The organism is Neobacillus drentensis (assembly GCF_021560175.1).
Taxonomy (GTDB): Bacteria; Bacillota; Bacilli; order Bacillales; family Cytobacillaceae; genus Neobacillus; species Neobacillus drentensis_A.
Genome location: NZ_CP091110.1, coordinates 2570829 through 2628499 on the forward strand (window position 1 = coordinate 2570829; position 57671 = coordinate 2628499).

General features: G+C 42.3%; 61 protein-coding genes and 1 riboswitch (2 of these 62 cut by a window edge). Of the genes, 44 read left to right on the forward strand and 17 right to left on the reverse strand.

What is annotated here, in order from left to right; translation table 11 throughout:
- The 11 genes from L1999_RS11805 to L1999_RS11855 all read left to right on the forward strand — a co-directional run.
- A protein-coding gene (locus L1999_RS11805) for an acyl-CoA dehydrogenase family protein (protein WP_235743714.1) crosses the window boundary here: on the forward strand, positions 1-780 show its 3' portion. The gene continues 426 nt to the left of window position 1, outside the view; 780 of the gene's 1206 nt are visible here — the last part of the coding sequence; its start codon lies beyond the left edge, outside the window; its stop codon occupies positions 778-780.
- Positions 781-794: 14 nt separating this feature from the next.
- A complete protein-coding gene (locus L1999_RS11810; RefSeq protein ID WP_235743715.1) occupies positions 795-1568 on the forward strand; it encodes an SDR family oxidoreductase in 774 nt (257 codons plus the stop codon).
- Positions 1569-1760: 192 nt separating this feature from the next.
- Positions 1761-2930 (forward strand): thiolase family protein, encoded by a 1170-nt coding sequence (locus tag L1999_RS11815; RefSeq protein WP_235743716.1) that lies wholly within the window; start codon positions 1761-1763, stop codon positions 2928-2930.
- A 99-nt stretch (positions 2931-3029) separates the two neighbouring features.
- Positions 3030-3611, forward strand: a complete 582-nt coding sequence (locus L1999_RS11820) for a TetR/AcrR family transcriptional regulator (protein ID WP_235743717.1) — start codon at positions 3030-3032, stop codon at positions 3609-3611.
- Positions 3612-3629: 18 nt separating this feature from the next.
- Positions 3630-5297: a long-chain fatty acid--CoA ligase gene (locus tag L1999_RS11825; RefSeq protein WP_235743718.1), complete on the forward strand. Its 1668-nt coding sequence runs from the start codon at positions 3630-3632 to the stop codon at positions 5295-5297.
- Positions 5298-5408: 111 nt separating this feature from the next.
- A complete protein-coding gene (locus L1999_RS11830; protein ID WP_235744329.1) occupies positions 5409-6344 on the forward strand; it encodes an MBL fold metallo-hydrolase in 936 nt (311 codons plus the stop codon).
- 34 nt (positions 6345-6378) lie between these two features.
- A complete protein-coding gene (locus L1999_RS11835) occupies positions 6379-7896 on the forward strand; it encodes a long-chain-fatty-acid--CoA ligase (protein WP_235743719.1) in 1518 nt (505 codons plus the stop codon).
- 25 nt (positions 7897-7921) lie between these two features.
- Entirely contained in the window at positions 7922-8815 is an 894-nt protein-coding gene (locus L1999_RS11840) for a R2-like ligand-binding oxidase (protein WP_235743720.1), read from the forward strand.
- A 270-nt stretch (positions 8816-9085) separates the two neighbouring features.
- Complete coding sequence (locus tag L1999_RS11845) at positions 9086-10609, forward strand: aldehyde dehydrogenase family protein (RefSeq protein ID WP_235743721.1); 1524 nt, start codon at positions 9086-9088, stop codon at positions 10607-10609.
- 19 nt (positions 10610-10628) lie between these two features.
- Positions 10629-11837 carry an iron-containing alcohol dehydrogenase gene (locus tag L1999_RS11850; protein WP_235743722.1) on the forward strand — a complete coding sequence of 403 codons (1209 nt, stop codon included), beginning with the start codon at positions 10629-10631 and terminating at the stop codon, positions 11835-11837.
- 159 nt (positions 11838-11996) lie between these two features.
- The gene (locus L1999_RS11855; protein ID WP_235743723.1) at positions 11997-12932 is read left to right on the forward strand and encodes a manganese-dependent inorganic pyrophosphatase; all 936 of its coding nucleotides are present in this window, start codon (positions 11997-11999) and stop codon (positions 12930-12932) included.
- A gap of 248 nt (positions 12933-13180) precedes the next feature.
- Here the strand turns inward: L1999_RS11855 and L1999_RS11860 are convergent, their stop codons facing one another.
- From L1999_RS11860 to L1999_RS11870, 3 genes are all read right to left on the reverse strand, one after another.
- Complete coding sequence (locus L1999_RS11860; protein ID WP_235743724.1) at positions 13181-13936, reverse strand: hypothetical protein; 756 nt, start codon at positions 13934-13936, stop codon at positions 13181-13183.
- A 124-nt stretch (positions 13937-14060) separates the two neighbouring features.
- Positions 14061-14882: a Cof-type HAD-IIB family hydrolase gene (locus L1999_RS11865; RefSeq protein WP_235743725.1), complete on the reverse strand. Its 822-nt coding sequence runs from the start codon at positions 14880-14882 to the stop codon at positions 14061-14063.
- A gap of 276 nt (positions 14883-15158) precedes the next feature.
- Entirely contained in the window at positions 15159-16616 is a 1458-nt protein-coding gene (locus L1999_RS11870) for an aldehyde dehydrogenase family protein (RefSeq protein ID WP_235743726.1), read from the reverse strand.
- 209 nt (positions 16617-16825) lie between these two features.
- Here L1999_RS11870 and L1999_RS11875 point away from each other — a divergent pair, with 209 nt between their 5' ends.
- On the forward strand, positions 16826-17509 hold the full coding sequence (locus tag L1999_RS11875) for a Dph6-related ATP pyrophosphatase (RefSeq protein WP_235743727.1): 684 nt from the start codon (positions 16826-16828) through the stop codon (positions 17507-17509).
- A 48-nt stretch (positions 17510-17557) separates the two neighbouring features.
- On the opposite strand, the gene L1999_RS11880 is transcribed toward L1999_RS11875, so the two are convergent.
- Positions 17558-18493: an amidohydrolase family protein gene (locus tag L1999_RS11880; RefSeq protein WP_235743728.1), complete on the reverse strand. Its 936-nt coding sequence runs from the start codon at positions 18491-18493 to the stop codon at positions 17558-17560.
- Between the two features lie 40 nt (positions 18494-18533).
- On the reverse strand, positions 18534-19310 hold the full coding sequence (locus L1999_RS11885) for an IclR family transcriptional regulator (RefSeq protein WP_235743729.1): 777 nt from the start codon (positions 19308-19310) through the stop codon (positions 18534-18536).
- A gap of 246 nt (positions 19311-19556) precedes the next feature.
- Between L1999_RS11885 and L1999_RS11890 the strand changes: the two genes are divergently transcribed.
- The 6 genes from L1999_RS11890 to L1999_RS11915 all read left to right on the forward strand — a co-directional run bounded on the left by L1999_RS11890 (position 19557) and on the right by L1999_RS11915 (position 24740).
- Entirely contained in the window at positions 19557-21020 is a 1464-nt protein-coding gene (locus tag L1999_RS11890; protein WP_235743730.1) for an aldehyde dehydrogenase, read from the forward strand.
- 17 nt (positions 21021-21037) lie between these two features.
- Positions 21038-21814, forward strand: a complete 777-nt coding sequence (locus tag L1999_RS11895; RefSeq protein ID WP_235743731.1) for a 2-keto-4-pentenoate hydratase — start codon at positions 21038-21040, stop codon at positions 21812-21814.
- 24 nt (positions 21815-21838) lie between these two features.
- Positions 21839-22621, forward strand: a complete 783-nt coding sequence (locus L1999_RS11900) for a 2-keto-4-pentenoate hydratase (RefSeq protein WP_235743732.1) — start codon at positions 21839-21841, stop codon at positions 22619-22621.
- 275 nt (positions 22622-22896) lie between these two features.
- Positions 22897-23082: a 4-oxalocrotonate tautomerase gene (locus tag L1999_RS11905; RefSeq protein ID WP_215046045.1), complete on the forward strand. Its 186-nt coding sequence runs from the start codon at positions 22897-22899 to the stop codon at positions 23080-23082.
- Between the two features lie 96 nt (positions 23083-23178).
- A complete protein-coding gene (locus L1999_RS11910; protein WP_235743733.1) occupies positions 23179-24027 on the forward strand; it encodes a DODA-type extradiol aromatic ring-opening family dioxygenase in 849 nt (282 codons plus the stop codon).
- Between the two features lie 125 nt (positions 24028-24152).
- Positions 24153-24740, forward strand: coding sequence for a DNA-3-methyladenine glycosylase I (locus tag L1999_RS11915; RefSeq protein WP_235743734.1), 588 nt, complete (start codon positions 24153-24155; stop codon positions 24738-24740).
- 42 nt (positions 24741-24782) lie between these two features.
- Here the strand turns inward: L1999_RS11915 and L1999_RS11920 are convergent, their stop codons facing one another.
- Positions 24783-24944, reverse strand: coding sequence for a hypothetical protein (locus tag L1999_RS11920; RefSeq protein WP_235743735.1), 162 nt, complete (start codon positions 24942-24944; stop codon positions 24783-24785).
- A 243-nt stretch (positions 24945-25187) separates the two neighbouring features.
- On the opposite strand from L1999_RS11920, the gene L1999_RS11925 reads away from it, so the two are divergent.
- From L1999_RS11925 to copZ, 4 genes are all read left to right on the forward strand, one after another.
- Positions 25188-25838: a TetR/AcrR family transcriptional regulator gene (locus tag L1999_RS11925; RefSeq protein ID WP_235743736.1), complete on the forward strand. Its 651-nt coding sequence runs from the start codon at positions 25188-25190 to the stop codon at positions 25836-25838.
- Between the two features lie 147 nt (positions 25839-25985).
- On the forward strand, positions 25986-26453 hold the full coding sequence (locus tag L1999_RS11930) for a CBS domain-containing protein (protein WP_235743737.1): 468 nt from the start codon (positions 25986-25988) through the stop codon (positions 26451-26453).
- A gap of 133 nt (positions 26454-26586) precedes the next feature.
- On the forward strand, positions 26587-26934 hold the full coding sequence (locus L1999_RS11935) for a metal-sensitive transcriptional regulator (RefSeq protein ID WP_235743738.1): 348 nt from the start codon (positions 26587-26589) through the stop codon (positions 26932-26934).
- Positions 26935-26945: 11 nt separating this feature from the next.
- On the forward strand, positions 26946-27152 hold the full coding sequence (copZ, locus tag L1999_RS11940; protein WP_235743739.1) for a copper chaperone CopZ: 207 nt from the start codon (positions 26946-26948) through the stop codon (positions 27150-27152).
- Positions 27153-27231: 79 nt separating this feature from the next.
- On the opposite strand, the gene L1999_RS11945 is transcribed toward copZ, so the two are convergent.
- From L1999_RS11945 to L1999_RS11955, 3 genes are all read right to left on the reverse strand, one after another.
- Entirely contained in the window at positions 27232-27636 is a 405-nt protein-coding gene (locus L1999_RS11945; RefSeq protein ID WP_235743740.1) for a VOC family protein, read from the reverse strand.
- 156 nt (positions 27637-27792) lie between these two features.
- The gene (locus tag L1999_RS11950) at positions 27793-29067 is read right to left on the reverse strand and encodes an MFS transporter (RefSeq protein WP_235743741.1); all 1275 of its coding nucleotides are present in this window, start codon (positions 29065-29067) and stop codon (positions 27793-27795) included.
- Complete coding sequence (locus tag L1999_RS11955) at positions 29064-30386, reverse strand: alkaline phosphatase family protein (protein ID WP_235743742.1); 1323 nt, start codon at positions 30384-30386, stop codon at positions 29064-29066. Before L1999_RS11955 ends, L1999_RS11950 begins: the two co-directional genes overlap by 4 nt.
- A gap of 165 nt (positions 30387-30551) precedes the next feature.
- Here L1999_RS11955 and L1999_RS11960 point away from each other — a divergent pair, with 165 nt between their 5' ends.
- On the forward strand, positions 30552-31466 hold the full coding sequence (locus L1999_RS11960; protein WP_235743743.1) for an alpha/beta hydrolase: 915 nt from the start codon (positions 30552-30554) through the stop codon (positions 31464-31466).
- A gap of 23 nt (positions 31467-31489) precedes the next feature.
- Here L1999_RS11960 and L1999_RS11965 read toward each other — a convergent pair whose 3' ends face one another.
- On the reverse strand, positions 31490-33571 hold the full coding sequence (locus L1999_RS11965; RefSeq protein WP_235743744.1) for a metallophosphoesterase family protein: 2082 nt from the start codon (positions 33569-33571) through the stop codon (positions 31490-31492).
- A 190-nt stretch (positions 33572-33761) separates the two neighbouring features.
- On the opposite strand from L1999_RS11965, the gene L1999_RS11970 reads away from it, so the two are divergent.
- Positions 33762-34256, forward strand: a complete 495-nt coding sequence (locus L1999_RS11970; protein WP_235743745.1) for a flavodoxin domain-containing protein — start codon at positions 33762-33764, stop codon at positions 34254-34256.
- A gap of 139 nt (positions 34257-34395) precedes the next feature.
- On the forward strand, positions 34396-35424 hold the full coding sequence (locus L1999_RS11975; RefSeq protein WP_235743746.1) for an ATP-grasp domain-containing protein: 1029 nt from the start codon (positions 34396-34398) through the stop codon (positions 35422-35424).
- Between the two features lie 49 nt (positions 35425-35473).
- Here L1999_RS11975 and L1999_RS11980 read toward each other — a convergent pair whose 3' ends face one another.
- Positions 35474-35848: a nucleotide excision repair endonuclease gene (locus L1999_RS11980; protein ID WP_235743747.1), complete on the reverse strand. Its 375-nt coding sequence runs from the start codon at positions 35846-35848 to the stop codon at positions 35474-35476.
- 256 nt (positions 35849-36104) lie between these two features.
- Here L1999_RS11980 and L1999_RS11985 point away from each other — a divergent pair, with 256 nt between their 5' ends.
- From L1999_RS11985 to L1999_RS12045, 13 genes are all read left to right on the forward strand, one after another.
- On the forward strand, positions 36105-36686 hold the full coding sequence (locus L1999_RS11985) for a TerD family protein (RefSeq protein WP_215046014.1): 582 nt from the start codon (positions 36105-36107) through the stop codon (positions 36684-36686).
- Between the two features lie 184 nt (positions 36687-36870).
- A complete protein-coding gene (locus L1999_RS11990) occupies positions 36871-37260 on the forward strand; it encodes a hypothetical protein (RefSeq protein WP_235743748.1) in 390 nt (129 codons plus the stop codon).
- A gap of 223 nt (positions 37261-37483) precedes the next feature.
- On the forward strand, positions 37484-37972 hold the full coding sequence (locus tag L1999_RS11995) for a metallophosphoesterase family protein (protein WP_235743749.1): 489 nt from the start codon (positions 37484-37486) through the stop codon (positions 37970-37972).
- Between the two features lie 11 nt (positions 37973-37983).
- Positions 37984-38223 (forward strand): glutaredoxin family protein, encoded by a 240-nt coding sequence (locus L1999_RS12000; RefSeq protein WP_235743750.1) that lies wholly within the window; start codon positions 37984-37986, stop codon positions 38221-38223.
- 71 nt (positions 38224-38294) lie between these two features.
- Positions 38295-38404: riboswitch (TPP riboswitch) on the forward strand.
- 182 nt (positions 38405-38586) lie between these two features.
- Entirely contained in the window at positions 38587-39393 is an 807-nt protein-coding gene (gene thiM / locus L1999_RS12005; protein ID WP_235743751.1) for a hydroxyethylthiazole kinase, read from the forward strand.
- 14 nt (positions 39394-39407) lie between these two features.
- On the forward strand, positions 39408-40217 hold the full coding sequence (gene thiD, locus L1999_RS12010; protein ID WP_235743752.1) for a bifunctional hydroxymethylpyrimidine kinase/phosphomethylpyrimidine kinase: 810 nt from the start codon (positions 39408-39410) through the stop codon (positions 40215-40217).
- A complete protein-coding gene (gene thiE, locus L1999_RS12015; protein ID WP_235743753.1) occupies positions 40214-40855 on the forward strand; it encodes a thiamine phosphate synthase in 642 nt (213 codons plus the stop codon). Before thiD ends, thiE begins: the two co-directional genes overlap by 4 nt.
- Positions 40856-40859: 4 nt before the next feature.
- Positions 40860-41375, forward strand: a complete 516-nt coding sequence (thiW, locus tag L1999_RS12020; protein WP_235743754.1) for an energy coupling factor transporter S component ThiW — start codon at positions 40860-40862, stop codon at positions 41373-41375.
- Positions 41376-41387: 12 nt separating this feature from the next.
- Positions 41388-42671 (forward strand): acetylornithine deacetylase, encoded by a 1284-nt coding sequence (locus tag L1999_RS12025; RefSeq protein ID WP_275677582.1) that lies wholly within the window; start codon positions 41388-41390, stop codon positions 42669-42671.
- 4 nt (positions 42672-42675) lie between these two features.
- Positions 42676-43347, forward strand: coding sequence for a thiaminase II (gene tenA, locus L1999_RS12030; protein ID WP_235743755.1), 672 nt, complete (start codon positions 42676-42678; stop codon positions 43345-43347).
- Positions 43348-43354: 7 nt separating this feature from the next.
- Positions 43355-44092, forward strand: a complete 738-nt coding sequence (locus L1999_RS12035) for an ABC transporter ATP-binding protein (protein ID WP_235743756.1) — start codon at positions 43355-43357, stop codon at positions 44090-44092.
- The gene (locus tag L1999_RS12040; RefSeq protein WP_235743757.1) at positions 44082-44852 is read left to right on the forward strand and encodes an ABC transporter permease; all 771 of its coding nucleotides are present in this window, start codon (positions 44082-44084) and stop codon (positions 44850-44852) included. Before L1999_RS12035 ends, L1999_RS12040 begins: the two co-directional genes overlap by 11 nt.
- Before the next feature lie 18 nt (positions 44853-44870).
- Positions 44871-45878 carry an ABC transporter substrate-binding protein gene (locus L1999_RS12045; protein WP_235743758.1) on the forward strand — a complete coding sequence of 336 codons (1008 nt, stop codon included), beginning with the start codon at positions 44871-44873 and terminating at the stop codon, positions 45876-45878.
- A gap of 66 nt (positions 45879-45944) precedes the next feature.
- On the opposite strand, the gene L1999_RS12050 is transcribed toward L1999_RS12045, so the two are convergent.
- A complete protein-coding gene (locus L1999_RS12050) occupies positions 45945-46676 on the reverse strand; it encodes a protein-glutamine gamma-glutamyltransferase (protein WP_235743759.1) in 732 nt (243 codons plus the stop codon).
- Positions 46677-46755: 79 nt separating this feature from the next.
- Positions 46756-48207 carry an MFS transporter gene (locus L1999_RS12055; protein WP_235743760.1) on the reverse strand — a complete coding sequence of 484 codons (1452 nt, stop codon included), beginning with the start codon at positions 48205-48207 and terminating at the stop codon, positions 46756-46758.
- 133 nt (positions 48208-48340) lie between these two features.
- Between L1999_RS12055 and L1999_RS12060 the strand changes: the two genes are divergently transcribed.
- Positions 48341-48763 (forward strand): MarR family winged helix-turn-helix transcriptional regulator, encoded by a 423-nt coding sequence (locus L1999_RS12060; protein WP_235743761.1) that lies wholly within the window; start codon positions 48341-48343, stop codon positions 48761-48763.
- Between the two features lie 54 nt (positions 48764-48817).
- Here L1999_RS12060 and L1999_RS12065 read toward each other — a convergent pair whose 3' ends face one another.
- Complete coding sequence (locus L1999_RS12065) at positions 48818-50038, reverse strand: MFS transporter (protein WP_235743762.1); 1221 nt, start codon at positions 50036-50038, stop codon at positions 48818-48820.
- Between the two features lie 344 nt (positions 50039-50382).
- Here L1999_RS12065 and L1999_RS12070 point away from each other — a divergent pair, with 344 nt between their 5' ends.
- A complete protein-coding gene (locus L1999_RS12070; RefSeq protein WP_215045983.1) occupies positions 50383-50583 on the forward strand; it encodes a cold-shock protein in 201 nt (66 codons plus the stop codon).
- 100 nt (positions 50584-50683) lie between these two features.
- Positions 50684-51532, forward strand: coding sequence for a hypothetical protein (locus L1999_RS12075; protein WP_235743763.1), 849 nt, complete (start codon positions 50684-50686; stop codon positions 51530-51532).
- Positions 51533-51796: 264 nt separating this feature from the next.
- On the opposite strand, the gene L1999_RS12080 is transcribed toward L1999_RS12075, so the two are convergent.
- Positions 51797-53158: an IS1182 family transposase gene (locus L1999_RS12080; RefSeq protein ID WP_235739379.1), complete on the reverse strand. Its 1362-nt coding sequence runs from the start codon at positions 53156-53158 to the stop codon at positions 51797-51799.
- An 88-nt stretch (positions 53159-53246) separates the two neighbouring features.
- Between L1999_RS12080 and L1999_RS12085 the strand changes: the two genes are divergently transcribed.
- The gene (locus L1999_RS12085) at positions 53247-54584 is read left to right on the forward strand and encodes an MATE family efflux transporter (protein WP_275677692.1); all 1338 of its coding nucleotides are present in this window, start codon (positions 53247-53249) and stop codon (positions 54582-54584) included.
- 117 nt (positions 54585-54701) lie between these two features.
- On the opposite strand, the gene L1999_RS12090 is transcribed toward L1999_RS12085, so the two are convergent.
- Positions 54702-54899 carry a hypothetical protein gene (locus L1999_RS12090; RefSeq protein ID WP_215045979.1) on the reverse strand — a complete coding sequence of 66 codons (198 nt, stop codon included), beginning with the start codon at positions 54897-54899 and terminating at the stop codon, positions 54702-54704.
- Positions 54900-55239: 340 nt separating this feature from the next.
- On the opposite strand from L1999_RS12090, the gene L1999_RS12095 reads away from it, so the two are divergent.
- Together L1999_RS12095 and clpP are read left to right on the forward strand one after the other, a co-directional pair.
- Positions 55240-55938 (forward strand): sigma-70 family RNA polymerase sigma factor, encoded by a 699-nt coding sequence (locus tag L1999_RS12095; RefSeq protein WP_235743765.1) that lies wholly within the window; start codon positions 55240-55242, stop codon positions 55936-55938.
- A gap of 29 nt (positions 55939-55967) precedes the next feature.
- Positions 55968-56549 carry an ATP-dependent Clp endopeptidase proteolytic subunit ClpP gene (clpP, locus tag L1999_RS12100; protein ID WP_235743766.1) on the forward strand — a complete coding sequence of 194 codons (582 nt, stop codon included), beginning with the start codon at positions 55968-55970 and terminating at the stop codon, positions 56547-56549.
- Positions 56550-56600: 51 nt separating this feature from the next.
- Here the strand turns inward: clpP and L1999_RS12105 are convergent, their stop codons facing one another.
- Positions 56601-57671 carry the 3' portion of an AbrB family transcriptional regulator gene (locus tag L1999_RS12105; RefSeq protein ID WP_235743767.1) on the reverse strand. It continues 36 nt past the right edge of the window, so only the last 1071 of its 1107 coding nucleotides appear in the window; its start codon lies off the right edge, out of view; its stop codon occupies positions 56601-56603.

A 57671-nucleotide genomic window follows, 5' to 3' on the forward strand; every position in this document is an offset into this window, starting at 1 on the left:
TCCTCTGATGCGACTAATATTCAAGCGAGTATTGTCCGTGATGGGGAAGAATATATTGTGAACGGGACCAAATGGTGGTCATCAGGGGCTGGAGATCCCCGCTGTAAGATTGCGATTGTCATGGGGAAAAATGACCCGTCTGCCCCGACGCATGAACAGCAATCTATGATTCTAGTTCCTTTAGAAAGTCCAGGCGTGACAATTAAGCGGATTTTACCAGTGTTTGGCTATGACCACGCACCGCACGGTCATGCAGAAATTGAATATAATAATGTCCGCGTTCCGGCTACTAATATCCTCTGGGGGGAAGGAAAGGGGTTTGCGATCGCACAGGGACGGCTTGGACCAGGCAGAATCCATCACTGTATGAGAACGATTGGTGCCGCAGAACGGGCTTTAGAAGAATTATGTAAGCGTGTTCAAAGAAGGGTAGCTTTTGGTAAACGACTTTCAGATCAAGGGGTGATCCAAGAATGGATTGCTGAGGCGAGGATTGAGATTGAACAGGCCCGCTTGCTCACGCTGAAAGCAGCCTACATGATGGATACGGTTGGCAATAAAGAAGCAAAAGCAGAGATTGCGATGATTAAAGTGGTCGCCCCTAATATGGCGCTGAAAATTATTGATCGGGCCATTCAAGCATTTGGCGCGGCTGGGGTAAGTGAGGATACACCGCTTGCAGCCAGTTGGGCGAATATCCGCACGTTGAGATTAGCGGATGGTCCGGATGAAGTCCATAAGCGTGCGGTTGCCAGATACGAATTAAAAAAATACCGATAAGGAGGGAAACACAAGTGCATGTAAAACAACTTTTCGATTTAACTGGCAAGGTGGCGATTGTCACAGGCGGCGGCAGAGGGCTTGGTCAGCAGATTGCGGAAGGATTTGCGGAAGCCGGGGCAAATGTGGTCGTCTGTTCTCGTACGGTGGAAGCTTGTGAGGAAGTGAGTTTAGCGCTAAGAAAGCTTGGTGTGGATAGTCTAGCGGTGAAATGCGATGTCTCCAATCCGGATGATGTCCGCAATGTGGTCGAACGGACGGTTGAGAAATTTGGCCGAATTGACATTCTCGTCAACAACAGCGGCGCCTCCTGGGGAGCACCGGTAGAGGAGATGCCGCTTGAGGCATGGCAAAAAGTAATCAATGTAAATGTGACGGGTACCTTCCTGATGTCTCAGGCGGTTGGGAAAGTGATGCTCGAGCAAAAATCCGGAAAAATTATAAATATTGCCTCGGTTGCCGGGTTAAAGGGAAGCAACCCTAAGGTGATGAACGCAATTGGCTATAATTCCAGTAAAGGGGCGGTTATTACCTTTACGAAGGATTTGGCCGTAAAGTGGGGTCCAAAGGGAATCTATGTGAACGCGATTGCGCCAGGGTTTTTCCCAACGAAGATGTCAAAGGGACTCTTGGATATGGGCGGGGAAGCGATTCTCGAAGGGACGCCGCTGCGGAAGTTTGGCTCGGATACGGATATGAAGGGGGTCGCGTTGTTTTTGGCATCGCCGGCTTCTGATTTTGTGACGGGGGATGTTTTAGTGGTCGATGGCGGGGCGCATGCGATGTGACTTGCGGATGGGTGTCTCCAACTTGCGGATAGGCAACTTTCATTTGCGTATAACACAAGCCAACTTGCGAAAAACAAATCAAATAAAAAAATAGATAGAAAAAAGGTATCCGGAGGTCGCTTAGAAGCTAACCAAAATAAAAAAACAATCTGAGCACGGTCAAACCACTAATTAAAGGGAGGATTCCACTCAATGAAAAGAGACGCAGTCATCGTTTCCGCGGTCCGGACAGCAATTGGCCGCCAAGGCAGCGCTTTGGCTAGTGTGCCTGCCCATATCCTAGGTGCAGAAGCCATCAAGGAAGCGGTAAAAAGAGCTACAATAAATCCTGAAATCATCGACGATGTCATTTTTGGCAATGTCCTCTCTGGTGGAGGTAATATTGCTAGATTAACAGCATTACAAACAGGACTATCAATTAATCTACCAGGATTAACAATAGATAGGCAATGCGGCTCTGGTATTAACGCCATTACTCTTGCTGCGCAGGCCATTCGTGCCGGCGAAGGGGATGTCTATATTGCCGGAGGAACTGAAAGCATGAGCAGGGCACCATATTTGCTAGACCGTCCTGAAAAACCATATAGTCCGATGCCGCCGAGCTTTCGAAAATCACAGCTGTCTCCAAAAGAAATCGGTGACCCGCCAATGGGAATTACGGCTGAAAACCTCGTTGAAAAATATGGCATTCCCAGAAAAGAACAAGATGAATTCGCCTATCAAAGCCAGCAGCGGATGGCTCGTGCCATGGTGGAGGGACGATTTGATGCGCAAATTGTTCCAATCGCGATTCCAACCAAAAAGGGAGAGCCGATTATTTTTCAAAAGGATGAACATCCAAGACCGCAAACAACCTTAGAAGCCCTAGAAAAGCTGCAACCCGCCTTTTTAAAAGGTGGAACCGTAACAGCAGGCAATAGCTCAGGCTTAAATGATGCGGCGTCGGCGCTTATCATCATGTCGAGGGAAAAAGCGGAGGAATTAAAGCTAACACCGCTGGCCGTGGTCCGTGACTATGCAGTAGCAGGAGTAGACCCAAACATCATGGGGATTGGACCGGTCCCGGCCGTGAGAAAAGTCATAAAAAAATCAGGTCTAAGCTTAGAGCAGATGGACCTAATTGAAATCAATGAAGCCTTTGCGGCGCAGGTTTTGGCCTGTAACCGAGAACTAGAAATGGATCTTGAAAAGGTAAATGTCAACGGAGGAGCGATTGCCCATGGACACCCGCTTGGGGCAACAGGTGCGATTTTGGTAACCAAAGCCGTCTATGAGCTGCAGCGTTCCCAAGGAAGGTATGCCTTAATAACCGCTTGTATCGGAGGCGGACAGGGAATCGCCACGATCATTGAACGTGAATAGCCCCCTCTCATATTGATAGGTAACAGTAAAAGTCATCAGTAGCGCTGGTCGGGGAGTGCGGTTGGTTCCTGCTGGCGTACTACCGAAAGGAACAATCCTATGAAACATAAATTAATCGAAACAGGGATCCAGTTGTTTGATCAAAATGGATTTAAGTCAACATCTGTGCAGGATATTGTTCAATTATTGGGGGTGACGAAGGGGACCTTTTATTATTATTTTAACAGTAAAGAAGAGCTGTTGAAGGACATCCATCTGATCTATATTGAAGAACTTGTCCAACAGCAGGAAAAAATCATCAAAAATCGGCAAACAAGCTTTACAAAAAAGTTGTATGAGATTGTGACGCTTTTAATTCGAAACATCAGAACCGAGCGGCAAAGCGCCAGAATTTTTACAAGAGAGATGCGCCATCTAAGTGGCCATTACTTAGAAGAAATCAAAGATAAACGAAATCAGTTTCGAAAAAATATGCAAAGATTAATTGAAGCTGGGATGCAGCAAGGTGAATTCAAATCAGGATTGCCTTCCGATATTTTAACAATGGGAATCCTCGGGATCACCAACTGGAGTTATTACTGGTATAACCCAGATGGTGAGGTGTCCGAGGAAAAGATTGTCGACATTTTCGTCCAGATGATCCTCAATGGTATATCTATTAATGATAGCGTTTACAACTAATTGCTAGGAGAGATGTTAATGGTTACTCTTCACTATCCATTTTGGCCTAAAATCTCTAAATCTTTAAAAGTTCCGTCCACTTCACTATATGAGAACCTCAAAGTCAGCGCGGATCGTTATCCGGACCAGAATGCCATTATTTACTATGGCAATAAAATATCTTACGAACAGCTCGATGCTGAGGTTAATGCGCTTGCCGGATTCTTAGAACACAAGTTAGGTGTCCAGACTGGGGATAAGGTATTGCTCTTCATGCAAAATTCTCCGCAATTTGTGATTGGCTATTATGCGATCCTCCGGGCCAATGCGGTTGTAGTGCCAATTAACCCGATGCTGGTGACAGACGAACTCGAGTTTTATGTGCGAGATTGCGAGATTAAGACGGCGTTCGCAGGCCAGGAATTATATGATCGTATCAGTCCGCTCCTCGGAAAAACAACCTTAGAAAATTTGGTGATCGCCGCTTATTCCGATTATGCCGGCGAAGGATTTGCTGGCATGCTTCCACAAGAAGTGGAAGCTGCAAGGTTCAACTTTACTCAAGGTGGACACTATCTATGGAATCAGGCCATTGCTGCAGGTCTGTCACCTTCCGAACATACAGCCAAGGGTGACGACCTGGCCTGTCTGCCATACACTTCTGGAACAACCGGTCTGCCTAAGGGATGTATGCATACAAATCGAACAGTGAATGCCAACACGGTGGGGGCCTTTCATTGGTCATCAACGACGACAAATGCTGTTCATCTTATGTCACTGCCGCTCTTTCATGTAACAGGAATGGTCCATAGTATGCATATGCCTATTTTTAGCGGAAGTACAATGGTCATTTTAACTAGATGGAACCGTGAAATGGCAGTAGATCTAATTATAAATTTAGGCTGTACCCATTGGGTGACGATTGCTACGATGATTGTCGATTTTCTAGCCAATCCGAATTTGAAGAAGAAAGATATTGCAACCTTAACCTCGATTTCAGGCGGGGGAGCTGCCTTACCGGAAGCAGTTGGTGAAAAATTATTTAACCTCTCTGGATTGCGGTTCGTAGAAGGGTATGGATTATCGGAAACTATTGCTCAGACTCATTTCAACCCGCCAGATCGGCCAAAAATGCAATGCCTGGGCATTCCGTCCTTTGATGTGGATGCTAGAATCATTGAACCAACAACAGGCAAAGAACTGGGTGTTGGCGAGATTGGCGAAATTATTGTCAACGGCCCACAGGTCATGGTCGGTTATTATAACCGCGACGATGAAAATAGAAGTTCTTTTATAGAAATCGATGGAAAAACGTTTTTTAGAACAGGCGATATTGGCCGATATGATGAAGAAGGCTATTTCTTTATGGTTGACCGGGTAAAACGGATGATCAATGCCTCTGGTTTTAAAGTATGGCCAACCGAAGTGGAATCCTATCTTTATAAACATCCTGCCATTCAGCAGGCTTGTGTAGTCGGAGTTCCTGATCCACGAAGAGGTGAAACTGTTAAAGCGTTTGTCATTTTAAATGCAGGTTATGAAGGGAAAATCAGTGAGGATGAAATCGTTGAATGGGCGAAACAGCATATGGCGGCCTATAAATATCCAAGGAAGATTGAATTTAGAAATCAATTTCCAATGACCCCGAGCGGAAAAATATTATGGCGCACCCTTCAAGAAGAAGAAAAGGTAAAAGCACAGCATTAAGATGAATCAGGAGGAGGTCACCCGTTTGGACCATCCTCACCCTAAAGCTCTCTTCGACAAAGGATTAGCCGCACAGTTTAAGAAGAAGGGAGGGGCTGTTTTTTGTTGAAAATGATCCCCCTTGTATTGGAAACCGACTTTGCCGAAGGGACGGTTAATGCCTTTTTGGCAGTGGGCGAAAAGGTGACTTTAATCGATACAGGGAATCCTGGACAAGAGTCGTTCAAACAACTCAAGACAAAACTACATAAACATGGTGTTACATTGCAGGATCTAGACAAGATCATCCTGACTCACATCCATATTGATCATGCGGGCGGCATTCCTTCCATTCAAGAGGAAACGGATCTTCCGATTTTTGTTCATGAACAGGCAAAAGGATCAATCAATACTGGTATCCATAAGTTTAATAGCGACCAGCAGTTTTTCCAGCAGTTTCTGTTGTCCTGCGGGGCCGATCCCTCCAAACACATTGTGCAGCGCGGATTTAAGGAGGAAAATTGGCGAAATGTTCATTTTTTAAACGAAGGAGAGTCCGTTTCAATTGGGGGCGAACCGTTTGAAGTGATTTATGTGCCGGGTCATAGTCAATCCGACCTGTTATTGTGGAATTCTGAAACGGGGGATGTCTTTGCGGGTGACCATTTAATCAAGGCATTTTCTGTCAACGCCTTCATTGAACCACCATCATCGGACGAAGAAGAGCGGCCCAAGCCGTTATTACAATACCGAAACTCGCTAGAAAAAATCAGCCGGCTTCCACTTAAAACCATTTACCCTGGCCATGGCGAGCCCTTTACTAATCACATCGATTTAATTCAAACACGAATGCAAGAGCAGGAAAAACGTTGTGAACAGATATTAAACATTATCGCCAATACTCGAAAAAGTATTTTTGAAATTTGTACAGTGATGTACCCGCGGCTAACAGGAAAGATGATCTTTTTAGGTTTGTCGCAAATTCAAGGTCATTTAGATTTATTGGAAGCGCGGGATAAGGTCGGCTTTGTTCAAAATGGATCGATCGTAGAGTATTTTGCTATTTAGAGAGATTCTTCATTCTACTTAAGGAGAGGATTCCGTGAAGCTAAAGGATCTGCTTGAGACCAACATTGCGGATTTTGGAGAGTATCCATTCTTATTTTTCAAGGAGAGAACCTATACCAATCTAGAAACCAGACGATATGCAGACCAGTTTGCTGCCGGCCTGCGAAGAATGGGAATTGCAAAAGGTGACCGAGTCATGATTTGTATGCCGAACTGCCCGGAAGTCCTCTTTGCCTATCAGGGGGTAACAAGAGCTGGGGCCATAATTGTACCTGTTATGTTTACCCTTCATCCAAAAGAACTTCATTATATTTCCAGAAATTCTGGAGCGAAAGCAGTTATAACTTCTTCTTATGTCCTTCAAAATGTTGAAAAATCGTTAGAAGCTTTGCCTGAAAGACCTGCAGTCATTGTAACCGATCTCCCATCAAATGAGAATCTAACAAACTTTTATGATTGTATGAACCAAGCCGAGTCCGATTTAGTGGATGACGGTAACGTGGACGATACAGCAGTTATCTTATACACATCTGGGACAACGGGAAACCCGAAAGGAGTCTTGTTAACCCATAAAAATTTATTTTCAAATGCTTTAAATTCAGCGAAGCACAATGATACAGAAAGGGGCACCACCTTGGGCGTTCTCCCGCTTGCCCACGTTTATGGATTAACGGTTTCCAACGTATGTTACCTCACCGGCAGTGCGATTGATGTTTTTTCCAGCTTTGACGTCAAAGAGGTATTCAAAGCAATCGAGACCTATCGCGTACGGACCTTTTCAGCTGTGCCCGCGATGATTCATGCGATGGTTTCCTACCCAAATGCGGATGACTATGATACTTCAAGTCTAGAATCAGTAGGATCGGGATCGGCACCGCTGCCGGTTGCCCTTTTGAATGCCTTCCAACAAAAGTTCGGTGCCAAAGTGCTTGAAGGCTATGGACTATCAGAAGCTGCACCGGTTGTAACTGCTCACAGTAAACGAATAGAGGTTAAACCAGGTTCTGTCGGTGTGCCAATCCCTGGAGTCGCTATCAAAATTATCGATGAAAACGGGGTGGAGGTTCCGGCCGGCGAGGTCGGTGAATTAGTCGTCCGTGGTGATAATGTTACACCTGGTTACTATCAAAATCAGGAAGAAACCGACCGAGTGTTAAAAGATTCTTGGTTATTTACAGGGGACATGGCCCGGGTTGATGATGAAGGCTACCTGTATATAGTTGACCGGAAAAAGGATCTAGTTATTCGCGGCGGTTTTAATGTCTATCCGCGTGATGTCGAGGAAATCTTAAATGGTCATCAGGCTGTGTTTGAAGCCGCTGTAGTTGGAGTTCCTGATGAACGAATGGGAGAGGAATTGGTCGCCTGTGTGGTAAAGCAACCAGGTAACGAGGTAACGGAAGAGGAGTTAATTCGCTATTGTCAGGAACACCTGGCAAAAAACAAAACACCGAGAAGAGTTATTTTCCTAGAGGCACTGCCGCGAAATGGGGTCGGTAAAATTTTAAAGACCCATCTGCGCAAGACGGCTTCAGATATTGTGATTCGTTAAGACCAAACGGAGGGGAGATTTTACGATGGAAAAAAGAACGATTCTAACGACAAGCACTAGGGGATTGCTGGAAGAATCATTCCCATATCGTCTTTATCAAAAAGCAAAACGCTTAGGTACATGGAATCCGGCAGATATCGATTTTACACAGGATCAAAAGGATTGGAAGTCGATGACAGCTGAACAGCAAGAGGATATCCTCCGCTTAATTTCTCAATTTCAAGCGGGTGAGGAGGCAGTTACATTAGATTTACTGCCACTAATGATGGCGATTGCCAAAGAAGGACGGCTGGAAGAAGAAATGTTTTTAACGACCTTTTTATATGAGGAGGCAAAACACACAGAGTTCTTCCGGTTGGTCTTGAATGCAATCGGCGAGAAGGGCGATTTGTCCCATTTTCATACGGAAACCTATCAAAAGATTTTCTATGAAATTCTGCCGACAGCGATGGGCCGCCTTGTGACCGATCAATCCCCAGAGGCTATTGCTGAAGCATCTGTGGTCTATAACATGTTTGTGGAAGGTGTCTTGGCGGAAACTGGCTACTTTTCTTTTTATGCGGCGCTTGAAACAGCTGGGATTATGCCAGGGCTTTTAGAAGGGATTGGAAATTTAAAGAAGGATGAGTCACGCCATATCGGCTATGGCACATTCCTGTTGCAGCGTTTGATTTGTGAACACCCGCATCTATTTGATTTTGTTGCTGCCAAAATGGGGGAACTGACCCCATTAGCGATTCGGCTCAATCAGGAGGGCATTGCAGGAAGGGAGGTTAGTGCATTCGGAGGCAATCCTGATGACGTGATGAATTTTACGCTCAAACAGTTATCTGTTCGAATGGAAATTTTAGCGAGGGCAAGAGGCAAAAAGATCGAAGAGATTTATAGATATACAGATAGTGAGTTAGGTGTGTTGTAGGATGAATGAAATGATGAGGTAATTGTGCCCGTTTTAGGAGGGAAAAGCTAGTTGACGGTCACAAAAAGAAATAATTGTGACCGTTTTAGTGATGAAAGTTCATTGCTGGTCAGAAAAGAATTTTATTGTGCCCATGGCTGCCTGGTATAGAGGTGCTTCGGTCACAAAAAAGAGTTTTTATGCCCATACAGGTCTAGTTGGACGGTAAAGTGGTCCAAATAAAACTCAAAATATGCCCTAAAAAAACAGTTAGCAGAGGAGGAAGAAATAATGACAGTAAATGTAGACGTACAAACCTTTCCCCACTTTATCAATGGAAAGTGGGAGCAAGCGAGCATCGGGGAAACCTTTGATGTGTTCAATCCCGCAACCGGGGAGCTTGTGGCGAAAGTAGCAAAAGGGACCGAAAAGGATGTGGACATTGCCGTAAAAGCTGCCCGCGCCGCTTTTGACAAGGGTGACTGGAAAACGATGAATCCAAAGGAACGTGCCAAAGTACTCTATGCCATTTCGTATAAAATCGCCGAGCATGCCCAAGAACTAGCATACTTAGAAGCAATCAGTTCAGGCGGGACAGTAAGGCGGATTGGCAATAGCGATATTTTACAAATGGTCGACTTGTTTCAGACACTCGCCAACTTTACCGTAGAATATTCCTTCTCAGAAACGCTTCCGGTTCCGCCATTCCCGGGACCTGCACATAACTTCATTTGGCGTGAACCAATCGGTGTATGTGCGGCCATTACTCCATGGAACCTCCCAATGGTCATCGCAACATGGAAAATAGCGCCTGCACTCGCAATGGGTAATACGATCGTCATCAAGCCAGCTAGTTACACCCCTCTTTCTACCTTAAAATTAGCAGAGATTATTTCAGAAGTGGTCCCGCCAGGTGTCATCAATGTTGTTACTGGAGGAGGTAGGGAAGTTGGAGAAGCCTTAGTCAACCATCCGCAGGTCGATAAGGTTGCTTTTACTGGCTCAACAGAGGTCGGCAGAAGAATTATGGGGCTTGCTGCCGGCACGATTAAAAACACAACCTTGGAGCTTGGAGGAAAATCGCCCAATATCCTCTTGGAGGACGCGGACCTGAATATTGCGCTGCCAGGGAGCCTTTTCGGTGTATTCCTTCATTCCGGTCAGCTGTGTGAGTCTGGAACACGTTTATTTGTACCCGATAAACTCTATGATCAAGTGGTAGCCGGACTTGCTGCCCTCGCCGGCAAACTAAAACTAGGCAATCCTCTCGACCCGGCAACAGATGTCGGGCCAGTGATTTCAAAGAAACAAAAAGAAACGATTCTCTCTTATATTGAGTCTGGTAAGCAAGAAGGGGCAACACTTGTCTGCGGCGGTAAGGAAGTGATCGTCCCTGGCTGTGAGCAAGGTCACTTTATCGAGCCGACGATTTTTACCAATGTCACAAATGATATGAAAATTGCTCAGGAGGAGATATTTGGACCAGTCCTTTGTGTGATCCGTTATTCAGACCTAGATGAAGCGATTCAAATGGCTAATGATACGATTTATGGATTAGCCGCAGGTGTCTGGACACGTGATGTGAATAAAGCCTATGAGGTTGCTAGGAAACTTCAAGCGGGTGTTGTCTGGATCAACGACTGGCATATGCTCCGCAGCGATGCACCGTTTGGCGGTTATAAGCAAAGCGGAATCGGTCGGGAGATGGGCAAGCATTCACTTGATGCCTATACACAAGTAAAGCATGTTCATACCTCCATGTCCCCTGAATTGGATAGACGCAACTGGTATGGAATTCTGTTTGGCCAAAACTAATGAAGAGGTGAAGAAGATTATGAAAACAACTCTATCACAGTTTATGTTACGTACTGGTATTTACAGCGGATCAAATTCTCGGGCAATGGTGCCAAGTTTATTTGCCGGTCTTGGCGCAAAACGGGTCCTGCTCTTAAGTGACCGCGGTTTAGAAAAAGCCGGTATTGTTGAAAAAGTAGCGTCGATTTTTGAATTGACTGGTCACGGGTCTGGACCGCAGATTGTCGGAACCTACTTGGACATTGCTCAGGATGCCGAAAGCCGCTGCATTAATGATGCGGTCCGCTATGTGAAGGAAGTGGGAGCTGATAGTTTACTAGCGGTAGGCGGCGGTAGTGTACTAGATACTGTCAAAGGGGTTAAGTATGCTCTTCATAAAGGCTTATCGGATATAAAAGAAGCTATTCCAGGCGGCTTATTATATGAGCAATTTCCGAAAGCAAACTATATCCCCATCCCGCATATTGCGATTCCGACTACTGCGGGAACAGGATCAGAAGTTTCGCCGATTGCCGTTATTTTTAATGAAGACATTCAAATGAAGACGAATATCATTAATCCATTTATAAATGCCGATTTGGCGATATTGGATCCTGATTTAACCGTTGGCCTGCCACCTGTGATTACCGCCTTTACAGGTTTTGATGCTTTGACACATGCGATTGAAGCACTAGCATCACCAACAGCGACAGGTCTAACGGACGCCTATGCCCTGCATGCGATCAGATTGATTGAAAAAAATCTTCCGGTGGTAGTAGATGATGGCGGCAATTTAGATGCTCGAATGGATTTATTGCAGGCAAGTCTAATGGGAATTACTGCGTTTAGTTTTGCACTTAATGCGATCCCTGTTCATAATATGGCCCATGCCTATGGTGCCTTGTTCCGAATTCCACATGGGTTAGCCAATGCCGTCTTTTTACCGGTGGTGATGGAGCTTGTTCCGCAATTGTATTTGCCAAAGGCTGCAGAACTTGCCCAGGCATTGGATGTCGATGTAAAGGATGATACCCCTCAAACGGCGCTTGCTAAAGTGATAGATAAAATAAGATGGCTGCAGCAAAGCGTCGGATTGCCAGCAGACTTTAAGCAGTATACTATTAGTGAAGAGGACTTGGCCGCAACGATTCCGGCTGTCATGAAGGACCCTGCTGCGCTTAGCTTCCCAATGCCGCCTAAATTAATTACTGCGATTGGACAGAGGGTTGTCCCTGTAACAGTAAAATAAGGATTGAACATAAACAAAGGTACTCTGCTTAGCATACCTTTGTTTCTTTTTGTAGTTTTTGCTTTGTATCCATATACATCTTGATATATAATTTGCAATAGGGTCCTTTTTAGTATTGGATTGATTTACATAAAATTTTTAATGAGTAGGAGTAGTAAAATGGAAAAAGTCCTTATTTTCGGTCATAAAAACCCAGACACCGATACAATCTGTTCGGCAATTGCCTATGCAGATTTGAAAAAACAATTAGGCGTAGACGCCGAACCAGTTCGTCTTGGTCAAATCAATGGCGAAACACAATTTGCGCTTACAACCTTCAACGCTGAAGTTCCTCGCTTAGTGGAAGCTGTTGCGTCTGAAGTAAATGCAGTTATCTTGGTTGATCACAACGAACGCCAGCAAAGTGCAAATGATATTTCCGATGTTCGTGTTTTAGAGGTTATTGATCACCACCGTATCGCTAACTTTGAAACAAGTGATCCATTGTACTACCGCTGTGAGCCTGTTGGCTGTACCGCAACCATTTTAAATAAAATGTACAAAGAAAACGGTAAAGAAATTAAGAAAGAAATCGCTGGTCTTATGTTATCTGCGATCATTTCCGACTCTTTATTGTTCAAATCACCAACTTGCACGCCTGAAGACGTGGCAGCGGCTAAGGAATTAGCGGCAATTGCTGGTGTAGAGGCTGAAACGTATGGTTTGGAAATGTTAAAAGCAGGGGCGGACGTTCGTGATAAATCGATTGCTGACCTTCTAAGCCTTGATGCTAAAGAATTCGAGATGGGTTCAAGCAAAGTGGAAATTGCGCAAGTGAACGTGGTGGACACTGCTGATGTCCTAGGACGTCAAGCTGAATTAGAAGCGGCTATTTCCAACATTGTTGCAGATAAGAACCTAGATTTATTCTTGTTTGTAGTTACAGATATCTTAACAAATGATTCTGTTGGTTTAGCGATTGGAAGCAAAGCGGCTGCGGTTGAAAAAGCCTACAATGTTTCATTAGAAAATAATACAGCAACCTTAAAGGGCGTTGTATCACGTAAAAAACAAATTGTTCCTGTATTAACTGATATCTTTAATCAAGGGATCTAATAGAGTGCAAAACTAAAACCGATCATGCTTAGCATGGTCGGTTTTTTTGTGTTCTAGGAAATTATAGATTTACTACTTATGGATAACTTTTTACAGGGTTAGATACGTTCAGCTCCAGCGCCTAGCCCCTCGAGATCATAAGCCAATCCGTCCAAAAGGTTAAAGAGCAACCTTTCAGCCGGCTCGTCTTATGCTTGTCGGGGCTAACCAAGGCGCTTGCGCTTTTGTTCCTGTGGTTCGAAGGAAATTTATTCAACATCTTGCGTTTCTTCTTTCTTTTGATTCATTAAGAAAAATGTCAGCGGTTGTTCGGAGCCAGTCATTAATTTGTAGACATAAGATGAGGTAAGTTTATAGCCGTCCTCTATTTTTCCTGCCAAGTAATTAGTCCGTTCAAATAGAATGGATCGAATATGGTTTATTTGACGGGCTAGTTTATCTAATAATGCATCCTGCTGGTCAAGCCGCTCTAGCATTCCGCCGTGAATTTCTTCTTGCTTCGTAAGCTTTTCTGCTGCCTGTTTCTGCATCTCAAGTTGTTCTTGCATTTGTTGGGCAAGCTGTAGCTGAGTGTCTTCATTCTTATCTAAACGTTCTGCAATACTGTCACATGTCTTACTAATTTGACTGATTTGACCAGACAAGGATTCCCTTACTTGTGTTTCCTTTTCAATAATAGCCTCTAAATGGACATTCTTTTCATGTAGAGAATGTAAATTGGTGACCATTTCGTTTTCAAATTTCTGCTGTCTAAACGTACTATTCTTTAAGTCGCTTAGTTGATAATCTACCTGTTTCCATTGGGTATTCTGAGCATCAGTTTGCTCCTTGTACCGTATCTGAAGTTCCGATAATGCCTGGTTCAGAGCTGTATTCGCCTTTTGCTGCTCCATAATTAGTTCAGTTAGGAAATCTTGCCTTGCTTCCACTTGATTTGTTTCCTTCAATTGATTGCTATTTTTGAATAAATTCGGATGTTCCTTCTTATTAATGAATAGTCCCATACCTCTCTCCGCCTTTTATTTGTTAGATTGTGATAGTTTATGCAAAGCGATTGAATCTGGGGACATGATTGGGCTAGGGAACATGATAAAACAAAAAACGCTTGGAATATCCAAGCGTTTGGAATCAAACAATGACGGGCGTATTTAAAACAAATTTCTCTACAACTTTTGCTACACCATCATTCATATTAGAGTCTGTCACATAATTTGCTTGATCCTTAATATCTTGCGGCGCATTACCCATGGCAACACCAAGTCCAGCGAACTCAATCATCGCTAAATCGTTGTAGCTGTCTCCAATGGCAATCACTTCTTCGCGCTTAATACCAAGTTGTCCGATTAACTGATTTAGGCTGGTTCCTTTTGTAACTCCTTTTTCCGTAAATTCCAAAAAGAACGGTTTTGAACGCATCACACTGAGTTCCTCCGCCAATTCTTGCTGAAGCTTTTTCTCTACTTCGACAAGTTTATCAGGATCATCGACCATTAACACTTTTACAACCGGTTCATTGACCGACTCAACAAAACTGTCGACCTCCAAGACATCCAAGCCGGTAATTTCAGCTTCTATATTGGTATATTGATTTCCTGCCTCGGTAACAATCAAATCGCCAACATAGGTGTGAATAAACACATCTTCACGGCGGCTTAGTTCATATATTTGGTGCGCGGTTTCTGGGGATAATGTGCTGCTAAAAAGCTCTTCACCTGTTTTATAGTTCGTTATTTTGGCACCATTGAAGGAAAGAATGAAGCTGCCATAATCTTTCAGGTTAAGTTCATCGGCAATAGCATACATGGCTGAGGTTGGACGCCCTGAAGCTAATACAACCTTTACACCTGCCTTTTGAGCATCCATTAACGCCTGTTTCGTGCGAGGGGAAATGGTGTGGTCGTCTTGGAGTAAAGTATCATCTAAATCTAGTACAATCATTTTATATGACATGTTTGATGTGTCCTTTCTATACTTTGGTCTTAACCCATCTTACTATAAATCTAGGAAAAAAACTTATTACAAATGAATCCAATTAAGAATTTGTTAAAGGGGAAGAGGTGAAGGTTTGTATTCCTTGCTCAGAATACGCCGAAAGAAGGGCTTTTCGAAAGGTAAAGTAGTTTAATAAACAACAAAAAAGAAAGAATGGATAGAAGAAAACTTCCAACCATTCTTAAGGTAATCTCTGTTTTCGGATTTATTTTTTCATTACGAGGATCCAGTTGATTAAAATGGGTACTGACGTTGTGTTGTCTGCACAGAAACCCATTTAGTTACCGTAAATTCATCTACAATCCAGGGATTGCCAAAACGCCCTAAGCCGCTCGCTTTATTTCCGCCAAATGGGATATTTGGAGCATCATTGACAGTTTGGTCATTGATATGTGTCATCCCACTGTCTATATTCAGCGCTAATTCTTCAGCGCGAGCCAAGTCACTTGTAAAAATAGATGAGCTTAGTCCATAAATGGTATCGTTGGCCATTTCGATTGCCTCATTATTAGTCGCTGCTTTAATAATTGTGGCAATCGGAGCAAATAGCTCGGTTTGCGCTAATTTACTGGAATTGTCTACATTGGTAAACACAAATGGTGTAAGGACATTCCCAACACGTTTCCCCTCTAAAGCAATGGTCGCGCCTTCTTGTTTAGCTGCTTCAATATATTGAAGCGCTTTTTCTAACTGCTTTTCGTTAATTAACGGGCCGATTACTGTGTTTGGATCACTCGGATCACCAAAGGAGAGACCCGTGGCACGGGCAACAAACTTGTCTACAAATTCATCGTATAGGTCCTGATGAACAATAATCCGATTAATAATCATACAGATTTGTCCTTGGTGAATAAATTTACCGAAAATCGCGGCATTCACTGCTTGATCGACATCAGCATCAGATAAGACAACAAAGGGGCTGTTACCTCCCAATTCAAGAGCTACCCGCTTTAAGTTTTGGCCAGCGATGGCTCCGATATGCCGGCCGACAGCAGAAGAGCCTGTAAAGCTAATCAGCTTTGGGTGAGGGTTGTTTAGCATTCCATCGCCAATTTCTTCGATGTCCGTTAGGATTACATTTAAAACTCCCTTTGGCAGGCCAGCATACTCAAATGCCTTCGCAATAATCGAACCACCCGAGAGACCAACCTGAATATCCGGCTTGTGAACAACACTATTACCTAAAGCAATGGCAGGAGCGATCGTCCGCATTGATAGATTCATAGGAAAGTTGAAGGGGGAAATAGAAGAAATGACTCCCAAAGGCAGACGATAAATGTGATTTAATTTTTCAGGAGACCCTGGAATCTCTCTTACTTTATAAACTTCGTCTGCATATTTGATCGCTTCCTCTAAAAATTCTAACGTCAGTTGAAACTCAACATGGGCCTTTAAAACAGTGCCGCCCGTTTCCCGCACGATCGTTTGAATACATTCTTCTTGGTTTGCCTTCAAGTATTCCGCTGCTTTTTGAAGAACGCCTCGCCGTTCTTCAACGGTCGACTTTGCCCAGAGTTTTTGTGCTTCTTTAGCCCTATCAAATGATTCATCCAGCTGCTCTTTTGACGCTAAACGAACTGTTGCAATAACCGAGCGATCATAAGGATTCAAAATATCATAAGTACGGCTGCTTTTTCCTTCGATCCATTCTCCATTAAGATAACTTTTATTTAAAACACTAACTGTTTGCATTTACAAGCCTCCTTCATTGGATAAATAAAAATGATTACGCTTACAAAAATAGCTAGAAGCAACATAGACAATATGTTGAATTATAGTAACAAAAAGCCAGGTTGTATATGCAACAGTTGCTCTATATGAAACAGATGAAAAAAGTTTCTAGATTTTATTGCACAAGGGAGATGAAAAGTCTGTTAACATACCATTAGGAGGGGAGTAGAATGAAAAAAACAGCCGTTTCCTTTAGTGGTAAGGATTCAACGTTGGCTTTACATGACCTATTAAGTTCAACAGAATATGAGGTCAAACTATTATTTTCAACGGTCACCGATGGATTTAATCGGACCAGTATTCATGGTGTAAGAGAAGAATTGCTAGAGGCCCAAGTAGAGTCTATCGGTCTTCCATTGATAAAAATCAGAATCCCGGAACACTGTTCAAATGAAGAATATGGAGCAATTATGCTGAAAGAAATGGATGCCATGAAGGAATTAGGGATTGACCATATCGCATTCGGCGACTTATTTTTGGAAGATGTACGCAAGTATAGGGAGGAAATGTTAAAGCCTGTAGGGATCACACCAGTATTCCCTTTATGGGGATTAAACACCTCGGAATTGATTCATCGCTTTCTTTCCCTAGGATATCGGACGATTACGACTTGTGTAGATTTGACTCGATTGTCTGAGGGTTTTTCAGGCAAGGAAATCACTCAATCATTTTTGGCGGACCTTCCAGTTGAGGTAGACCCTTGCGGGGAAAACGGGGAATACCATTCATTTGTTTTTGATGGTCCTATATTTAAAGAGCCTATTCGCTTTAAATTGGGCGAGAAAAAGTTTACCAACGACATCTATACTGGTCAAATAAGGTTCTGTTATACCGATTTAATTCCAAGCAAATGAAGCAGGGAGCTCCCTGCTTCATTTTTAACTAAACTAACTTTTTAAGTATTAATCGAGTAATGAACGAACGGCCAATTCATGATTTTCTGTGGGTGGCCAAACAGATAGGTCAAATGGATAATCAGAACCGGGGACAACACGATTCTCACCAACCGTGTTGATTAGGAAATCCAGGCTATCTTGGTTCCATAACACCGTATCATACCAAAAGCGTTTCAAGTATTCCGATGGTTTGGCCTTTAACTGGGATGAAACTTGCGGCCATTGGTTAAATCCCTTGTCCAGCCTGCCAATCTGGTAAGGAAGGAAACCGCCGCCATGGGCAAATAATATTTTCACTTTAGGAAACTGATCAATCAAACCACTTAACAAGAGGTCCGTTGCACAAACTGTAGTTTCCCAAGGAACTCCAATTAAATTAGGCATCATTCTTCTCTTTAAACGAGGGTCTTCGCATAGTAAGGGATGAATAAAAACAATTGCTTCCAACCGATTTGCCTCTTCAAAGAAGGGGGTGAAATATTCATCTGATAACATATGACCATCCAGACCAGGTCCGATGATAACCCCTTTAAGACCCAAATTCATGGCATCTTGTAAGACCTTTGCTGCTTTAATAGGATTGGTAAGTGGAACGGTTCCTAACGCTGAGAGTCTATTTGGCGACGTGTTGGTCCACTCGGCTAATGAACGATTATAAACATTGGATAGATCAAGCGTGATGTCTTCAGGAAAATCATACATAAAAAGCTGGGGGATCGGTGATAAAACGGAATGATCAACACCGGCTTTTGCCTGCTCGTCTAGGTATAATTCGCCATCCGTAAACGATTTCTTCAATTCGAAGCCCCATTTTTCGTTAACGACTAAGAAATCATCTTTACTTTCTTCTTTTTTTATCCATTTTGCATTTACTGTTTTTTGGTGATCCTTCAACCAACTTAAAACGTCCGATGGGATAAAATGAGTGTGAAAATCATACAACCGAAACAGCCCCTTTTTACTATTTTAAAATAATCGATTACTAACTTCGATAACCCATTCTTGTTGAAACCTCTTTTGCTGCACTCATGACCTTTTTTGCTAAACCTTGTATTTTATGCTGCTGTATTCGTTGGGTTGGCCCAACGACTGATAGTGCTGCAATGACCTTTCCTCTGTAATCAAAAATAGGGGCGGCGATGGAGGTTACCCCTTCCAAAATTTCTTCTGTACTACTGGCATAACCGTTTTCTTTCACTTGGTTTAAATATGTCCGAAGCTTTTGCGGGTTTGTGAGGGTATTCTGGGTGTATTTTTTCAAGCCTTTCGCAATGACCAGATTAACGACTTCTTCGGGAGAATGAGCAAGCAGGACCTTACCTGAACTCGTACAGTAAGGAGGATTTCGCTTACCGATATGGGTTAGGAAACGGACAGGATGATTACATTCAACCTTTTGGAGATAGATCACGTCTAACTGATCCAAAACTGAAATATGTGCCGTTTCCCCGATATTTTCCACCAACCGATTTAAGACAGGCTGTGATTCCCTGTAGATATCCATCTGACTGCTGACAATCCCACTTAACGATAAAATGGAAAGACCTAACCGATATTTCTTTGTTTCTGGATCTTTGAAAACAAACCCTTCGCTTGCAAGCGTTGTCATTGTTCGGCTGACTGTGCTTTTGTTAAGACCGAGCGCGGCAGATAGATCACTGATCTTTTTTTCGGGCTCATCCATGGTAAAAGATTGTAAGATCCGAAGGGCATTTTTTACAGAAGAAAGGTGACTTTCCTTCTCGATATTTGTGTCCACATGAAATCCCTCTTTCTGATGTGTTTCACTATGTTAAACAACGTTGCTCTATAGTGGGCAATATACCAGAAAAAGCGGAGAATGGAAATACTATTTTTAACTATTAAGAATTTTTTAAAAAATTTATAAAAATATTTATGTTGTTGCATATAGAGCAACAGTGGCGTTGTATGTGAAATTCGGAAGCGTTACCATAATGTTAAGAAAATATTAAAATATCAATTAATTAGTAGGAGGAATTTCGACATGCAAGTAGAAACTAGAGTAAGAGCCATTAATTGTTTGCACTTTATCAACGGCCAATTTGTCGAATCACAGAATCACAAGACGTTTGAAAATATCAACCCAGCAACTGAAGAAGTGTTAGGAACCGTTGCAGAAGGGGGAAAAGAAGAGGTTAATTTTGCGGTAGCGGCAGCGCGTCGAGCGTTAAATGGTAAATGGAAGAACATGCCGATTGTCGAACGCTCAAAAATTATCCGCCGGATTGGCGATTTAATTCTTGAAAGACAGGAAGAGTTGGCACATCTTGAATCCATGGATACGGGTAAGCCATTTTCATTAGCAAACAGTGTGGATATTCCGCGTGCAGCCTTTAACTTTCACTTTTTCGCTGATTATATGATCTCTGTTAATACCGATTCCAATATGCAGGATGATATCGCCCTTCATTATTCTTACCGCCGCCCAGTCGGTGTGGTTGGAATTATTAAACCTTGGAACCTGCCGTTACTACTGTTGACTTGGAAGTTAGCGCCATGTTTAGCCATGGGGAATACAGCAGTTATTAAACCAGCCGAGTGGACGCCAATGACCGCAACTGTATTAATGGAAATTTGTAAAGAAGCAGGGGTTCCGGATGGTGTCGTAAACCTTGTCCATGGTTTTGGACCAAATTCCGCGGGTGCAGCGATTTCGGAACATCCGGATGTGGATGCGATTTCCTTTATTGGTGAGCCAAGAACAGGTACAGCGATCATGAAATCAGCAGCCGATTCCTTGAAAAAGCTTTCCTTCGAACTAGGCGGGAAAAATCCAAACATTATTTTTGCCGACTCTGATTTGGATGAAGTGATTGAAACTACAATCAAATCAAGCTTTGTAAACCAAGGAGAAGTTTGTTTATGCGGTTCCCGGATTTACGTTGAACGCCCAGTTTACGAAGAATTTTTAACAAAATTTGCGGAACGGGTTAGAACCTTAAAAGTCGGTCACCCGCTCGAAGCCGATACAAATGTAGGAGCGCTTGTCAGCAAAGAACATTATGAACGGGTTAACAGCTATATTGATATCGCCCGCGAAGACGGAGCCACCATCCTAACAGGCGGAAAGCGTCCGGATGGATATGAAAAAGGTTACTACTTAGAACCGACGATTTTAGTTGGGCTGGATCGAAATTCACGCTGTGTTCGTGAAGAGATTTTTGGACCAGTGGTTACCGTTATGCCATTTGATATGGAAGAAGAAGTGGTAATGCAGGCAAATGATACCCATTATGGCTTAAGTGCAACGATCTGGACAAACGATTTAAGAAGAGCCCATCGGGTCGCACATCAGCTAGAAGCTGGAATTATTTGGGTAAACACTTGGTTCTTACGCGATTTACGAACACCTTTTGGCGGAATGAAGCATAGTGGAATCGGCAGAACGGGCGGCATGCATAGTATCGATTTTTACTCCGAACTTTCCAATGTCACGATCAAACTATAAGAAGGGAAGGAAATACGTTGACTAGTAAAGTAACACAATTTGCAGAGCAGTTAGCTGAGGCAGAAACGACCAAAGTGGGGATTGCTCCTTTAACATCGGTTGATCCCGAGCTTACAGTCGAAGAAGCTTATTATATCCAGCTTGAAAATATTAATAAAAAAATAGCGCAAGGACAAAAAGTCGTTGGCAAGAAGATCGGCTTAACTTCATTAGCAATGCAGAACCTGCTTGGAGTGGATGAGCCGGATTACGGGCATTTACTAGATGGTATGGTAGTGGAAAATGGAGGAACGATTTCAATAGAATCAGTTCTATTGCCAAAAGTAGAAGCAGAGATTGCTTTTATTTTGAAAAAAGATTTGCGTGGACCCAATGTGACCACTCTTGATGTTCTTCAAGCCACAGAGTATGTCGTACCGGCACTTGAAATCGTTGATAGCAGGGTTCAAGATTGGAAGATTAAGCTGCAGGATACGGTCGCTGATAATGGTTCATCTTGTCTATATGTGTTAGGTGGAAAACCTACTAAAATAGAAGATATTGATCTTGAATTAATCGGCATGGTCTTAACGAAAAACGGTGAGCTCGTCAATACTGGCGTCGGTGCAGCAGCGTTAGGAAATCCAGCTACGTGTGTCGCATGGTTAGCCAACAAACTATCAGAATTTGATATCCCGCTTCGAGCAGGAGAAGTGATCCTTTCCGGAGCGCTGTCGGCTGCAGAGGCAGCTGAAAAGGGAGATTCCTTTACGGCAAGGTTTGCTCATCTCGGCCAGGTCAGTGTGCACTTTTAATATGGAGAAAAGGAGGGGAACAATGTGAGTCAAATTAAGGAAATCGCTAATTATCTTGCTGCTGCCGAGCTTGAAAAACGGGAGGTTGTAAAGGTAACGGCCAACCTAAAACCGGATTTAACCGTAGAGGAAGCTTATCAGGTTCAGGAAGAAATCGTCCAAATGAAACTGCAAGAAGGCAGAAGAATCGTTGGTCCCAAGATGGGTTTAACTAGTTTTGCCAAAATGAAACAAATGGGAATTGAAGATCCCATCTACGGGTATGTGTTTGATTATATGTTGATTGAAAATGGCGGAAAACTGCCATTACATGAAATGATTCATCCGAAGGTGGAAGCGGAAATCGCGTTTGTGATTGGGGAAGATATCGAAGGCCCAGGGGTAACTGGTGCACAGGTTCTCGCCAAAACGGAATATGTGCTGCCGGCTTTAGAAATCATCGATAGTCGTTATGAAAATTTCAATTTCACTTTACCAGATGTGATTGCGGATAATGCCTCAACCTCAAGAGTGGTTTTTGGAACAACCTTTAAGAAACCAGAGCAATTTGAATTGGATTTACTTGGCTCAACTTTATCCATTAATGGAGAAATAAAAGAACTTGGGGCAGGTGCAGCCGTTTTAGGTCATCCGGCACATTCCGTTGCGATGCTCGCCAATATGCTAGCCAGAAAAGGTGAAAAGGTTCGTAAGGGTGACGTGATTTTAACAGGCGGGATTACCAGTGCAGTTATGCTGAAATATGGTGATGTCGTCAGCGGGAAATTTGATGGGCTTGGAGAAGTAACCTTTACCGTGACTGATTAAGTCGAAGTACTTTTTAAAATAAGGCTGTGTTAAAGGTTATTGTTTATTTTTTAGCCCGTTGATTGGAGCGGAAGGCGGCGAAGACTCCTCGAAAATGCTATCGCATTTCCTTCGTGCGTGGGCGGATTCGAGGATGCAAAATCAAAGTCCTGGGGGAGACCCCAAAGGCGCAAATGCGCTGAGGAGGCTCCCCGGCACGCCCGCGGAAAGCGAAGCCGCCTGGAGCGGAAATCAACATTCAAGATTAACCCAGCCTAAAATAAAGGATGATTAGCATGCCACTAATTAATGTTCAAATTATGGAAGGAAGACCTCCGGAAAAAGTAACAGAACTAATTAAAAATCTCACTCACACGGTTGAGGAAACCTTGAATGCACCAAAGGAAAGTATCAGAGTCATTGTGACAGAGGTACCAAAAACCCATTGGGGCATTGCAGGCATACCTGCGTCAGAAAGATAAAGATTGATAAATGGGAGCATGGGGAATATCATTGCTCCCCACAATTTAGTTGTGATGTAAGCGTTAACTTTGATATCAATTTTATAGGAGGATATTATGACGATTGAATTTAGTATGATAGCTCCCCATGTTCCCAGTATGTGTCATGAAGACCAAGTACCGGATTTTCAAATGGATATGGCCTCATCCATGAAAGTAGTTGCTAAACAAATAAAAGAAATAAATCCAGATGTGATTGTGTTAGTATCATGTCACTGGCCTTCGACGTTTTTCCATTATGTAGATTGTACACCGGTTCATAAAGGGATATTAACTGCCTTCGAAGCCCCAGACTTAATTAAAGACCTCCCTTACAACTACCCAGGTGATGAAGAATTAGCAAACAAGCTCGTAAAAGCCGGTGAAGATGCGGGCCTTCAGGTCCAGGGAGTAAATGATCCATTTTATCTGTGGGATTATGGAAGTGTGGTTCCATTGCGATACCTTAATCCAGATGCGGATATACCCGTTATCAATTTATCCGTTACATTGGCAGCCAGTATCGAAGAAACCTATCAGTGGGGTCGGCAAATTGCAAAGGTTTTACAAGAAACAAGTAAAAGGGTTGTCTTTATTTCAAGTGGTGCCTTGTCACATAATTTAGTAAGAGGCAGACATAATAAACCAACCATCACTGAGCATGCAATAGATAAGCAATTTCTTGAATTTGTGATGAACAAGGATTATCAATCCGCATATGATATGCTGCCAGAATATGCAAGGTTAGCAAGAGTCGAATCAGGCGGGCGTCATCTTGCTATGCTGCTAAGCATGCTTGATTTTGAATGTAAGCCTACTTTCTATGCAGACGGTCAGTCTTCAGGCAGCTGGAATGTGCTGATTACCTTTCGTAAAGTCACAGCTCCAGAAGAAAATTTATTAATAGAGGATGAATTAGTAAAATAAAATGATTCTATGCCGGAAACCTGCTGCTAGGTGTCCGGCTTTTTGAATGTAAGCATACCTTTTTGGGGGGAAGTATGTAATACTAATAGGGATAAAAATAAAGACATTTATTTAGGAGAACATGAATGAGTGATAAAGAAATAAGATGCAGCTGGGTCAATCAGGACCCACTCTATATAGACTATCATGACCACGAATGGGGAGTACCCGTATATGATGACCGACTGCTGTTTGAATATTTAAATCTTGAAGGAGCACAAGCGGGGCTAAGCTGGTATACTATATTAAAAAAACGGGACAACTATCGTCAAGCCTTTGATTATTTTGATCCCAAAAAGATTATCCACTATGATGAAAACAAAGTGGCGGAACTATTACAAAATGAAGGAATCGTTAGAAACAAGATGAAAATAAATGCAGTTATTACCAATGCAAAAGCTTTCTTTAAGGTCATCGATGAATTTGGGTCTTTTCAGGCCTATATCTGGTCCTTTGTAGATGGAAAGCCAATCCAAAATCATTTCAAGGAAATGAGCGAGGTTCCGGCAACAACAGAAATAAGTGACCGCTTAAGTAAAGATTTAAAGAAGCGAGGCTTTAAGTTTGTGGGTTCAACCATCTGTTATGCTTTTATGCAGGCAGTGGGGATGGTGAATGACCATGTTACTAGTTGTAAGTGTTACCAGCGCCTGAACTCAGAGGATTATAGATAAAAGAAGGCCCGTCACAATTGTGACGGGTCTTCTTAAAGGTTATTATTTTGTTGGTTTTTCCATAATAAAATCAGAAGCGGGAATTGGAATGATTTTTCCGCCAATTTGAACATGAACGGTATCGTTGAAAATGGCTTTGACAATTCCTTTTAATGAAATAGTGGAATTAACAGATAGTTTCTTAGAATCAGATTGGTTTGCCAAATGAACCAACACCTTCCAATTATTTTAAGATGTTTTTAAAATTAAAATAGTTACTCTAAATTATTCGCATTGAAGCCTTAAATTCCTGCTTCGTAAAATAACTTTTCTCAAAAATAATTAATGATCAACTTGGATAACCTGAACATTAGTTCAAGTATCACATAATCCGCTATTTCTGTCAATTTAAACATGAACTATGGTTCAAATTTGCGAAAAGTGGTAAGATAATATCGAGGTGAGAACATGTCAGATGATGAAAAGCTGGTTGGTGAATTTCCATTTTTACCAAAACAGGAACGGGCTCAAGCTAAAAGAAATGCGTTAATCGAAAGTGGCTATGCCTTGTTTCAAGAAAAGGGTTATGAGCAGACTACGGCAAAAGAAATTGCCGCGCATGCAGGGGTTGCAACCGGAACCTTCTATCGATATTTTACCGATAAACGGCAGCTGTTGATGTCGTTGCTTGAGGACAAGATTGAGACCTTTCTTCCACCGGAAATAAGCTGGCTTTCAAGCGACCCAGTGGCAGCATTGGCGTCTTCTTTAGAAAATCATTATGACCGAATCCATGAGTCCGGACTTCGTCATGTTCTGCCAGAGCTGTTATCAAAGGATTCCGAGCTCGCAGCCGTTCTGGACAATGCTAGAAAAAGAATTCATGCTAGGATTTCTAATGGATTAAAAAAAGCGGGAGAAAAAGGATTAATTTGGGATGATCTGGATGTAGACACCCTTTCTTGGGCGATTATGGTCATGGTCGAGAACGGACTTGATAAAATAAGCCAGTCTGAGAAACCGTCTGATTATCAAGATATTGCCAAACTGATTTGCCGTATGGTGTTCCCACCTAGAGTTTTAGAACAGCTTTCCACTAATGATCGAGGAGCCGAATAAATAATAAGTTTTCATGAATCCTTAAAAATTTGAAAATAATATCTTGAAAGATGGAATTTATTATATTCAAGTCAACCTGACAATAGCACAAAAAATAAAGGAAAAAACATCATTTATTTTTGAGTTGATCCCAAGAAAGCGGTGACCATGATGAAAGTTAGAGATTTTATGGTGAGAGACGTAATTACAGTTCGACCAGAAAATACAGTTAAAGATGTTATGTCTGTATTTGTAGAAAAGAAAATCGGCGGGGTTCCAATTACAGATAAAGATGGTACCTTATGCGGCATCGTAACAGATGGCGATATTATCCGCGCTATTAAGCCCTTAGATCGGCGGATTCATGATTATTTTAGTTTTATTACTTATATAGCCGTAGAGGATAAACAAGTTCATTTAAGTGAGATTATCAACCGGGAGATTATTAAGTTTGCGAAAACAAATGGGATTATGTCAGTTCAGCCTGAAGATGATATGGAAAAAGTGGTCGACATCTTGTCAAAGCATCATTTTAAAAAATTGCCTGTCGTGAATGGTGCAAAACGTGTCGTAGGTGTTATCAGCCGAGGAGATGTCATTCGCAATATTCAACAAAGAATTGTAGAAGGATTGTAAGTGTTTTTCTAAAAGATAGGCTTGGATTGTAAATAAATCAAAGCCTATCTTTTCTTTTTTTGTTGATTGTATGGGAAGCGGCTATATACGGTACGGTGGTATGATATAATTAGACCAAAAAGGAGGCGTTTAAATGTCTCATGAAAAAGAACTTGAGCAGGAGCCAACGATCGAAACATGCTGCGAACATGAGGGAAGCCATCGACGGAGTCATCATCCAGATAAGGTGAAAAGTAATTTAGTTACTAGGCTGAATCGAATTGAAGGGCAGATCCGCGGGATTAAAGGCCTCATTGAAAAAGATACCTATTGTGATGATGTGATTAACCAGATCGCTGCCACGCAATCAGCGTTAAATAGTGTGGCAAAACTATTGCTTGAAGGGCATATGAAAAGCTGTGTCGTGGAGAGAATCCAAGAGGGCGATATGGAGGTCCTCGATGAGGTCCTTGTGACCATACAAAAATTAATGAAAAAGTGAGGGCACTAATAATGGAACAAGTTACCTTAAAGGTGAGTGGAATGTCTTGTGGACATTGTGTGAAAGCGGTCGAAGGCAGTGTCGGTGAGCTGCAGGGTGTAAAAAAAGTGGCAGTTGACCTTGCAGAAGGCATAGTGGCTGTAGAGTTTGATGGGAAACTCGTTTCACTTGAAAAAATTAAAGAAACCATTGATGACCAAGGTTACGATGTAAAATAAGTGAGTGCACCCAGGTTTAGGCCCTGGGTGCTAATTTTTTCATTAACGTTGACAATTTGTCCTTTGCGTTTGCGCTTTCCTAGTTGACGGTAAACATCCAAGTTACCCCATATTTGTCCTGTACAGAACCATGCAGTTTAGAAAAGAAGGTGGGCTGCAGATCCATATAAACAGAGCCGCCATCTTTGAGAATTTCCCATGCTTGATGTGCACGTTCCTCGGAATCAAGCTCTACACTGATTGACACTTTTGCACCATTTCCAAGATCCCGATTTCCGTCCGAACCATAAATAAATCCTGATTCTGTTAATTTCAATTGGGCATGTAAAACAAGGTCCTTATCGCTTTCCGCTACAGGGAAGGAAGGATTTGGCGGCATGTCACCATATTTTTGGATTGAAACCATTTCACCATCAAAGGCTTTTTGATACATTTTAAAGGCCTCATCACATTGTCTGTTAAACATTAAATACGGTGCAATCATATAAAATTCTCCTTTTTCCTTGTTGTTTGGGATTAGTTTTCTAGCAACAAGGATGTTGATAGTATTATTATAACCGAACGCTAGTTCTGCAATCAATATAAATAAAAAACAGTGCTCGTTCAAATGTGAAAGGCACTGTTTTTGTGTGACTCTAATTTATTGTGAAAGGGAATTAGATTCTACAATCGTGTCTTTTTCGGGTACCCTAATCAAAATCAAGCCGCCGATGATAAACAATACAATCAGGCTAAAAACACCGCTGTTGGTATTCCCGGTTAGTTGGGCCGTGAATCCGACTAAAAAGGGGCCTAAGATGGCAGCAAACTTATAAAAAATACTATAGAATCCAAAGAATTCGTTGGCACTATCTTTCGGGACCAGCTTAGCAAAATAGGAACGGCTTAATGCTTGAATACCTCCCTGTGAGGAAGCGACCAGCATGGCGAGAATCCAGAAATCCAAGGTAGTTTTTAAAAAATAGGCATAGATACAAATAACCACATATACAAAAATCCCCACTAACAGCATCGTCTTCCCCTTATAACGGTCGGCAAGCTTCCCATAAAAATAAGCAAAGGGAGCCGCAACCACTTGAGTAGCAAACAAAATAATTAAGAGATTGGTTGAGGTGATGCCCAAATCAGATCCATAGGCTGTAGACATCGTAATAATGGTATTGACGCCATCAATGTAGAAGAAATAGGCGAATAGGAATAAAAAGAGCGGCCGATATAATCTTATTTTTTTAAAGGTTAAAAATAACTGGCGAAACCCATTTCTTACAGGATTTGCGACGCGTTCCTTATAATAAACCTGCTTGACGTTTTTTAGCATGGGAATCGTAAACAACCCCCACCACAAAGCAGTGATGGCAAATGCTGCTTGACTAGCAACTGTCACGGAGATTGGAAGGATCCCTTGCTGCGATAATAGGATTAGTGCGATTCCCAATATAAACGGGATGGTACTGCCGATATACCCCATGGCATAGCCTTTAGAGGAAACTTGATTCATCCGTTCTTCGGTCGTTACATCGACAAGGAAGGCATCATAGAAAATATTGGTTCCGCCAAAACCGATGACCGTCACCATATAACAGATTAAGAGAGTCAGCCATTGGCCGCTTGGAACAACAGCGAGTAAGAGGGTGAAAATGATGCCGAGCGCGAAGAAGAAAGTAAAGAATCGTTTTTTGAAGCCTTTGAAATCGGCAATGCTTCCTAAAATAGGAGCGCAAAGTGAGATTAATAGGGTTGCAATCGAATTGGCATAGCCCCAGTAAGCCGTGGAGGTAGACGCGGCAAGTCCTGCTTCTTTCGCCGCTGCCTTGAAATACAATGGAAAAATGGCAGTTGTAATCAGGATGGAATAGGCAGAGTTTGCCCAATCATAGAATACCCAGCTCTTTTCTTGCTTTGACATTCGACTCATGTTACTTCCCCCTTTAAAGTTAACAACTCTTCGATTACGTTTCCATCAGTATGACCAAGGCTGACACCCAGAAGCCTTGCGAATGTTGGCCCTTCATCAATGAGACGGATTGCAGGCAGGGTGACCTGTTGAATTCCTTTCCCGGCCGCCATTAAAATGGTTCCATAATTTTCTTTTTCGGGTGAATAACCATGGCACGCCATCGTATATTTTTTATTGGTCTTTGTGTCCTCTTTCGTAATCGGTTTGATAAATTCGCCGTTGTAGTCTTCTAGAAAATAAAATCCAGGTCTTGCTTCAATCATAAACGCACAGGTGCCATCTGCTCCTCTTGCGGCGGCTTCCTCTCCTGTTATGAATTTTTCTATTCCAAAGTCTGGTTCCTCCACTAACAATTCAAGGAGATGGTGAACCGTCTGAAAGGTTGACTGATCTTCAGGGGCGTTTAGATAAATATATGCGGAGCCATCACAACTTTTACAATAGGCCTTCCAATTTATTAGTTTGCCAGTTGCGCTGGTGGTGATTAAGTTTTGTTGATGTAAAAGGACATTGAGGTTAATCGCCTTCTGTTCGTCAAGTGCGCTGTGATCACCTAAAGCGATGATCGTGGAATGTTCAAAGATGTTGGCTTCTTTTAAAGCTTCTAGTAATCTACCAAGCCGGTGATTATGCCGATGAAGGGATTGAATCGCTTCTTTTGATGAAAAACCATGTTCGTGGCGCTGGGTATCTAAATCGGTAAAGTGGACCATTAATAGGTTAGGTTTCTTTGTTTTAATCGTATCCACAGCTGCCTCTAGCACAAAATCATCCAACTCCGGCTGCTGAAGTCCTTTGCGGATGTAACCATAGCGTTTGTTCATCTCCCATTGAAATCGGGGTGTCCCGTTTAGTAAAGAAACAAGTATTTGATTCTGCCATGGGCGATTGGCAAAGATTTCCGGCATATTGTAGTCGATGTTTGCTTTTGCTGTGACGGGCCATAGAAAGGCGGCCGTGGTCATATTGGCTTTTTTCACTTCATCATAAAGGGTGGTTCCCTTGATACATTTCCGGTACCAGTTCCAATCTGGGGAGGTTTTACCGGGCTGCAGAAGGGTATTATTGATAACACCATGCCGGTTCGGGTAGTTACCGGTAACGATTGTCGCATGACAGGGATAAGTGACGGAAGGGTAGATGGATTCAACCTGTTCCACTAGTGCGCCCTTTGTTAAGATGGTTTGAAAGTGAGGCAGCTCGTGCAAGATGGGAAGGTCTAAAGCTGAAAGACAGTCAAAGGAAATAAGGATTAAATGATCGGTAAGCCGGTTCATTGAACACCTCCTGTTAGCCTAATTGTACTATAGGCAGGACCAATTGTTACAGAATATTTACAAAAGTTTGGAATATTAGGTGTAATAGCAAAATGATTACCGCATTGATATTCTTTTTTAGTATAATAAAATTAGTAATTATTGGTATAAAGGTGGATTGGAATCATGCCAAGTTTACAAAGTTATTTTTTTGAAAAAGCAATTAAGCTCTCAGTAAAACGGGCTGCCAAAAAAGGGATATCGCAAAGGGGAATAGAGGAACAGCGGCAGATGCTTGATACCGCTGCAAGTAAGATGGGCAAACTTCCGAAAAATTGTGAGGTCATTCCCTTGCATATCGAAGGGTTGTATGCAGAGTGGTTGACGACGGGACCTGCCCTGAAGGATAAGGTAATTCTTTATCTTCACGGTGGTGGTTATGCCCTGTGCTCAGCGAACACGCATCGGCCGCTTGCTGCACGGATTGGGGCATCGGCCGGTGTGAAAGTGCTGTTTCCTGAGTACCGTCTGGCACCTGAACATCCTTTTCCGGCGGCAATTGAAGATGCGGTCAACGTATACCACTGGTTGTTAAAGCACGGATATGCTGGCAAAGACATTATTTTCGCAGGCGATTCGGCCGGCGGCGGCTTGTGTCTAGCCACGGCACTCGTCTTAAGGGATCAAAATGAGCCGCTTCCGGCTGGGATTGTTTGTCTGTCGCCATGGGTAGATTTAACAAGCAGTGGAGAGAGTTATCAGAAAAATGGCGATGTGGATCCCTATTTAAGTGTAAGGGCTGTAAAGGAAGCATCCCGAATGTATGCGGGGTCGGAATCTCTCGACCATCCGCTGATTTCACCTGTGTTTGCAGACCTAACCGGATTGCCGCCCATGTTGATTCAATCAGGGACGCATGAAATTCTGCAAAGTGATGCCTTATCGCTTGCCGCTAAAGCAAAGGCTGCAGGTGTAAATGTATCGTTAAAGGTTTGGGATGGTATGTGGCATGTTTGGCAGATTAGTGGTGACCTCTTGCCTGAAGCGAAAAGAGCTACCAGGGAAATCGGTCAATTTATTAGACGAATCATGAAAACGTGAAGGCCAAAATGACGGCCTTCACGTTATTTTTTTAAGAGCGAGTTTTGGATTTGTTCGCCTTTGATGGATACCAGGCCGAGATTATTGGATGTTGCGATGATGGACCCTTTGTCAATGAATTGATAACGGAGTTGATCCTTCCATAGGTAAGGTGTGTTGTCTGCAGCAGGATTGGTGTGGGTGATGGTGTAATCAGGGGTACATGTTCGGTAAATATCGTCTCTTTTCCGGCTGAAGGCATTGATGGCGATGACCATTTTCATTAATAGGCCCCAGATTCCGGTGAAGCTCATATTTTTAAAAGGGCTGCTAGTGAATTGATAGATTGGGAGTGTTTTTTCATTGGCAAAAGTGACAGTTGCTGTAACGGCTGAAGCGTAGTGAACATCTCCTGATAAAATGATGAGCGGCAGGGGGGCCCAATTGGAGGTATGCCTCAGAAATTCTGTAAATCCTTTGCCATTGTATTTCCATGCTTCAAAATCAAATGATGTTTGCACCTTTACGCCGAGCACTTGAACAGGATAGACATAGTCGTGTAAAAAAGATTCGATCAGGCCCATGCCATAAACGGGTGTGGCCGAAACCACGATTAATGGGCTTTCCTTTTTCCAGCCGCTGTTTTCGAGTTTGGCGGTAATAAGCGACCATCCCGTTTCGTTTACCAGCTGCGGGCAGCCTTCGCTTTCTTTGATGATTTGACCAAATTTAAGCGGTTTTGGAGATGTATCATAGTCCCTCATCGTCCGCGTGTCTAGAAAGACCGCTTTTGGGTGGGTGGGAGCAATGTAATGCCAAGAAGTGAATTCCCAAAGCAACTCCCTCCAATTTTCGTAATATTTACGATGGGTGACCCCTTTGCGAAGTCGTTTAAGATAGTTTGTCATGGTGGTTAAAAAATCATCATCAAAGGTGTCTGGCTCATTTCCCCAGCCTTGGAAAAGCCAATAGGCACAAAGGCCGTTTGCCACCACATGTTTCCCAAGCGGGGCATTGTTGACCGACATTTTCCATTCGGCCGATAGATTCCAGTCATCGGTAATATCATGGTCATCAAAAATCATATAGGTGGGAATGTTCGCCAGTAATCTTCTGACACGAGTGAGAGATTCTTGGAACGTAATCAGTGCTTCTTGCTGCTCAAGGTAGCGGTCCTTCAGTTTTTGCCGTTCGAGTTTGTGTTCCTTCTGATAAAGGACAGTGTTTGGAAACGAAAAATGGATTAACTGCTGTTCTTCGGCTTCCTCAAAAGAGGGAAGTAATTGGTGTTTCTGTATGGCGGACCAAAGCTCGGGGTTCCAAGACAAAAGATACATCGCCGCGAATTCACCAAGCTCTATTAAATGATTTTGCGCTTGGGAGCTTGTAAATTGAGCGATGTGCTCCATTATAAATTGTCTCCCGTTCATTTGAGTGAGGGCAGTAGAGTAGGGTTCTTGACCAAGGCGGGCATCCAGTTTGCTCAGTGGTTCTTTATGACCGATTAGTTCCCGGCTGATGGTTGAAATCGCTAAAATAAGCGGGTCAGCGACGTCATCAGCATAGATTTGATCGCCCATAAGGAAAAGGGCATCAGGACGGGAGCAGATATTTTCATAGTCTTTTTCTAGTATGTGATCAGCAAGAGCGAGTGTATCTTGACCATCCCCATGCAGCTTTCGGCAAGAACCATAGAAGATATGACTTTGGCTGTCACCACTTCTTATCAGGAAGGCAGGGTATTTCAAGTTTCCGTACACAATAGTGTGTTGGTGATCAGGGGATAGGTAGTGAAGACTTTGTAAATCGTCCGTTCGGGTGCCGCTGGCACGGACAAAGTGGAGGTTATAGCCAATAAGGGTTTCTTTCGGAAAACAGCCATGTGTGGGTGTAACATTAATTAAATGGATGTAAAGCTGTTTTCCGGCTCTTACCGAAGTGGTTTCTGTTTTTGTCTCCATCAGATGATACACGTCTGATGGGTGATTACTAACCGTCTCCACCTCATAAAGAGCAGCCTCAATCTCCGTCCGCCTGCTCGTCGCCACCCAAATAAAAACCTGCCCACGCTCCACCCGCCGCACAATCGGTCCAGCCAAAACAAACGGAAACTCAATCAAGCCCATACTTAATCACCTCCATTGGTGACAGGCACCATTTCTTATTCTTTCACTGTGGTTATAGTTTGTAATAATATTGCCAATTTTGTTGCAGGCGTTGGGTTAAAAAGGAATTATAATGAAATTAGTATATTCGCATCTTGTTTCCAGAGTGTCATCGCGGCTGTTTTCTTTACTAAAAAGGAGGGCTAATAGCATGAAAAGTTTAATTGTTTATTGCTCGTCCCATGGGACTACAGAAAAAGTGGTTGGAATATTAAGCGAACACCTTGCAGGTGAAGTGGTGTCGGTCGATTTAAAAAGGGATAAAACCATTATTGACTTAAATGATTATGATACCGTTATCATAGGCGGTTCCATTCATGCCGGTATGATTCAACGGCGAATCAAAAAGTTTATTCAGACCCATCACCATGAACTATTGGAAAAGGACCTTGGTCTATTTCTCGTTTGCATGCGACAGGGTGAATTGGCTGTTGAGCAATTTAACAATGCCTATCCGCAGGACTTGCGGAAGAATTCGGTGGCGTTAGGTTTGTTTGGCGGTGAATTTCTCGTTTCGGAAATGAATTTTTTTGAGAGACAAGTCGTGAAAAAAGTGGATGGGATTACAGCTGATCAATCGAAGCTAGATATGGATGCCATCATGGAATTTGCTTCACGGTTTAATGATTTGAAGATGAAGGTTTAGGGTGCCGGGTTTATAGGGGGAATTGGGGTTAAACGTTCTTGCTATTTGCGGGAACGCTTTTTTTTGCAAAAAAAGATTATAAAATCTAACCTCTTTGTCCATAATGGAAAAGTCAATTTTAATGTAAGAGAGGTTCACAATGAAAATTTGGTTTAATCGATGGTTTACGACGGTTTCGCATTATATGGATATGATTCGTGACAACGAGGATCATCGGAAATTTACGATTTATGGAACAAGCCCTAATAAAGATGCCCTATATTTACAAAACTGTGATAAAGCCTTTGTCGAACCGGATGTTTCCGGGGATGAGTATATAGAGTTCTGTCTTGATTTTTGCCAAACGCACGGAATCGATATTTTTATTCCCCGCAAAGAAAATGTGCTCATTTCGAAGCGATTGTCTGAATTTGCGGAGTTAGGGGTAAAGGTCCTCGTTTGTCCGGATGCAGCCCTGATGGAAACGATGGATAACAAGGCTGCCGCATATCAAACCTTAACAAACGGGGTACCGATTTTTTCGATCCCAGACTATGAGGTCGTGAATAACGTAGATGACTTTAAGTTGGCGTATACATTGCTTAAGGAAAAGGGACACACGGTTTGCTTTAAACCAGTGATTGGGGAAGGGGCAATGGGCTTTCGGGTCATTAAGGAAGAACGAGAGTCCATCCATCATCTTTTCCATAGCGGGGGAGGCTATCGAATCTCCTACGATCACGCCTGTGAAATTTTAGGGCAGCAAGAGACATTTCCTGACTTAATGCTGCTGGAGTATTTAGATGGAAGGGAATATAGTATTGATTGCTTAGCCTCACAAGACAGGTTGTATGCGGCTATCCCACGGATGAAGGGGGATGGACGTGTACGGGAACTGGTAGAAAGTGTCGAACTGATTGATATAGCTCAGCGGTTTCACCAAGAGTACCAATTACCATTTGTTTTTAATATTCAGGTGAAATACAGTAAAGAGGTGCCAAAGCTGCTGGAAATCAATCCACGGATGAGCGGCGGACTTCATTTCAGCTGTCTTTCCGGAATCAATATTCCCTATATGGCAATTAAGGTTTTATTAGGGGAGGAAATCGGCCCAGTCAAGCCTCGATTTGGTATCAGAGCAAGTCACATTGAAAAAGAAATGATTTTAACGTACGGTGATATAAGTTAACAGAAAGAGCAGGTTTTTCCATTAAAAATGAATAACCTGCCCTTCTTTTTTATTTATAGAAAACTTTTTCGATATTGTATTTAGCATGAAGGGTATTAATGATATAGGTTTCGTAGATTTCGCGATCCATTGGTTCCTCGACCACTAATACAGCAATCTTATATACTTCATCGCGATGATTCTTGATTGGGGAAACAGTATCCTCAAAATGGCGTTTAATCCGAGGCCGCAGCTTTCTAGCTTTTCCTACAAAAAGCAAGTCATCATTGGCGTCAAAAAAGAGGATGATGCCACCCTTGTCCCGCGGGATTTTATTATAATCAGTAAAACCGTAAACACTGCTTAAAGGGGCTTCGACTTTTTCGCCGACTTGTCTGCTTTTTGTAACAACGACATCTGGATTTGGTATTTCAATTTTTATCATAAAATGATTCGCTCCCTGCTTAAATATAAACGGCTAAAAGTTTAGCCAAGAGTCCATTATAGCATATCCTGCCATTTTAGGTTGGACTTTCTTAATTTAACCATTTTTATCAATTTAAAACCGAAGAATTTGTTGTGATGGTTTATGTGTTAAAAGTAGTAAAACTAAATTAATTTTTGTAGAATAAAGGAAGGTATTGGAACTTTTTTATAGAGATCCGATCATCCTGTAGAATACAATTGGAAAGGGTGTTAGTATGGCAATTTCATTATCTAAAGGTCAAAAGGTCGATTTAACGAAGACGAATCCTGGTTTATCGAAGGTTATTGTAGGGCTTGGCTGGGACACCAACCGTTATGATGGCGGAAACGATTTCGATTTGGATGCTAGTATCTTCCTTTTAAATGCGAATGGCAAGTGTTCTTCTGAAAAGGATTTTGTATTCTATAATCAGCTTGAAGGCGGAAATGGCTCAGTTGTACATACAGGCGATAATCGTACCGGCGCAGGAGACGGCGACGATGAGCAGGTGAAAGTAGATTTAGCGGCTGTTCCGGCTCAAGTGGAACGCATTTCGTTTGTTATTACGATTCATGATGCGGAAGCAAGAGGCCAAAATTTTGGACAGGTAGCGAATGCCTTTTGCCGTGTGGTAAATGAAGAAACGAATCAAGAGATTATTCGTTATGATTTAGGAGAGGATTTCTCCATCGAAACGGCAATTATCGTAGGCGAACTATACCGCCACAACGGGGAATGGAAATTCTCAGCAGTCGGTTCCGGCTACCAAGGCGGCCTTGCTCGGATCGCAACTGACTTTGGCCTTAACGTCGGCTAACGAAAAGTAAAATAGGACCAAACAAAAAGGATAAGAAGAAGAACATTCCTTCTTGTCCTTTTTTACGTCCAATAAGCCGTATATAGTGCAAATGGTGACAGGCACCATGATTTATTGGTCATTTCTTTCTGGATTGTGGTATGGTAAGAAGGTTAATGAATCAGCTTGTTGAGGTGACTGTAAGATGAAGTATTTACTTAAGACACAACTTATTGCCATAGTAGTATCTTTATCGTGGATTATTTACTTGGTTGTATTAGCCTTCTTAGATCAGCCAGACCGCGCTCTCCGATACATAAATACCTTTGTGTTTGGATTGGCGATTTTATTAGCTATTCTATATTTTGTTTTAGCAAGGTATCTGCTAGGGAGAAACTGGTCTTCTCTTTTATTAGTACTAATCTCTTATTTTCTTCTATATAAGCCAATCGTTCAGGGATTATTATTGAAGGTAACAAATGAAAGCTATGGAAGTATTATCAAATTCCTTTCGATTTCAACAGGTACAGTCCATGTTCTTGCCGTTATTATTGGAATGGGTTTTGGTATTCTCTTCACCAGACCAGAGCGTTAAGTCTAAAAGAGCAAAAAGATCAATACTAAGCCCGAATTTTGCCCCATTTATTTGCATTTGGCATTGTATACTATAACAGTCCACTTTCGACATTCTAGTGCGAGAAATGTCTGTTTCTGCGCTTTCCCGAGGAATAAAATGCATCAATCTCTAGAATTCAACATAATGGAACTGTTGTTATATAATAGATAGACTAAACTTTATGTTGAACGGGGGATATACGATGAAGATTGTCATTATTTCCGATACCCATCTGCCTAAACGTGCCAAAGGACTTCCCGCCAGATTAATGGCGGAATTAGCTGATACAGATTTAATTATTCATGCGGGCGATTGGCAAACAATCGAAGTGTTTCATGAGCTTCAAACCTATGCTAAAGTCGAAGGGGTCTTCGGCAATGTCGACGATGATACGATCAAGGAACATTTCCCCGCAAAAAGAATCTTAGAGTTGGGCGAGTTTAAGATAGGGATTGTCCATGGTCACGGCAAAGGAAAAACGACCGATAAGCGGGCCATCCAAGCATTTGCTGAGGATGAAGTCGATTGTATTATTTTTGGCCATTCTCATATCCCTGTGAAAAAAGCTGAAAATGGGATCCTTCTTTTTAACCCTGGCTCCCCCACAGATAAACGGCGTCAGAAGCTGTTTTCCTTTGGGATTTTTCAGATAGGTGATACGATGGAAGCAGAGCATATCTTTTTCAACTAAAGGAGAAACACATGAGTAAAACAGTGGTCGTTTATACAACCAACGATTGTATTGAATGTACGATGGTCAAACGGGTCCTAACGGAAGAAGGAATTCCTTTTGAGGCAAGGGATATTTCGAAAAATCCTGCTTTTCAAAAAGAAGTGGAAAAATACGGCTTTCTGGGCGTGCCAGTCACCGTGCTCAATGAACGAGCCGTCAAGGGATTTACCAATGAGCTAAAAGAAATCATCGAATTAGCGAAGAGTTAGTCTTTGTTGAGAAACAATTTCTTTACATAAAAGAATATTAGCGTTAATATGAGTGAGTAATTGAATAGTAGAAGATCTACTAGGGGTGCCCTGTGTATCAGGCTGAGAGAAAACAGTTAGTTTTTAACCCTTTGGACCTGATCTGGGTAATACCAGCGTAGGAAAGTAGTCGAGTGAGATAGTTTTTGTTTCGCATTCAAAACTAACCGGGTCCATTTTTTGGAGCTGGTTTTTTTATGTTTACGCTGTGTTAATCTTGGATGTTGATTTCCGCTCCAGGCGGCTTCGCTCCAATCAACATGTTAAAACTCAACAATTACCATTAACACAGCCTATGTTTAAAAAAGAAAAGGGGAGAGTAAGTTGGAAAAAAACTATGTGGTTGAAACTGTAAATAGAGTAAGAGAGGTTAGTCCGCTTGTACATAATATCACCAATGTGGTCGTAACAAATTTTACAGCGAACGGTCTGCTTGCCTTGGGTGCGTCGCCAGTTATGGCTTATGCCAAGGAAGAGGTTGCTGATATGGCGAAGATTGCCAGTTCACTCGTGTTGAATATTGGCACGTTAAATAGCGAGAACGTTACGAGCATGATTATTGCTGGCAAAGCGGCAAACGAGCACGGGGTTCCAGTTATTTTCGACCCAGTGGGAGCAGGGGCAACTCCGTACCGAACGGAAACTGCCCACAAAATAATGAAGGAAGTCAAGATTTCAGTAGTGCGCGGAAATGCTGCAGAGATTGCAAATGTAATAGGCGAAAAATGGGAAATTAAAGGTGTTGATGCTGGAGCAGGAAATGGAAACACATTCGAACTTGCGATCAAGGCTGCGCAAACAACGGGCAGTGTCGTGGTGATCACCGGAAAAGAGGATATCGTTTCAGACGGTGAAACTACGTACGTTGTTTCCGGAGGTCATCCCATTTTAACGAAAGTTACGGGCACGGGCTGTTTATTAACCTCAGTAATTGGTGCCTTTACGGGAGTGGAAAAGGATGTTCTCCGTGCAGCTGCGGCCGCTTTAGCCTATTACGGGATTGCTGCAGAAAAGGCGGCAAGAAAGACAGCGGAAGCGGGACCTGGAAGTTTCCAAATTGAATTCTTGAATCAATTAGCACTAGTTGCCGAAGAAGATATTATTTCAAATGTTTCAATCAGAAAATGTTAGCGGAGGTTTGTAAGATGAAAAGAGCATTAACAATCGCAGGTTCAGACAGCGGCGGCGGAGCAGGAATTCAAGCGGATTTAAAGACATTTCAAGAATTAGCTGTTTTTGGCATGTCGGCAATCACAGCTGTGACTGCGCAAAATACGCTGGGAGTTCATGGAGTTTATCCGATGACGCCAGAAGCGGTAGTCCAACAGATTCAAGCGATTGGCGAAGATATCGGCACGAATGCTGTGAAAACAGGGATGCTGTTTAGCTCGGATATTATCGAAGCTGTTTCTGAGCAAGTACGGAAATATAGGTGGGAGAACCTTGTGGTTGACCCTGTGATGATTGCCAAAGGCGGTGCGTCTTTACTGCAGCAGGAAGCTATTTTCGCGATGAAAACCTATTTATTACCGCTCGCAAAGGTGATTACACCGAATATTCCGGAGGCGGAGGTTTTAACGGGATTGACCATAAGAAGTGCCGAAGATAAAAAGGAAGCTGCCTTAAGATTGGTTGAGCTGGGTGTTCAAACGGTCGTCATCAAGGGCGGTCATGATGAAGATGAATCAGAGTCAACGGATTTACTTTATGATGGTCTAGAGTTTCATACCTTTACCAATAAACGAATTCCGACAAAAAATACACATGGAACCGGGTGTACGTTCTCTGCGGCGCTCACGGCTGAACTTGCGAAAGGTGCTTCTGTTTATGATGCAGTCTTAACAGCGAAGGAGTTTATCCAGGCGGCCATTGAGGACGGCATTGATATCGGTCATGGGCATGGCCCGACCAACCATGGGGCGTTTCGGAAAAGAAGGGAGCTGGAAAATCGATGAAAAACCTGAGAGATGCTTTAAAGGTTTATTTTATCATGGGCAGCCCTAACTGCCTCAAAGAGCCGGTCGAGGTTTTAACAGAAGCAATCGCTGGCGGCGTTACCATTTTTCAATTTCGTGAAAAAGGGAAGGGTGCTTTAACTGGGGCAGAAAAGTACGAACTGGCTAGACGGTTACAAAGGATCTGCAAAGAACATGAAATTCCTTTCATCGTTAATGATGACATTGAGCTGGCGATCGAGTTGGATGCGGACGGTGTCCATATCGGGCAAGAAGATGAGCCAGTAAGGGTGGTACGTTCGAAAATTGGCGACAGTAAAATCCTTGGCGTTTCTGTCCATACCCCGGAAGAAGCCGAGATAGCACTCAACGATGGTGCTGATTATTTTGGTATTGGACCCATCTACCCTACTAGCTCAAAGGATGACGCCAAGCCGGTCAGAGGAACAGAGTTAATCGAAATTTTCCGCCAACAAAACTATACGATTCCAATGGTCGGAATAGGCGGGATTACGAGTGAAAATGCAGCGGCAGTCGTAAAGGCCGGAGCAGATGGCGTTTCGGTTATTACGGCCATCAGTCATGCAGATTCACCACTTAAAGCAGCAAAGGCATTAAAAAATAGTGTGGAGGGCTGATCACATGAATAAAACGTATAAGCTGACACTAACGGCGATGATGGTCGCGATCGGTACGATTACTAGTAATCTCGTAGCTATACCAATCGGGTTTACAAAGGTATTCCCCATGCAGCATTTTTTAAACGTCTTATCTGCTGTCTTACTAGGGCCGTATTACGCCGTTGCCCAGGCCTTTTTGGTCTCATTAATCCGCAATTTAATGGGAACAGGTTCTATTTTTGCTTTTCCAGGCAGTATGGTGGGAGCATTGCTGGCGTCCCTTTTATTTTTAAAAACAAAAAAGTTGTACCTGGCCTTTGCCGGTGAAGTAATCGGAACAGGGATCCTTGGTGCGCTGTTATCGTATCCGATTGCCACGTTAATCCTTGGACAAAAAGCAACACTATTTGGATTTATTCCGTTATTTATCTTCAGCTCATTTGCAGGTGCACTGCTTGGATTTGTGGTCTTAGTCGTATTTTTAAGAAAGAAAGTATTAGTTATGAATGAAAATAAATCTCCAGCTATAAAAAACTAGGGTGTGTGGAAATTGAACGAGGAATTGATGGCAAAAATCACAGGTGAAATCGAGGCGAGAAAAGGGGAATTACTTGAACTGTTGACAGAGCTTGTTTCCTTTCCGACAGTCAGCCCTCCTGCCCGTAATACCGACAGTGTTCAAGAATTTATTAAAGGATATTTAGAAACGTTAGGATTTACGACGGATAAGTGGGATGTGTACCCCGGTGACCCAAATGTAGTCGGTATTTTGCCGGGGGCATCTCCAAACCAGTTTAATAGCTTAATTGTAAATGGTCATGTCGATGTGGCCGAGGTTGGCGACACAAAAGAATGGAGTTCATCCCCTTTTGAAGCTTACCTAAAGGATGGCTATATAGTTGGCCGGGGCGTAGCCGATATGAAAGGCGGAATTGCAGCATCACTCTTTGCCATAAAACTATTAAAGGAACTGGGTGTCTCATTACAAGGCGACCTCCAATTCCAATCGGTCATTGGCGAAGAAGTCGGTGAAGCAGGGACCCAAGCCTGTGTCGAGCGGGGATATAGTGCAGACTATGCCGTTGTAGTTGATACCAGTGACTTACATATTCAAGGGCAAGGCGGCGTCATTACCGGCTGGATCACCATTCAAAGCAAAGAAACCTATCATGATGGAATCCGCCGGAAAATGATTCATGCCGGCGGTGGTGTGAAAGGGGCTAGTGCGATTGAGAAAATGATGAAGGTTATCGCTGGTCTCCAAGATCTCGAACGCCACTGGGCTGTGACTAAAAGCTATGAAGGTTTTCCACCGGGTACGAATACGATAAATCCTGCGGTGATTGAAGGAGGACGGCATGCAGCATTTGTAGCCGATCGCTGTTCATTATGGGTTACGGTCCATTTTTATCCAAATGAGGACTATGAAGAAGTGATTAGAGAAATTGAACAGCATATTTTGGCGGTTGCAGCATCTGATCCGTGGCTTAGAGACAATCCTCCCGAATTTGTTTGGGGAGGAAAATCGATGATCGTCGACCGCGGTGAAATTTTTCCTTCATTAGAATTAGAAGAAGAGCATCCTGGTACAAAACTTTTAACCAGCTCTTTTGAAAAAATGGTACACCAACAGCCGATGCTCGGAATGTCCACAACTGTAACCGATGCCGGCTGGCTGGGGCGTGCCGGAATTCCGACCGCCATCTTTGGACCTGGAAAGTTAGAGGATGCGCATGCCGTGAATGAAAAGCTGGAAATCCAGCAGCTGCTGGATTTTTCGAAAGTATTAGCTGTTTTTATCGCTGAGTGGTGTAACAGCAAGAAGGAGGAGTAACAGCATGAAATTTTCTCAGCGTCTTTTTGAAAAGGTAAAGGGTATTTGGGAGAAAACCCACCAGCATCCCTTTGTTGTTGGAATGGGGAACGGCGACCTTCCGGTTGAATCTTTTATTCGTTATATGAAGCAAGACTATGTATTTTTAATCGATTATTCCAAGCTGTTTGCTTTTGGAGCAGTAAAAGCAAGAGACATCGAGACTATGGCAGCTTTCGCCAAGCTCCTTGATGAGACATTGCACGTGGAAATGGACTTGCATCGCCAATATGCTGAAAAGTTCGGGATTACCCATCAACAGCTAGAAGAGACGAAACCTGCCCCGATCAATTTAGCCTACACCCGATACATGTTAAACGTGGCGCAAAATGGTTCTCTAGAGGAATTAATCTCAGCATTATTGCCATGTATGTGGAGCTATTGGGAGATCGGCAAGATGTTAGCAAAAGAATATCATGGTGCTAGCAGCCACTATCAATATGGTGAGTGGGTAAAAATGTACTCTTCTGCTGAATTTGGCCGTCTTGCGGAGTGGCTGATCGATTTGTTAGACCAATTGACTCTAGGAAAACCGGAAAGGGAGTTAGCCATCTTAGAAGAACATTTCTTAACCACTTCCCGGTTTGAATATATGTTTTGGGATATGGTCTATCAGGGGGGCGAATGGCCTGTCTAGACCAACGATGTTAAAAATAAACGATCTATCCTACACCTTTGACGGTTCAAAACCGATTTTCAAACAGATTTCACTTGAGGTACAAGAAGGAGAATTTGTTTCCATAATCGGGGCAAGTGGTTCGGGGAAAAGTACCCTTTTTAAGCTGGTTACCGGGTTACTTGAACCAGATCAGGGAGAAATCCTGATTAACAGGAGTCACGGGTCCGGCAAGAGATTGGGAAGTGTTGGCTATATGCCGCAAAAGGACCTGCTTTTGCCGTGGAGAACGGTTTTAGACAACGTTCTACTTCCGCTCGAGGTAACAAAGGAAAAGAAGAAAAGCAAATTACTAGAAGTGCGCGAGTGGCTCGTTCGCTTTGGGCTGGCTGACTATGAAAATTCTTACCCCAATGAGCTGTCAGGAGGAATGCGGCAGCGGGCTGCTTTTTTAAGAACGCTTATGACAGGGAAAGACTTGCTTCTGTTAGACGAACCGTTTGGTGCTCTGGATTCGATGACGAAACGGAATATGCACAGCTGGTTACTGGGGCTGTGGGGCGAATTGCAAAAAACGGTCCTATTTATCACCCATGATCTAGAGGAAGCTTTATTGCTGAGCGACCGAATTTATATCCTCCAACGGGACGGGATTGAAGAATGGAAAGTGAACTTAGCGAGACCCAGAAGTTCCGAACTAATCTACCAAACTGATTTTATTAGGATGAGAAAAGAACTGGAGTGGCTGATTCAACATGAAAACTAGTGTAAAGAAATGGACGAGTGATTATGGATTATTTATCATCATTGTCATTCTTCTTGTCAGTATATGGGAAATGGTCGTCAAACGTGGGATTATTCCAGCCTTTATTTTGCCGGCTCCCTCTTCGGTCTGGAACTCATTAATCGACAACCGTGAGCTCCTGTTTGGAGAGCATCTGCCTGCAACCCTAAATGAAGTTCTCATAGGCTTTGCCATTTCGGTGAGCTGCGGCACCATACTTGGGGTCGGCATGCACTTTTTTCGTCCGTTAGAGAAGGTACTTTATCCGTTCTTGGTTATTTCACAAACGATTCCGTTGATTGCGATTTCGCCGATTTTTATTATGTGGTTTGGCTATTCGATCTGGAGCAAGATTGCTGTCACGATTTTAACGGCGTTCTTTCCAATTGTGGTTAGCACGTATGATGGCTTGAAATCAGGTGGGAACGAATACCGTGAATTATTGTTAACGATGGGGGCGAGCCGCTGGACGATTTTTAAAAAAATTCAGGTGCCAATGGCCTTGCCTGCGTTTTTATCAGGTTTAAAAATGTCGGTGGTTTATTGTGTGGTCGGGGCCACGATTGGCGAATGGCTCGGTGCCAGTGAGGGCCTCGGGTACTTCAGCCGGCGCATGTCGGGCAGCTTACAGGCAGACGCTGTGTTTGCGGCGATTTTCCTCTTATCATTACTAGGAATTGTCTTATTTTTATTGATAAGTTTACTAGAAAAGCAAGTTTTGAAAAATAAAGTCCGCATCTAAGAGAGGAAGAAAAAACAAATGAAGAAAAGTGCATTCATTCTGCTAAGTTTATTATTACTGATATTAAGTGCTTGTGGAAAAAACAACCAAACGTCACCCGCAGAGAAAACGTCAGACGGTAACAAAAAGCTTGAAAAAGTGACCTTAATGTTAGATTGGTATCCAAACGCGGTCCACTCCTTCCTTTATGCAGCGCAGGAAAAGGGCTATTTTAAAGAGCAGGGCTTGGATGTTAAGATTGAAATGCCAGCCGATACCAATGATCCGTTAAAGCTTGTGGCTGCCGGCCAGATCGACATGGCACTCAGTTATCAGCCGCAGGTATTGGTGGCGCGCGGGGAAGAAATTCCCGTTCAATCGTTTGGTGCCATTGTCCGTCATCCGCTCAATCAATTAATGGTGCCAGCTGATAGTTCCATCAAATCACCTAAGGATTTAGCTGGGAAAACAATTGGCTATCCATCGATTCCACTTGACGAGGCGATTGTACAATCCATGGTAAAGGCTGACGGGGGAGATGCTTCGAAGGTAAAAATGGTCGATGTGGGCTGGGACTTGATTCCGGCGATGGCAACGAAGAAAACCAATGCCTTGATTGGCGGCTATATCAACCATGAAAAGTTATTGCTGGATAAAGAAGGGCATCCAATGCGGACCTTGAATCCTGCTGACTATGGGGTTCCTGATTACTATGAATTAGTATTGGTCGGAAGTGAAAAGGAACTAAAAGCAAAACCGGAAGTATTTAAGAAGTTTATGACTGCGATTGGGAAGGGGCAAAAATATGTTCAGGACCACCCAGAAGCAGGCTTGTCCGTTTTATTAAAGCATGAAGATAAATCCTCACCATTAGAGAAGGACATTGAAACGAAGAGCTTACAAATTCTCTTGCCGCTTATGGACGCAAAAGACAAATCATTCGGCTACCAAGATCCGCAAACATGGAACCAAGTCGCCGACTGGTTAAAAGAAAACAAAGTAATCAAATCCAATGTAAAAGCAAAAGACGCATTTATCAACTTTTAACAGATCAAGGTGACAACACCGCCCGTGGACATTGTCCACGGGCGGTGCCTGTCACCAATTTCACTATTATCCGTATGATAATGATCGATAATACGGACGTGTGATCATATTCATGAGGTATGCTGAATACATTGGATTCGGTTTTCTTTTTTTGTTTAGAAAGTTGATTATAGCGCTGGCGTTCTGGAAGCCGACCCCGTGACCGTAATACTTGTCATCACCAAAATAGACCACATTTTCGGCACGCCAATGAGGCTGTCTCGGATCAAAATCGGGATTGTTAAAATGTAAAACATCTCCAGGGAGGAAATCATCCGAATATAGCTGAAAAATCGGAAGATCCTCATCGAATTGCCAATCCATTAAATATAGCCGAGCAAATAATAAATCAAACCGCTCCCGTCCAATCGAATATAGCGCAGCAAGATATAAAACGATCGCAATGGCAGTGGAGCATTCAGTCGCATAAAGCTTTCCGTTTTTGAGGATGTCTAAGATCGCTGTTGAAGGACTAACATTCGGCTTTAACAAAAACCCCCCATTCCCTAATCGATCCCAATACGTTTTATTACAAAAGGCGTACGTGAAAGTCGTAAACTTAATCCCGCTCTTGTTAAGTTCTTGTGCAGCTTTCAACGTGTTGGTACGAAAAAACAGTTCAAATTCTAATTGTTGGATCGATTGATAATCAAAGATCGAATGATAGTCCGCCATTAGTTTAATAATATTTTTTTCTTCTGGTTTGGTAATACCCTTAAGGTCTCCCAGCTCAACAACCTGATGATTGATTCTAATCATAGGAACCTCCCGATATCAAAAATCATCTCACCTTCTAAAATATGAATCTTTTTAAAATATATTTGTCAGTTGATAAAATTTACTGTTGTCTCACGGCCACTTTGGCTTTAAACAAACGCATTCCTGTTAACAATGCAGCAACGAAGCAGATGCTGGCTGAGCCTATAAGGACGATATGCATGCCGTCGATAAAAATATCAGGCCGGTTGGGGATCAACCCTGTTACCCGATACCCTGCCTTGGCACTCATCACGCTGAACAAAGTGGTGGTAGCAACCGCGATGCCGACGACCATGCCAATATTCCGGGTTAAGGAATTAATACTGCCGGCAATTCCAAGCTGTGACCGTGGAACGGAAGACATCACTAACGAATTGTTTGGAGACTGAAAAAGCCCATTTCCAAAACCTAATATTGCAACCAGGGAACCAACGAATAGAATTGAACTGCTGGCGTGTAAGGTAGAAAGACCAACTTGGGCAATCACCATAATGACCAGTCCGATAAACGTTAACAGTTCCGAACCGATTTTATCTGATAATGCTCCGCTTAATGGGGCCACAATTGACATGGTAATCGGAAACAGCATTAATAGTAACCCAGCGCTAAGCGGCGGCAAGTGCAGGATGTTTTGTGTATAGAAAGGCGAAATAATATTAAAGCAAAAGGTCGACACAAAAACGAGACAGCCACACAAAATGCTCAACGAAAAAGAGGCATTTTTGAATAAGGAAAATTGTAACATCGGCTGCTCGGTACGGGACTCAGTCCATAAAAAGAAGATAAAGGTAACTACAGCTAGAATAAGAGCCCCAAGTATCCGGATATCCTGATAGCCGAACTGCTGTCCCAGCAGAAGACCTGAAAACAGCGAGATAATAAAGACGGAAAATAAAATGCTGCCGAGCACATCCAACTTTGCTTTTACAAAGGTAAGGTCGGCGGGCAATATTCTCCATCCAAATGAAATAGCAATCAGCCCGATCGGGATATTTACCCAAAAGATATATTCCCACCCAAATGCTGAAACAAGTAAGCCTCCCAGGCTGGGTCCGGCAATACTTCCTAACGAAACAAAGGTGCCAATCAGGCCGAGTGCCTTGCCGCGTTCGGTCGGCGGGAATATTTCAGTTACAATCCCTTGGCTGTTTGCCATCGTCATAGAAGCCCCGACTGCCTGAATCATCCGAAATAGGAGCAGGAATGGCAATGTGGTGCTAAATCCGCACAAAAGCGAGCCGACTAAAAAAATGATCATCCCCGTTTTAAAGATTCTTATTTTTCCATATTGATCACCCAACTTTCCAAATAACAAGATAAACGTACAAATCGCAATTAAATAGATGGAAACCACCCATTGTATTTTTGCAATTGGCAAATTCATCGTTTTAGAAATGACAGGCAGGGCAATATTGACGATGCTGCTATCGAGTGTGGACATAAATACAAAAAGATTGAGGATCACTAAAATGATCCATCTCTTCCGTTGGATTCGTTCATCCTCTTGGTACGTTTTAACTTTGGGATTCACGGGAACTCACCTCATCATTTAATTTTAGTTGCTTGTGCAACTATCTGTGTATAGAGTGTAACCGGATATAGTTGCACTTGCAACTAAAATAAGATAATCTTGATAGTATTGACACATTTAATGAGGGATGAACATGGAAAGAAAACCGATCGGCAAGCTGATTTCGCAGTTAAATCGACAGCACCAAAAATTCCTGACAAAAGAACTTAAACCGTTCAACATTGGCGGCGGGGGACAACATAGTTTTTTAATCGAAATCTTAAGATGTCCCGGGGTCAATCAAGATAAATTAACGACAGAACTAAAATTTGATAAGGCGACCACAGCTAGGGCGGTTAAACAATTAGAAGAAGCCGGGTACATCGAACGTGTTTTAGATGTGGAAGACCGTCGTTCCTATCAATTGTATCCAACCCAAAAAGGACTGGAATTTTATCCAATCCTTATCCAACTATTAGATCGCTCCCACCAGCGATTAACCCATCACTTAACCACACAAGAAACGGACCAATTATTTACGTTGCTCCGCAAAATGAACCCCATGGATGACAAGTAGCACTGTCCATTCCGGAAGGACAGTGTCCACGTTTGGTGCCTGACACCATTATTACTATATAGATGACATGATTTTGGTTGTTTTTTTGGTTCGCATAAATTTTACATACATGAGGAAAAAGACAAACGCGCTGATAAACCGTAAAAGGGTACAAATTTCCATTGATATTCTCATGTTAGAGATTTCTAAGAACCAAATCCCGATTTGCGGAGCAATAAAAGCGACGAAGGATAAGAGGACATTATAGGTAGTAATACAGTACGTTCTCTTTTCCTCTGGCGATTGCTCCAATAATAGATTAAACAATAAAAGCGTGGTACCGGAAACAAAAAATCCGGAGGTCATCGAAACAAAGGTAATATAATATACATTCGTCGATATGATGTTTAAAACGGGAGCTGTCGCCATTCCCACTGCTACCCATACCAACACCAGCGTGTTAGATTTTTGCTCAGCCCATTTTTTCCATAAGGAGAACGAGAAAATCTGCACTAGCTGATTGGCAACCGAAAAAATGCTGATCCAAAGAATCGTTGCATGAACATAGCGGACATTATAGATATTGAATAAGCCCCATGCCATTTGCCAAGTAAAGTTAAAGCAAAGAGCTGTAATCAGGAACCACTTGTAACCTGGGTCCTTAAAAATCGACCAATCCATCGAGGATTTTTTTTGCGCCAGCTTCACTTGTGGTTTTTCTCGATGCTTCATTAAAAAAAGTACTTCTAGTATGCCAAAAACGAAAGCAATGATGAATAAAATTTGATAGGCCCACGCATGATGGGTCTGACTTTTCATCACAACCCCGATAATTAAAGTAGTAATCATTCCCACAACCGTTAAGAGACGGTTCCGGTCACTAAAAAAGGCCCCACGCCGTTTTTCTTTGATCATTCCGCTAATTAATGTCTGCCAGCCAATGTTCGAAATTGTACCAGGAACATTCATCAGCGCTACAATAATCAAAAATGCCCATGCTTGGTAGGAAGAATGGATAAAAATGACTCCTGCCAACAGTAAAAACATGATTCTCGCCCAAAGGACAGACATCGCAACCGTTTTCTTTTGCAATTCCAATCGATTCAGTAAAATAGCTGCTGGAACCGTCATAATTAGCGCGACCAAAGGTGGAAGGGAACTGATTAACCCCACCTGATAATTGGTTGCTCCTAAAATAGAAATTGCAAAGATAGGAAAATAGTTGCTTGCTAGATTCGCTGCGATGGTAGACACCATTCCATGATAAATACTAATCTTTTCGTTATAAGTCCGCATGTGCCATCACCATTTTCTTTTTAAATTCTTAGTAATTATACAATCAAATAACATAATCTAATAGAGAAAAATTAGATGTTTTTTAAAAATTTAGTAACGCTAATTTTTTTTTGAAAAGGCTTGCAGGATATGGTCAAAAGGACACATTTGGATGGCGGACTTTTCTACCAAAAAAACAAAAATTGCAAATGAGTTTGCTTTATTCCGTGCTATCTGCTATATTTAAGTAGAATTATTTTTGTGAGTCGGAAAGAACGTTAAAGTGATAACTGCTTTTTGTCTTGAAGATTTGAGCAAGGATAGTAACAAATTGTGTGCAAAGCACACAGCAGGAGGAACCACACATGGAACAAGGTAAAGTAAAATGGTTTAACGCAGAAAAAGGTTTTGGATTTATCGAGCGCGAAGCTGGAGACGACGTATTCGTTCACTTCTCTGCAATCCAAGGCGAAGGCTTCAAATCTTTAGACGAAGGTCAAGCAGTATCTTTTGACGTTGAACAAGGTCAACGTGGACCACAAGCTTCTAACGTTCGTAAATTATAATTTTAACCCATATATAAAAAGACTCTCATTGGAGAGTCTTTTTTTTATGCTGATTTACTCCTGTTGTGGTAAATTATTCTTTTCGGAAATAAATGCTATAATGAAAGAACATACATATGTAATGGAGGGATTTGTCGTTATGGCCATTCTGCGTACACAAATCGAACAGTCTGATTTAACTAAATATATTCCGCCCAAAGGGGACTATGAACCATTCCGCGATGACGATCATTTTAAAGAAAAACTCAAGGAATGGGGATTGCCGACAGCGAAAAAGGAATTTTGGTATAAAGAAGGTAATTATCAGCGTCTTGTGACGATCAAAGGGTATGAGACCTATGGCAATACTGGAGAATTTAACACCTTAGTGGTTGAATTCCAAGATGGCAATTTGACCTGTATCCACCCGGCATTTTTAAAAGAAATGCAGCAGTCCAGTTTTGGCAAAGAGAGTTTAATTAATCTTGAAGAAAAAGATCCTTCAAATGAGGCTGCAGCGCCAAAATCAGAAGAGGCAGCTCAGGTATCTGAAACGGTACCAACTCAAGACACTCCAAAAAAAGAAAAGGCCGCGAAACCTGCTAAGGAACCCAAGCCCAAAAAGGAGAAAGCACCGAAAATCGAACTGCCTGCTGATAAAGTCCATTTTACTGCTGCTGTGAAACAGTTTGCCCTTGTCTACAATCCTTTTAATGAAGAAAATGACGAAGTGGTCGTATTGGAAAATGTGCAAATTGTTCAGGAGACTCCCATTGATTTGGGACTGGCCTGGTGCAGCCATAGTAAAACCTTGAAAAAATTTGAATTGGCAGCAGGGGATTTACTGGAATTCGATGGAAAAGTGGCTGCCAAGAAATTGGGGAAAGGCAAGGATGCCCCAGAGGATTTTGTGGTCGATGCTAAAGTGTTGTATAAAATCAATAATCCATCCAAAATTGTTAAGAAATAGGACCTGTCATCAGGTCCTATTTTTTTATACGTTTAAACTTTATGAGGAAAATCAATCCATAGTAGGGTATAATGAAATTTCGGATTTTTATTTTTTTATAGGAGCATTCATACTATGAACCAAACGTTTACAATCAAAGAAAAGACAAAGCAAATCTTTGTCTTCAGATTGTAGACAAAAGGCATCCGGATGTGCCAATCTGGGTGTCTTTTTGTTGTTTTTTTGCTCGTAAGAGCAAAAGTTAGGCCTATCCTATGCTTATTGCTACGCCATTTCTGGACTTATCCAAGTCCAATTGGCCATCTTTTTTAAATTCATGGCAGCAAAAGTAAGCATCGCTTGCATGGACAATTTTTTTAGGCCTCTTAAGGTTGTCCAACGCATACCATGCTTTTCCTTGGCATCTGCAAAAACACGTTCAATGGTTTCTTTGCGTTTTGCGTAAATGCTTTTATTCTCTTGTGTCGAACGAAGATATTCGGCTTCTTCTATATGGTGTTCCCAGACATGACGCTGAATGAGTTTTTTATGTTCCTTACTCTGCGTGCATTTTGAAAGTAAGGGACATTTTTCACATTCAATCGGATTAGAGAAGTATTGACGGTAGCCTTCCTTCGTCGTAGTTGCATACTTCAATACTTGTCCTTGCGGACAGATATAACAATCGTAGTATTCATCATAAACATATTCATATTTTTTCATGTACCCCTCTTTCGTACGAGGGCGAGTATAAGGTAAAGCAGGTGTCATATCATTTTCAAATATGTATTGGGCAATAGCAGGTGTTTTATATCCAGCATCAGCAGCAACAGCAGAAGGTTTTCCTTGTTTCTCGATTACCTTTTCCAATAGTGATTCGAAAATGACACTATCATGGACATTCCCAGGAGTTACAATTGCCCCTAATACAAAACCATTTCGATCAGCGGCCGCATGGAATGAGTATGCGAACTGTTTCGTACGCTCGTCTTTTACGTAATAACCACTCTCAGGGTCAGTAGTACTTTTTTTTATTTCCTTAAATTCCTCTTTCTCAAACTTATCTGGTGGAAATGGCTTTTTATCATGTTCTTCACGGTCTTTATTAATCTCTTCTTGTAGTCTTGCTTCGTATGCTTTCGTTTCTTTTCTAACTAATTTCTTCTCGAATTTATGTTTATTTGCACTTGCTTTTACATGGGTTGAATCTATAAATACATGCTCGCTACTAATCAATTTCTTATCAGAGGCTTCCTTCAAAATACGATAGAAGATCTGTTCAAATAAATCTGTATCTTTAAAACGTCGTTCGTAATTTTTACCGAAGGTAGAGAAGTGAGGCACTTTATCATAAAATCCAAAGCCTAAGAACCAACGATAAGCCAAATTTGTTTCGATTTCTTCAATAGTTCTTCGCATAGATCGAATACCGAAGGTGTATTGGATGAATGCCATCTTAATTAATATCACAGGATCAATGCTTGGGCGTCCTCTTTCAGTAGAATACATTTCTTGAACCAGGGGATAGATAAATGAAAAATCAATAGAAGCTTCTAACTTGCGTACTAAATGGTTGGCCGGCACAAGTTGTTCTAAAGCTATCATTTCTAATTGGTCACGATTTATCTGTGTATTCTTACTTAACATCTTATCCACCTCAAAAAAATTATCTATATCCCAATTATACAAAAAAGACTGCCTACAAACCCTTAATTTTTTCGGATTTGTCGACAGTCTGAAGACAAAGCAAATCTTTGTCTTATTAGTACCCATCTTAATTACCCAGCTTGGCATGTTTTCCATGGTCTTTTTCAATACAATCATGTCAGGAAGATATAGTAGTTCTGATTTAGCAGGAGTGGCCATTGGAACTTCAATCTGGAGTCCAGTCTTTAATGGCATTAGCGGGATCTTTCTAGCGGTTTCGCCGATTGCCGCCCAGCGATTTGGACAAAAAAAGCAGGACGAAGTAGCTGCGGTCGTCAAACATGGAATATTTCTTTCCGTTATCATTGCGATTATCATTATCGTTCTTGGATATTTTTTTCTAAACCCAATCCTTGATCTAATGAAGCTTTCACCTAGAGTTCAAGAAACCGCTTTCGATTATTTGGTTGGATTAAGTTATGGATTGCTGCCACTATTTATTTTTAATGTGCTAAGGTCTTTTATTTATGCCTTGGGTAAAACGCGTGTCATTATGGTGATTATGCTGTTATCATTACCGATCAATCTGGTATTGAACTATGTCCTGATTTTTGGGAAGTTAGGGTTTCCAGAGCTTGGCGGAGTAGGCGCAGGCTATGCCACGGCCATCACTGATTGGATCTTTTTAGGGATGACGATATTCATCGTAAAAAAACAGGACCCGTTTTCTTCCTTTCAAATCTTTTCAAAGATAAAAGAGTTTTCCTGGGAACAGTGTAAGGAAATTCTACAGATCGGTGTGCCAATGGGGCTGTCTGTTTTCTTCGAGACCACTGTGTTTGCGATTGTGACGATCCTGTTAAGCAAGTTTAATGTAACAACCATCGCCGCATACCAGTCGGCTTTAAATGTGGTCTCGTTTATTTACATGATTCCGATTAGTATTTCAACAGCGTTAACCGTCCTTGTTGGTTATGAAGTCGGGGCTAAAAGATATAAGGATGCCAAACAGTACAGTTGGTTAGGCGTTGGAATCGCGGTGTTAATTGCGATAGGGACGGGATTGGTCGTCGTGGCTTTTCGTTATCAGGTGGCCGGACTATATTCGACAGAAGCAGCCGTTATTAACTTAACTGCGAACTTTTTAATTTTTGCCTTGTTTTTCCAAATTTGCGATGCGATCCAGGCAACGGCACAAGCGGCATTAAGAGGCTATAAAGACGTAAATATCGCTTTCATCATGACACTGGTTGCGTACTGGCTCATCTGCCTGCCAGCGGGCTATTTACTAGCCAATTTCACCAGCCTAGGGGCAAGAGGATACTGGATTGGACTCACCATCGGCCTGCTCGCCGCAGGAATCGCCCTATCCATCAGACTCATCCATATCCAAAAAAATAGATACAGCGCCGCAGCAACACAATAGAGGTGTCAGGCACCATTAACAATCTTTCTACGATTCTATTATGGGGAAGGTTATAAATGGTGCCTGACACCAGTACAAAAAGAAGACGCCATTCCTGTTAGGGAATGGCGTCTGTTGTTAATATAGTTTTTTTAGGCCGAACCATTTGGAGAATAAACTTTGTTTTTTATCCTTTATGATCAGTTCATCCATAACTAATTTTTCACGATTGTTGTGGATCCATTTCTGTAATTCTTGTTTGTCTTTACAAAGAGTATAATATGTTTCCCCACCTTTTCCAAGTGCGTTGACAACATATCGACTTGTGTTCTCCATAATGCCCACCTTTAACATGTATTGTTTAAATTGGATTATATCAGGCTGACCAAAATAATCCATGGTTATTTATCATCAAAATAAATCCCATTTTTTCCAATCGAAGCTACAACCATTGTAGGATGTCTTTCAATGTAATTCAAGCCTTATTAACTTAATAGTTTAGAATTTACATATTCTTTACTAAACGTATAATAATGTTATGTAAACTAAAAATAAACACCATCGGTTAATGTGATCCTTCGCAAACTAACATATAATAAAATAAATTAATTAACCCGTATCTTTTGTTCCTTCCCAAAACGTTTATATAGCAGAGAGTGCAAAAGGAGTGAAACACATGTCATTAAAGCTTAACTCATCCAGGACCCTGGGTTCAATGGAGGAAGAGAACCACTGGGCTGAAGTTTATCCTAAATTACAACGCTATTGCCGGTTTTTGGCCCAGAACAAATGGGATGGAGAGGACATTGCACAGGAGACCTATCTGAAGGCGCTGAAATATCATCAGCACCAGATTCGTACGGGTTTGCTAAACAAAATTGCCTATCATCATTGGATCGATCAGCTTCGAAAAAGAAAACAGGAAAGGCCTGAGGCTGAACTAGACATCTCCAGCTACGAATTAACGAAACAAATCGATGAGATAACGAATGCAGTTGAAATGCTAATTAACAAATTTACGCCCAAACAGGCTGTTATCTTTATACTAAAAGAGGCATTTCAATATCAATTAAAGGAAATTGCCGAGATTCTAGACACAACGGAAACGGCGGTAAAGGCCAGTCTTCATCGCGGAAAAAAACGGCTGGCAAAAACAAACGAGGAAGATGAAGCTTCTTCAGTCGACTCATTTTGGGATGAAAAAGAAAAAGAGGAGCTCACTGAAATTTTTTATGAGGCCTTGAAAGAACAGGATCCAACTTTATTAATAGAGGCCATTCCATCGATCATGGCCATAAGTACCGTCACAAGTTTCTACCCAATGTCATCTTCTATAAATCAATCTCCTTCAAGCACTCTCTGTATGGCTGCCTAGCCTAATAAACGCTTCAAGGAGGATAAACAATGAGTACGATTCCATATGTAATTGAACAATCCAATCGCGGTGAGCGTTCTTACGATATTTATTCCCGACTATTAAAGGACAGAATCATTATCGTAGGGGAGGAAATCACGGATCATACCGCCAACAGCGTGGTGGCACAGTTATTATTTTTAGCGGCGGATGACCCGGAAAAAGAAATTTCGCTCTATATTAACAGCCCGGGCGGCTCGACCACTGCAGGATTTGCGATCTATGATACCATGCAAATCATTAAGCCTGATGTTCGGACGATCTGCACCGGTATGGCTGCCTCGTTTGGCGCCATGTTACTATTAGCTGGAACAAAAGGGAAGCGGTGCGCACTTCCGAATAGTGAAATTATGATTCATCAGCCATTGGGCGGAGCAAGAGGGCAGGCAACTGAAATCGAAATTTCAGCCCGGCGCATCTTAAAACTAAGAGAACATATTAATCAAATCATAGCAGACCGAACAGGCCAGCCCGTTGATAAAGTCGCCAAAGATACAGACCGGGATTATTTTATGAGCGCAGAGGAAGCAAAAGCGTACGGGATTATCGATGAAATCCTTTCCCCAAAATAAAAGCAAAAGCAATGCGGTGCAATTCAATCGCATTGCTTTTTTATGAGAGACTTATGCGGGTCTCTTTATTTTTTTAGACCCAACTTTAAAAAACAGCCGCAGCATCGGTGGGACGACAAAATAGATGAAAAAGAGCCGGAATAGTTGATAGCCCGTAACCATCGATAAATCAGCATTGACTTCATGAGCGAGGATGGCCATCTGATCCATCCCACCCGGTGCCAGACTCAATAAACTTGTTGATGGTGTAATATGGTAAAAATAAATAAGCAGGAGCCCTAAGCCGACAGACCCGACAATCATCAACAAACCGCTTAAAAACGCCAGGCTAATGACCTTCGCTTTATGCTCCAGTTTTTCAGGTTTCAATAATAAACCAATATAGGAGCCAATCATAAACTGTGAAATATCCAATACATTTGGCGGCAAAGCAGGGCCATGCAGACCCGAAATACCGGCAATCGCAGTGCCCAGGATCGGGCCCAATAAATTAGGAGTAGAAAATTTAAGTTTCCGCGCCAGGAAAGCACACACTACACAGATCATCGCTAAGATAATAAAATTAGGAAATACCGGTCCTGATACTTGAGTGGCACGATTTACTACATCCACGGCCGCACCGCTTTCTGGATGATGAAACAATGGACCCAGGATTAAAAAGGGAACGACGAAGATTATCATCATCAAACGAGCCACTTGCAGGAAGGTCACCGTCGTAATATCGATTCCTTTCATTTCCTCCGCAAAAATAATCATTTGCGAAAGTCCGCCTGGGATACTTCCGGTCAAGACCGTTGGATAGTCAACCCCGGTTAATTTAGAAACGATCCAGGCAATCCCTGCACAAAAGAGGACAAGCAAAGTCGTCATCAGCAGCATCGAAGGAAGTTTGGCGATAATTTGTAGGAGCGCGTCTTTTGTAAAGGATAAGCCAATCGAATACCCGACAACAATTAAGCCTGTATCACGAATCGCAACCGGCCAGTAAAACGCAATTTTTCCAAACCGGGCGCCGATTAAGACAGCTGCCATTGGCCCAAGCAGCCAAGGAATCGGGGTATGAAGGAAAGAGAACACCACTCCCCCAATGAAAGCTGATACCAGAGTAACAGTAAAACGAAG

Excerpts from the sequence above, each read along its gene's own strand:
- L1999_RS12050 (WP_235743759.1), bottom strand. The coding sequence starts at position 46,676 with ATGATTAGAATCAATCATCAGGTTGTTGAGCTGGGAGACCTTAAGGGT.
- L1999_RS12065 (WP_235743762.1), bottom strand. The coding sequence starts at position 50,038 with ATGCGGACTTATAACGAAAAGATTAGTATTTATCATGGAATGGTGTCT.
- L1999_RS11945 (WP_235743740.1), bottom strand. The coding sequence starts at position 27,636 with ATGATTGCACCGTATTTAATGTTTAACAGACAATGTGATGAGGCCTTT.
- L1999_RS11830 (WP_235744329.1), top strand. The coding sequence starts at position 5,409 with ATGATCCCCCTTGTATTGGAAACCGACTTTGCCGAAGGGACGGTTAAT.
- L1999_RS12060 (WP_235743761.1), top strand. The coding sequence starts at position 48,341 with ATGGAAAGAAAACCGATCGGCAAGCTGATTTCGCAGTTAAATCGACAG.
- thiW (WP_235743754.1), top strand. The coding sequence starts at position 40,860 with ATGAATAAAACGTATAAGCTGACACTAACGGCGATGATGGTCGCGATC.
- L1999_RS11975 (WP_235743746.1), top strand. The coding sequence starts at position 34,396 with ATGAAAATTTGGTTTAATCGATGGTTTACGACGGTTTCGCATTATATG.
- L1999_RS12070 (WP_215045983.1), top strand. The coding sequence starts at position 50,383 with ATGGAACAAGGTAAAGTAAAATGGTTTAACGCAGAAAAAGGTTTTGGA.
- L1999_RS12095 (WP_235743765.1), top strand. The coding sequence starts at position 55,240 with ATGTCATTAAAGCTTAACTCATCCAGGACCCTGGGTTCAATGGAGGAA.
- L1999_RS12040 (WP_235743757.1), top strand. The coding sequence starts at position 44,082 with ATGAAAACTAGTGTAAAGAAATGGACGAGTGATTATGGATTATTTATC.
- L1999_RS12080 (WP_235739379.1), bottom strand. The coding sequence starts at position 53,158 with ATGTTAAGTAAGAATACACAGATAAATCGTGACCAATTAGAAATGATA.
- L1999_RS11865 (WP_235743725.1), bottom strand. The coding sequence starts at position 14,882 with ATGTCATATAAAATGATTGTACTAGATTTAGATGATACTTTACTCCAA.
- L1999_RS11815 (WP_235743716.1), top strand. The coding sequence starts at position 1,761 with ATGAAAAGAGACGCAGTCATCGTTTCCGCGGTCCGGACAGCAATTGGC.
- thiD (WP_235743752.1), top strand. The coding sequence starts at position 39,408 with ATGAAAAGAGCATTAACAATCGCAGGTTCAGACAGCGGCGGCGGAGCA.
- L1999_RS11930 (WP_235743737.1), top strand. The coding sequence starts at position 25,986 with ATGATGAAAGTTAGAGATTTTATGGTGAGAGACGTAATTACAGTTCGA.
- L1999_RS11870 (WP_235743726.1), bottom strand. The coding sequence starts at position 16,616 with ATGCAAACAGTTAGTGTTTTAAATAAAAGTTATCTTAATGGAGAATGG.
- L1999_RS11925 (WP_235743736.1), top strand. The coding sequence starts at position 25,188 with ATGTCAGATGATGAAAAGCTGGTTGGTGAATTTCCATTTTTACCAAAA.
- L1999_RS11855 (WP_235743723.1), top strand. The coding sequence starts at position 11,997 with ATGGAAAAAGTCCTTATTTTCGGTCATAAAAACCCAGACACCGATACA.
- L1999_RS12075 (WP_235743763.1), top strand. The coding sequence starts at position 50,684 with ATGAAAGAACATACATATGTAATGGAGGGATTTGTCGTTATGGCCATT.
- L1999_RS11960 (WP_235743743.1), top strand. The coding sequence starts at position 30,552 with ATGCCAAGTTTACAAAGTTATTTTTTTGAAAAAGCAATTAAGCTCTCA.
- L1999_RS11985 (WP_215046014.1), top strand. The coding sequence starts at position 36,105 with ATGGCAATTTCATTATCTAAAGGTCAAAAGGTCGATTTAACGAAGACG.
- L1999_RS11935 (WP_235743738.1), top strand. The coding sequence starts at position 26,587 with ATGTCTCATGAAAAAGAACTTGAGCAGGAGCCAACGATCGAAACATGC.
- L1999_RS12000 (WP_235743750.1), top strand. The coding sequence starts at position 37,984 with ATGAGTAAAACAGTGGTCGTTTATACAACCAACGATTGTATTGAATGT.
- copZ (WP_235743739.1), top strand. The coding sequence starts at position 26,946 with ATGGAACAAGTTACCTTAAAGGTGAGTGGAATGTCTTGTGGACATTGT.
- L1999_RS11990 (WP_235743748.1), top strand. The coding sequence starts at position 36,871 with ATGAAGTATTTACTTAAGACACAACTTATTGCCATAGTAGTATCTTTA.
- thiE (WP_235743753.1), top strand. The coding sequence starts at position 40,214 with ATGAAAAACCTGAGAGATGCTTTAAAGGTTTATTTTATCATGGGCAGC.
- L1999_RS11950 (WP_235743741.1), bottom strand. The coding sequence starts at position 29,067 with ATGAGTCGAATGTCAAAGCAAGAAAAGAGCTGGGTATTCTATGATTGG.
- L1999_RS12090 (WP_215045979.1), bottom strand. The coding sequence starts at position 54,899 with ATGGAGAACACAAGTCGATATGTTGTCAACGCACTTGGAAAAGGTGGG.
- L1999_RS11905 (WP_215046045.1), top strand. The coding sequence starts at position 22,897 with ATGCCACTAATTAATGTTCAAATTATGGAAGGAAGACCTCCGGAAAAA.
- L1999_RS11840 (WP_235743720.1), top strand. The coding sequence starts at position 7,922 with ATGGAAAAAAGAACGATTCTAACGACAAGCACTAGGGGATTGCTGGAA.
- L1999_RS11875 (WP_235743727.1), top strand. The coding sequence starts at position 16,826 with ATGAAAAAAACAGCCGTTTCCTTTAGTGGTAAGGATTCAACGTTGGCT.
- L1999_RS11970 (WP_235743745.1), top strand. The coding sequence starts at position 33,762 with ATGAAAAGTTTAATTGTTTATTGCTCGTCCCATGGGACTACAGAAAAA.
- L1999_RS11980 (WP_235743747.1), bottom strand. The coding sequence starts at position 35,848 with ATGATAAAAATTGAAATACCAAATCCAGATGTCGTTGTTACAAAAAGC.
- L1999_RS12035 (WP_235743756.1), top strand. The coding sequence starts at position 43,355 with ATGTTAAAAATAAACGATCTATCCTACACCTTTGACGGTTCAAAACCG.
- L1999_RS11820 (WP_235743717.1), top strand. The coding sequence starts at position 3,030 with ATGAAACATAAATTAATCGAAACAGGGATCCAGTTGTTTGATCAAAAT.
- L1999_RS11825 (WP_235743718.1), top strand. The coding sequence starts at position 3,630 with ATGGTTACTCTTCACTATCCATTTTGGCCTAAAATCTCTAAATCTTTA.
- clpP (WP_235743766.1), top strand. The coding sequence starts at position 55,968 with ATGAGTACGATTCCATATGTAATTGAACAATCCAATCGCGGTGAGCGT.
- tenA (WP_235743755.1), top strand. The coding sequence starts at position 42,676 with ATGAAATTTTCTCAGCGTCTTTTTGAAAAGGTAAAGGGTATTTGGGAG.
- L1999_RS12045 (WP_235743758.1), top strand. The coding sequence starts at position 44,871 with ATGAAGAAAAGTGCATTCATTCTGCTAAGTTTATTATTACTGATATTA.
- L1999_RS11850 (WP_235743722.1), top strand. The coding sequence starts at position 10,629 with ATGAAAACAACTCTATCACAGTTTATGTTACGTACTGGTATTTACAGC.
- L1999_RS11965 (WP_235743744.1), bottom strand. The coding sequence starts at position 33,571 with ATGGGCTTGATTGAGTTTCCGTTTGTTTTGGCTGGACCGATTGTGCGG.
- L1999_RS11845 (WP_235743721.1), top strand. The coding sequence starts at position 9,086 with ATGACAGTAAATGTAGACGTACAAACCTTTCCCCACTTTATCAATGGA.
- L1999_RS11955 (WP_235743742.1), bottom strand. The coding sequence starts at position 30,386 with ATGAACCGGCTTACCGATCATTTAATCCTTATTTCCTTTGACTGTCTT.
- L1999_RS11910 (WP_235743733.1), top strand. The coding sequence starts at position 23,179 with ATGACGATTGAATTTAGTATGATAGCTCCCCATGTTCCCAGTATGTGT.
- L1999_RS11890 (WP_235743730.1), top strand. The coding sequence starts at position 19,557 with ATGCAAGTAGAAACTAGAGTAAGAGCCATTAATTGTTTGCACTTTATC.
- L1999_RS11860 (WP_235743724.1), bottom strand. The coding sequence starts at position 13,936 with ATGGGACTATTCATTAATAAGAAGGAACATCCGAATTTATTCAAAAAT.
- L1999_RS11995 (WP_235743749.1), top strand. The coding sequence starts at position 37,484 with ATGAAGATTGTCATTATTTCCGATACCCATCTGCCTAAACGTGCCAAA.
- L1999_RS11915 (WP_235743734.1), top strand. The coding sequence starts at position 24,153 with ATGAGTGATAAAGAAATAAGATGCAGCTGGGTCAATCAGGACCCACTC.